Here is a 57,671-nt window from a genome sequence, read left to right on the forward strand (position 1 = left end):
GATTATTTGCGTGCTTTGCAGGAGTTAAAGATGAAAATGATTACTTGGGTAAATCATTGTTTGAACAGCTTTAACCGCTTTTTTGCCATATTTACGCTCAGCCTAACGCTGGGCGTTTGTGCTTATGCAAAAGTGGAAACCAGCCACTTATTTGTGCATTTATCTGATGCGATGGAAGTCGTTCCCTATCTTTTAGGCAGTGCCGCACCGCTGAGTTAGTATAAAGTAATTCATCTTTGTTTACGTTTTATTTACAAAGTTAAACCCTGTATTTCAAATGAAAATTTTTTATTCATATGAAAAATTTTTTAAATCTATCATTTTTATTTAACTTATTGATTTTTAACCATTGGAGCTTTTCTCTATGAGATTATGATCTATATCAAAAATTGAGATTGTTTTGTAAAGCTATTTTTAATAGAATGCTACGCAAACGTTTATTTCATCATTCCCAGCGAGTTATAAATTAGCCAAGGAGAGCAAATGAAAGAGAAAACTAAAAATACCACCTCACTCAAGCAAGATAATCAATTTATAGAGCAGCTTGCGAATGGGTGTTGCCAAGATCCTTTTGCTTATTTAGGGGTTCATCAAGTTGATGATGGCGTGATTGTTCGGGCTTATCTACCTGAAGCAGAACAGGTAACAGTTATTAATGATAACAGTGAGCCGATTGTGCAGATGGAGCAAATTGATGATCGTGGCTTCTTTGCTGCGAATTTGGTTGGTGAAAAAACTGACCTTTCCTACCGCTTGTTAGTGCGTTATGCCCACACTGAAATTGATATTGAAGATCCTTACCGTTTCCAGTCCCATTTTTCCGATTTAGATAATTGGTTGCTTTCTGAAGGAACCCATGTTCGCCCTTATGAAAAATTAGGTGCTCATCTTGTTACCCAAAATGAAGTTGGCGGTATTCACTTTAGCCTTTGGGCGCCGAATGCTCGCCGTGTATCTGTGGTGGGTGATTTTAACTATTGGGACGGTCGTCGCCATTCAATGCGTTTTCATCCAAACAGCGGTATTTGGGATATTTTTGTGCCAAACTTGCCAAAAGGAACGCTCTATAAATTTGAAATTTTAGATAGAAATGGACAAATCCGTTTGAAATCAGACCCTTATGCGTTCTCAGCTCAATTCCGTCCTGATACGGCTTCTGTTGCTTCTGGTTTACCTGCGATTGTTGAGAGTGACGAGAAACGTCGTTGTGCGAACGATCCTGATCAGCCGATTTCTGTCTATGAAGTGCATTTAGGCTCTTGGCGACGTAATTTAGAAAATAACTATTGGCTAAATTATGAAGAGATTGCGAATGAGCTAATTCCTTATGTGAAGGAAATGGGCTTTACCCATATTGAGTTATTGCCAGTCACAGAGTTTCCATTTGATGGCTCCTGGGGTTATCAACCAACAGGAATTTATGCCCCAACCAGTCGTTTTGGTTCACCTGAAGGTTTACGCACCTTAATCAGTAAGGCTCACGAAGCAGGGATTAATGTGATTTTAGATTGGGTGGTAGGGCATTTCCCAACCGATGAACATAGTCTGGCGTATTTTGATGGTACTCATCTCTATGAACATTCCGATCCAAAAGAAGGTTATCACCAAGATTGGAATACCTTGATTTTCAATTATGGTCGTCACGAAGTGCGTAACTATTTGACGGGTAATGCGCTTTATTGGATTGAGCGTTTCGGTATTGATGCATTGCGCGTCGATGCGGTTGCCTCAATGATTTATCGTGATTACTCTCGCAAAGATGGCGAGTGGATCCCAAATCGCTATGGCGGTCGTGAGAATTTGGAAGCGTTAGATTTCTTACGTTCAACGAATGATATGTTAGCGAAAGAAGGCAAAGGCGGTGTGACTATTGCGGAAGAGTCCACTTCTTTTGCGGGTATTACTCACCCAACGGAACATCACGGCTTAGGCTTTGATTATAAATGGAATATGGGGTGGATGAACGATACATTACGCTATATGAAGACCAAGCCGATTTATCGTAAATATCATCACGATTTAATGACCTTTGGTATGATTTATCAGTATAGCGAAAAGTTTATGTTACCGCTTTCCCACGATGAAGTTGTTCACGGTAAATGTTCGTTACTCGGTAAAATGCCTGGGGATTGCTGGCAACAGTTTGCAAACCTAAGAGCATATTACGGTTATATGTGGGGTTATCCAGGTAAAAAACTGCTCTTTATGGGCAATGAGTTTGCTCAAGGGCGTGAGTGGAATTATCAAGAGAGTTTGGATTGGTTCTTGCTTAACGATGAACACGGCGGTTGGCATAAAGGTATGTTGAACTGGGTGCGTGATTTGAACCGTATTTATCGTCAATATCCAGCACTGTATCAGTTGGATTACGATCCTGCTGGCTTTGAGTGGTTGGTGGTTGATGATGCAGAGCAGTCTGTGTTTGCCTTTGAACGTAAAGCAAAAGAGGGAGCAAGCATTATTGTGGTCAGTAACTTTACCCCGATCCCGCGTGATAATTACCGTTTTGGCGTTCACGAAGATGCAAAATATAAAGAAATTCTCAACTCAGACTCCGCTTACTATATGGGTAGTAACTTAGGGAATTTCGGTACTATTCAATGTGACGAGATTGAGTCGCACGGTAAACCTTATTCCATTTCGCTCACTATCCCACCGCTTGCGACGATTTTTATCGTCAAAGAAGCCAAACCACAAGCGGTGAAAAAAGCGAAAAAATCTGCAAAAGTGGTAAAAAAAGCGGAAGAGCCGAAAGTGGAAAAAACCAAAGCAGTAAAAGCCAAAAAAGCAAAATAATGTAGCAACTGTGTTTACACACAAAAAAGTTATTCAATTTTGACCCACAGATTCTGTGGATAAGTAGCGTGTAGCGTCCCATTTTTCATTGCGTCTAACCAACGCATTCATAATGGTTAGCAGTTTACGCATACACGCCATAATAGCGACTTTCTTCGCTTTGCCTTTTGCAACCAATCGGGTGTAAAAGGCTTTAAAAACAGGTTCAAAGCGAATTGCCGATAGTGCTGCCATATATAAGGCATTACGAACAATCGCTCGACCACCATAGCAAAAGGATTTTCCTTTCCATTGACCGCTTTCCTGTGGATGCGGAATAACGCCAACGAGTGAGGCAATTCTTTTGCTGCTTAGCTTGCCTAATTCCGGCAGGCTTGACATCATCACGGCGACGCAATTTTTGCCAACGCCTTTGATGTCTGAGATAAGGTCAGCTTTATCACTAAAATGCTTACTTTGGTCGTCGATATCTTTATCAAGTTCGGCGATTAATTTATCAAGCATTTCAATGTGTTGTTGGATATTGTCCAACTGGGTTTCGTGGCTTTGTTGCAAACGATTTAGCTCTGCTACTCGCATATCGACAAGCTGACGACGGCGAACCACAAGGGCTTCCAGCTGTTCTTCTTGCTCAGAAAGCGGAACATACAACTGATGCTCTACTTCGCCTTTAAGCTCACAAGTGAGCCCATAGAAAGCGAGATTAACCGCATCTTTTGCATCGGTTTTGGCTCTCGTTTGAGATTTTGCAAACTCACTGGCTTTCAGTGGATTAGCAATAAATACACGATAACCTGCTCGAGCAAGGGCTTTTGCCACGGGGATTTCTAATCCACCCGTTGCTTCAAGCGTTATCAGAGCCACATTAAACTGGCTTAAATAGTCCAAGGTATGTTGAATACCTTTGGCGTTATTGGTTTCGGTTTTGGTCTTTTTCTGATGGGAAAAACCAATCACGAAATTGCGTTTAGCAACATCAATACCACAATAAATCGGAGCGTTCATCGGTAACCTGCCTTGTATTCGGGTTTATATTTCAACTGTTCGGTTTTGCTGATGAAGTTATCCACGCCTACGCTACAGAACGAGTTTTAGCTCTAGGGACACCCAAGCTGTGGATAACGTTATGGTTTATGTTGCTAGTTTACTATAATTTTAATATACAAGGGACACACTGCGTGTGTCCATTAATTACAAATCTAATAATTCAAATGTTCTACATTATGTAGTAGCTACAAAAAGTTGATTAAATTCCCTTCCCCCGTTTACGGGGGAAGGTGCCGAAGGCGGAAGGGGGGATATTATTGTTCCCCCCTCAGGGCTTCGCCCAGCTCCCCCCGTAAACAGGGGGAGCGAAGATTTCAAATAATATAATTGTTTAAGATGTCGGACACACGCAGTGTGTCCCTACAATAAGTACTAAGGCTGTATATGAAGTATCTTGCAGGCAGACTATTTCCATTAGGTAGCCGATTAACTGAAATAAATGGAGAAAAAGGCATAAATTTTGCATTGTTTTCTCGCCGTGCAAGCGGTGTGGAATTAGCAATTTTTTGCGACGGTAAAGAAATTCGTTTACCGATGATCAAAACCGATGAAATTTGGCATTTGTTTGTGCTCGGTCTAAAAGCAGGGACGCAATATGGCTATCGGGTAACAGGGTGTGTAAATGAAGAAAAAGGCGACCTGTTTAACCCCAATAAATTACTGGTAGATCCTTATGCGAATGGCATTGTAGGACAACCTGATTTATCCAGCGATGAAGCGGTAAAATGGTTTCAGTGGAATGATCCGAGAGATAATGCTCACCTAGCTCCAAAATCTGTCGTGGTTGCACGAGATACTTTTGATTGGGAAGGTGACTATAAACCTTTTACCCCTTGGGCTGAAACGATTATTTATGAAACGCACGTTAAAGGGTTTAGTAAACTTAATCCTAAAGTGCCGAGCGAAATTGCAGGCACTTTTGCAGGGTTAGCCCACGAAACGTCAATTGCTCATTTGAAACGTTTAGGGGTAACGGCAGTGGAATTATTGCCGATTACCTATCACATTGATGAACCGCATTTGCAAAAAATCGGGTTATGCAACTATTGGGGTTATAACGTTTTAGGGCATTTTGCGGTTGATCCTAAATTAGCTTATAACAAAGCCGATCCGTTAACCGAGTTTAAGCAGTTGGTTAAAACACTTCACAAAGCAGGAATTGAAGTGATTATGGATGTGGTCTTTAATCATACGGCGGAAGCAGGTAAAGATGGACCTATGTTATCTCAGCGCGGTATTGATAACGAAGCATACTATTGGTTGACCGATAATAGTGAATATTTGAATTGGACAGGCTGTGGCAATACGCTCAATGTATCATCCGATGTTGCGGTATTACGCTGGGTGATTGATTGTCTCTGTTATTGGGTTAAAGAGTGTCACGTTGATGGTTTCCGTTTTGATTTAGGTGCCGTGTTAGGTAGAGCACCAACATTCTCTGAAAAATCAGCATTTTTTACAGCTGTTTATAGCAATTCAAAATTGGCACATATTAAGTTAATTGCAGAGCCTTGGGATATTGGCTGGAGTGGTTATCAATTAGGCGCATTCCCCAAACCCTTTGCAGAATGGAACGACCGTTTCCGTGATGATATGCGTCGATTTTTTCTAGAAAAAAATGGCAATTTAGCTGGATTCGTACGTCGATTTGCAGGGAGTGACGATATTTTTGCACATAACCGTCAGCCATTTCATAGCATTAATTTTATTACTGCACACGATGGATTTACCTTACAAGATCTTGTTAGTTATAACGAAAAACATAACTGGGCAAATGGCGAACAAAATCGTGATGGGCATGGACATAATATTAGCTTCAATTTTGGCGTAGAAGGCGAAACAGATAATCCAATTATCCTAAAACAACGTAAACAGGCTAAAAAAGCGTTATTAACAACACTCTTACTCTCAGGCGGTACGCCGATGGTATTGGCAGGTGATGAACTGGGACATAGCCAACAAGGCAACAATAATAGCTACTGCCAAGATAATGAGATCAGTTGGATAGATTGGGATTCGGCTGATCAGGAATTGATCGATTATACTGCAAAATTAATTGCGATTCGCAAACAGATCCCCCTACTTTCCCAAGACACGAAATGGTGGACGGGTGAAGATGTACAATGGTTACGAGCAGATGGTCAAGTGATACAGTTTAAAGACTGGCATGACCATTCTACCAAAGCATTACAGATATTATTAGAAGATAAATGGCTTATTTTGGTGAATGCTAAACAAGCAATGCAACAATTTTTATTACCTAAGGGTGATTGGCAAATACTTTTAGGTGAAAAAGAAACCACTCTAATGACAGATACGCTTGCGGTTACACTCAATCATATTGAGGTATGTGTTCTTCAAAGGAATTAATGTCCCTCAACTCTACTTGGAGATAACAATATGTTAAAACAGGAAGCCTCTACAGACAGACGTAATCTTACCGCGCAAACTTTAGTGCTGATCTTGGCAGGCGGTCGTGGTTCACGCCTTTATGAATTAACCGATAAACGTGCAAAACCTGCGGTTTATTTTGGCGGTAGCCGTCGTATTATTGACTTTGCTCTCTCTAACTGTATTAACTCTAACTTATTAAAAATTGGGGTGATTACCCAGTATGCGGCACACTCATTGCTCCGCCACTTACAACGTGGTTGGTCATTCTTACCTTATGAGCGTAATCAATACATTGATATGCTTCCAGCTCGTCAACAAATTGATGAGAACACTTGGTATCGTGGTACAGCTGATGCGGTTTATCAAAATATGGAAATGATGAAATCGCACTATCGTCCAAAATATGTGATTATTCTTGCGGGTGACCATATCTATAAAATGAACTACAACCGTATGCTTGAAGATCACGTTGATTCAGGGGCAAAATGTACCGTAGGTTGTATCGAAGTGCCACGTGAACAAGCAACGGAATTTGGTGTGATGGCAGTTAATGAAAAATTAAAAGTTAAAGCCTTCGTGGAAAAACCGTCAGATCCACCAGCAATGCCAGACAAACCAGACTCATCTCTTGCTTCTATGGGTATCTATGTGTTTGATGTAGATTATCTCTATGAAATGTTAGAAAAAGAAGTCAGCAACCCAGATACTTCACACGACTTTGGTAAAGACATTATTCCAAAAGCCGTTGAACAAGGTGTGATTTATGCTCACCCATTTGAGCGTTCTTGCGAAGGTCGTAACACAACGGGTACAATCTACTGGCGTGATGTGGGAACAATCGACAGCTATTGGGCTGCACATATGGACTTAGTCAGCGAAAAACCTCAATTAGATTTATATGACGAATCTTGGCCGATCCACGGTCGTCCACAACAAACGGCACCAGCACGTTTCTTCTATAAAAAGGCTCGTGCGCATACCCTTGATAACTCATTGATTGCAGGTGGCTGTGTGATTACCGATGCAGAGATCAGTAATTCAGTACTTTTTAGCCGTGTTCATGTCCATGAAGATTCCATTATTGAACAATCTGTGATCCTTCCACAAGTGAACATTGGTAAAAACTGTGTAATTAAACGTGCAGTAATCGACCGTCACTGTGACATTCCAGATGGGTTACAAATCGGTGTAAATCCAGAAGAAGATGCGAAATATTTCCGTATCAGTAAAGGTGGTATTGTCTTAGTTTGCCAAAAAATGTTAGACAAATTGGCAAAAGATAAAGCGGTTGCTTAATTTATAATTCTTCCCCCGTTTACGGGGGAAGTCCCACCAAAGGTGGGGATGGGGGATTATTTGCCCCCATCGGTTTCGTTTCACTCAACCACTTCCCCCACAAGTGGGGGAAGAATTTATTTAAATTGGTAAATAGTTAATGAAAATTTTACATATTTGTTCAGAAATGTACCCGCTTATCAAAACAGGCGGACTTGCTGATGTAATGGGAGCGTTACCCTATGCACAACAATCAGCTGGAAATGATGTTCGAGTATTAATTCCTTATTATCCACAAGTGGCTTCCAAGTTAGGCGAAACCGTTGAAGTTGCGACCGTCGGTACCTTTGCAGGTGTTGTCACTGTTCGTTTTGCTTATTTGAATGGCTTAGGCGTATATGTGATTGATGCCCCACATCTCTTTGATCGTCGTTTACCTTACTACGACGACAACTACCAAGATTACACCGATAACTACAAACGTTTTGCACTATTAGGTTATCTCGGAGCACAACTTGCTTCAGGTTTAGATCATTGGTGGGGCAGAAGTGATGTGTTACACGCTCACGACTGGCAAGCAGGTTTAGCTTGTGCTTATCTCAAAAGCTGGAACAGCCCTGTTAAAAGTGTCTTTACCATTCACAATATCGCCTACCCAGGACGTTTCCAAGCCTATCACCTAGCAGAATTAGCCTTACCTTGGGAATTTTTCCATGTGAATGGTTTAGAATTTTACGGCGAAATTTCCTATCTTAAAGCAGGTTTATTCTACGCAGATCGTGTCACAGCCGTAAGCCCAACCTACGCACGTGAAATTACCGAACAAATCGCAGGGGCAGGAATGCACGGCTTACTACAACAACGCCTTGCAGAGGGGGCATTGCGTGGTATTTTAAATGGAGTAGATGATACCGTTTGGAACCCTGAAACCGACACAAATATCGTGGCAAATTACCGCCCGAACTATATGCAAGGTAAAGGTAAAAACAAATCGGAACTACAACGTTACTTTGGTTTGCCAGAAGATAAAGACGCTCTCTTATTCGTAATGGTTACTCGCTTAACCGAACAAAAAGGGGCAGATTTCTTACTTGCACGCATTGACCAAATAATGCAACACAATGTGCAACTCGTGGTACTTGGTAGCGGATCGCCTGACTTAGAATGGGCATTGCGTGATGCACAATCTCGTTACCCACATAAAATCGGCTTAAAAATTGGCTATGATGAAGCACTTTCACACCAAATTATCGCAGGTGGTGATGTTATCTTAGTCCCAAGCCGCTTTGAACCTTGCGGTTTAACCCAACTTTACGGCTTAAAATACGGCACACTACCATTAGTCCGCAGAACTGGTGGCTTAGCCGATACCGTTAATGATGCACACAAAGAAAGCATTGAAAACCGCACTGCAACAGGTTTCGTATTCAGCTATCCTGATGCAGATAATTTCTACGATGCCGTACTGCGTGCGATCAATTTATGGGGTAAAAATAAATTGTGGTCAAGCGTACGCCAAAATGCCCTTGCTCAAGATTTCGGCTGGGCAAAAGTAGCACAGCAGTATCAAGAGTTGTATTACGAGATTGTCTAACAAAGATAGATGGGCTAATAGCCCATCTTTTTGGCAAAAAATTTAACAAATCTAACCGCTTGTAAATTTACAACTCAACTAAATCTCTGTATAATCCGCTCGCAATTTTTCCAGTTTTATTTTTTAACTTTCAAATTAAGGAACTATTGCAATGCTACGAGTAATTAAAGAAGCACTGACTTTTGATGATGTTCTTCTTGTCCCTGCACACTCTACCGTGCTTCCAAATACCGCAAACCTTTCTACTCAACTTACCAAAGACATTCGCTTAAATATCCCAATGCTTTCTGCAGCAATGGATACCGTGACAGAAGCTAAATTAGCGATTTCCCTTGCTCAAGAGGGCGGAATTGGCTTTATCCATAAAAATATGTCAATTGAACGCCAAGCAGATCGTGTGCGTAAAGTGAAAAAGTTTGAAAGCGGTATCGTTTCTGAACCAGTGACCGTTTCCCCTGATTTAACATTAGGTGAGTTAGCTGAATTAGTGAAGAAAAATGGCTTTGCAGGCTATCCTGTCGTAGATGCTGAAGATAACCTTGTAGGAATTATCACCGCTCGTGATACCCGTTTTGTACGTGATTTAAATAAGCCCGTTTCTAAAGTGATGACACCTAAAGAGCGTTTAGTGACGATCAAAGAAGGGGCTAATCGTGAAGAAATTTTAGAACTTATGCACGATCACCGAGTTGAAAAAGTGTTAATGGTGGATGATAACTTCAAACTAAAAGGGATGATTACCGTTAAAGATTATCAAAAAGCTGAGCAAAAACCGAACGCCTGTAAAGATGAGTTAGGTCGTCTGCGTGTCGGTGCGGCAGTCGGTGCTGGTCCAGGTAATGAAGAACGTATTGATGCTCTTGTTCAGGCTGGTGTTGATGTCTTGCTTATCGACTCTTCCCACGGTCACTCTGAGGGTGTGTTACAACGTGTGCGTGAAACCCGTGCGAAATACCCGAACTTACCTATTGTCGCAGGCAACGTGGCAACTGCTGAAGGTGCGATTGCCCTTGCTGATGCTGGAGCAAGTGCGGTTAAAATTGGTATCGGTCCAGGTTCAATTTGTACAACTCGTATTGTTACAGGCGTAGGTGTGCCACAAATCACAGCAATTGCTGACGCGGCGGAAGCCTTAAAAGATCGTGGCATTCCTGTCATCGCAGATGGTGGTATCCGCTATTCAGGCGATATTGCTAAGGCAATTGCTGCAGGTGCATCTTGTGTAATGGTGGGTTCAATGTTTGCAGGCACAGAAGAAGCTCCAGGTGAAATCGAGCTTTACCAAGGGCGAGCATTCAAAGCCTATCGTGGAATGGGATCATTAGGGGCAATGTCAAAAGGTTCATCTGACCGCTATTTCCAATCCGATAATGCCGCAGATAAATTAGTGCCAGAGGGCATTGAAGGTCGCATTCCTTACAAAGGCTTACTCAAAGAAATTATCCATCAACAGATGGGCGGATTACGTTCTTGTATGGGCTTAACAGGCTGTGCAACCATTGATGAACTTCGCACCAAAGCACAATTTGTCCGCATTAGTGGTGCAGGTATCAAAGAAAGCCACGTTCACGATGTCACCATCACGAAAGAAGCGCCAAACTATCGTATGAGTTAATTTTTCGCCACGCTTGGTGTCCTGCTTTATTCAATGGACACCAAGCGTGATGCCGCTTGTTTCTCTCTTTAATACATAATACTGAAAACAAGCGGTAAAATAACGGGAAAATCTTACCGCTAACAAGGAATATAAATGCCTTTAATCAAAAAAATAACAAATAAAATCAACGATTTTTTTCGCAAAAGCCTTAACGCTAAAAATCACCAACGATTAAACACAAACACCCTGGCTGTTATTTCCAGCAACTGCACAGGGGCTTTTATGTTGCACGATTTGGGCTTACGCTTTAATTCCCCTTTTGTAAATTTATTTTTAACCCCCACTGATTTTATTAAATATGTAAAAAATATTGCCCATTACCAAACCCAAGAAATCACTTTCCCCAAAGAAATTCAAAGAAAATACCCCGTTGGACTACTAGGCGATATTCACCTTTATTTTATGCACTACCATTCAGAGCAAGAAGCGGTAAAAAAATGGCAAGAACGCACCGCTCGCATGGATCTCAATCATCTTTTCATTATGATGGCAGAACGAGACGGCTGTCGCGATGAAGACCTACTTGAATTTGAACAACTACCATTTAAGAATAAAGTTGTCTTTACCCATAAACCGTATCTTGAACTAACCTCTGCAGTTTATATTCAAGGCTTTGAACAACAGCAAAAAATAGGCGATCTGTTTGAGTATTGCGGTTTGAATAGAAAACGTTTTTACGATCAGTTTGATTATGTTGGGTGGTTTAATCAGCATAAGCAAAACTAAGTTAGCAATTTAATTATGGTTGAAAATATGGACATCAAACTTTTTGAAGACAAAGAAGTGCGTTCCGTTTGGGACGAAGAGCAAGAAAAATGGTATTTTTCGATTATTGATGTAATCGAAGTTTTGACAGAAAACTCTCGCCCAAGAAAATATTGGAGCGATTTAAAAACTAAGCTAAAAAAGGAAGGTAGTGAACTGTCCGAAAAAATCGGACAGTTGAAAATGCTATCACCCGATGGGAAAATGCGTTTGACTGACGTAGCCGATGTACCGCAACTACTACGCTTAATTCAATCCATTCCATCCCCGAAAGCTGAGCCATTTAAACTTTGGTTAGCACAGGTGGGAAGTGAGCGTTTAGATGAATTGCAAGATCCAGAGCTCACGATCAATCGAGCAATGCAGGATTACTTGCGATTAGGCTATTCGGAAAATTGGATTAACCAACGTTTAAAAAGTATTGAAATCCGTAAGGAACTGACGGACGAATGGAAACGTGTCGGCGTAAAAGAAGGGCAACAATTTGCTGTTTTAACCGATATTATCACTAAAGCGTGGAGCGGAAAAACTACCAAAGAATATAAGCAATTCAAAGGATTAAAAAAAGAAAACTTACGCGATAATATGACGAACACCGAGCTCATTCTCAATATGTTAGCCGAAGCCTCAGTTAAAGATATTTCAGCAAATAAATGAACAAAATGATAATTTCATTAAATTAACAGATGAGATTCGTAGCTATTTGAATATATAAACTAGGACTAAAAATGACAAACATACACAACCACAAAATCTTAATCCTTGACTTTGGTTCACAATATACCCAACTGATCGCACGTCGTGTGCGTGAAATCGGGGTTTACTGCGAACTTTGGGCTTGGGACGTGACGGAAGAACAGATCCGTGAATTTAACCCAACGGGTATTATTCTTTCTGGCGGTCCTGAAAGTACCACCGAAGAAAACAGCCCACGTGCGCCTGAATATGTGTTTAACGCTGGCGTGCCAGTGCTGGGCATTTGCTACGGTATGCAAACGATGGCGATGCAGTTGGGCGGTTTAACTGAAACTTCGGATCACCGTGAATTTGGCTATGCATCTGTTGAATTGAAAGCAACCGATAGCTTATTTGCAAAATTAAACGATGATCTGACCGCTTGTAATCCAAAACTTGACGTTTGGATGAGCCACGGCGATAAAGTCACCCGTTTACCGTCAAACTTCCAAATCACTGGCGTAACTCCAACTTGCCCGATTGCGGCAATGTCGGACGAAAGTCGCCGTTTCTATGGCGTACAATTCCACCCAGAAGTAACCCATACGAAAAGCGGTTTAGCTTTATTAACTAACTTCGTGGTAAACATCTGTGGTTGCGAAACCAAATGGACAGCGGAAAACATCATTGAAGATGCCGTAGCTCGCATTAAAGCCCAAGTTGGCGATGATGAAGTGATTTTAGGCTTATCAGGCGGTGTGGACTCTTCTGTTACCGCACTACTTTTACACCGTGCAATCGGCAAAAACTTGCACTGCGTATTCGTAGATAACGGCTTATTACGCTTAAACGAAGGTGATCAAGTGATGGAGATGTTCGGCGATAAATTCGGCTTGAACATCATTCGTGTAAACGCTGAAGACCGTTTTTTAGATGCACTCAAAGGCATTGATGAACCTGAAGCGAAACGCAAAACTATCGGTAAAGTATTCGTTGATGTGTTCGATGATGAATCGAAAAAACTCACTTCAGTAAAATGGTTAGCACAAGGCACGATTTACCCAGATGTAATCGAATCCGCCGCCAGCAAAACAGGCAAAGCACACGTGATCAAATCGCATCACAACGTAGGCGGCTTGCCAGATTATATGAAACTCGGTTTAGTTGAACCATTGCGTGAATTGTTCAAAGATGAAGTACGTAAAATCGGCTTGGCATTAGGCTTACCAGCTGAAATGCTCAACCGCCATCCATTCCCCGGTCCAGGCTTAGGCGTGCGTGTGTTAGGCGAAATCAAAAAAGAATACTGCGATTTAGTCCGCCGAGCTGACGCGATCTTTATGGAAGAACTACACGCCTCAGGCTGGTACTACAAAGTCAGCCAAGCCTTTACTGTATTCCTACCAGTCAAATCAGTAGGCGTAATGGGCGATGGACGTAAATATGATTGGGCTGTTTCCCTGCGTGCAGTCGAAACTATCGACTTTATGACTGCACATTGGGCGCATTTACCTTATGATCTATTAGGTAAAATCTCAAATCGTATTATCAACGAAGTGAACGGGATTTCTCGCGTGGTGTATGATGTTAGCGGAAAACCCCCAGCTACGATAGAGTGGGAATAATATCCCACCTATTCACAGCTTTTCATAGTATTTCAATTTTTTTGCGTAAAAATTGTCGGTAAGGATTGAGCTGTTTATCCCTTAATATCAAAATACCGTCATTAATTTGACGGTATTTTAAAATAGGGGGAAGAATGCTGACAGATAGTAAAATTAAATCTTTAAAAGCAAAGGATAAGGCTTATAAAGTAGCAGATCGTGATGGATTGTACGTTGTTGTATCTCCTGCTGGCACGGTTACGTTTAGGTATGATTATCGTATTAACGGACGAAGAGAAACATTAACAATAGGAAAATATGGAAAGGACGGCATATCTCTTGTTGAAGCAAGAGAAAAGCTAATGATGGCTCGTAAAATGGTGAGTGATGGGATTTCTCCAGCCACAGAAAAACGGAAGAAGAAAAATCAAATAAAAAGTGCGAATAATTTTGAAGCGTTTGCACTTAAATATATTGCCGAAACTGATTTTGCGGAAAGTACAAGAGCATTAAGACTTGCGACTTACGAAAGGGAAATTAAGAAGTATTTTGGATATAAATTAATGACTGAAATTTCCACAGAGGAAATTAGAGGGCATTGTCAAATTATTGGGGATAACTTATAACGACCCTATCCCAAATTCTGTGTAAACACCCATTTCAACTTAACGGTGATCGTCTAGGCGATCACCAAAATCAATCATAAATCGATTCATCGCCAGTTTCCAGTTCTGAATCGGCATTGTCCATTTTTTTGATGCATCTTTACAAGCGGGTATTTTGCCTGCCATTTTTGCGAAAGTGCGGTCAGATTTTCGCGAGCTTGTACTTCCGTCGGGGCTTGATAAACCTGCTTTAAATCTGCAGTGACGGCTTTGTAATCTTTCCACGAAACGAATTTCACGCTGTTACGCACTAAATGCACAATGCAAAGCTGAATCTTCGTTTTAGATAACCAAGATGGTCGGTCAGTTCATCATTTAACGCAGCCTCGACGGTAATTTTCTTGAGCATCCGTGAAAATTGATTGAGGTCTTTTGGTGTTTTTAGGTTTTTGGCAAATTCCGCTACCAAGGCGTGAAGTTGTTTTTCGTTCATAATAAAATACCTGTGTCTGAATGTATTATCTCAGAAACAGGTATTTACACAAATTGTGGGAGAGGCTCTTTAAAGCCTTATACTATAAGGCTTTGAGCCAGTTTTTAGCGACTATGTTGTCTATTACACCTTTCTAGAGTTATGTTCAGCTTTCATTTTTTCCAAGAGCTGTTCACTTTTCCTGAGTGTTTGTTCAATATTTCTAAGTTTTTTATCGTATTCTTCAAACATTCTATCCATTTCATCAAAATCAAACTTTTGAAGTGCCTTGAATGTTTCCCATTTTTCTTCTTCCGTCATACGAGCAACGACTTCTTTAACAAGTTGTTCTTCAAAGTTCATTTTCTTATCCTTACATTTGGTAAAATGGGTATATTAAATACTAACTATGCACTTATGAAAATTCAGTAGCAAATTTATTAGCTATCTGTCTAATTTCATTCATTTCTCTTTTATTAGATAGTTGAATAATATTAGATTTACATATACGCAAGGTTCCTCTAATTATTTCATCCTTGTTATACTTGGTTTTTCCTATTGTATAAATGAAATCATAATAAGAATTGATACTCTTGGAATATATAGATAAAACAGATATATACACCTGAGTATTTAATGTATCCTTTGAATTTATAAATGAAATAAATCGGTCATTGTCGAGATGTTTTAATTTATTCCAAAGTTCAATTATGTGATTTTCCATAGAATTTCCTACAGAACGGCTAATAGCCTTGGCTACTCGCCCTAAAATATCAAAAAAATTCATATTATTTCCTATTTCTTATTTGGTTTAAAGTTTATTGCAAATTTCTAAATTCAATTTAACAAACTCTTCCCAACTATACAGATGAGATAAATGGGCTTTATAGTAATCTTCCACTCGGCAAACAAGCGGTCGGTTTTCATAGATTTTGCACAAATTAGTTTGTTCATCAAAATGATGGCAAACGCCATCACCACGATCTAAATAAGCGGTTTGTTCACTTAAATTCACTCGGCGACAGCATTTGCCACAGGAATTGCAGGGGAAAGAAGCTAAAGAACTCATTTGACTGCTAAACTAGCTAACCAATTTCTAGTACTTTGCTCATTACCTGATTCATACGGTAATTCTATATTTCGGCGATGAATCTCTTTTTCTAACACTATAGAACGTTCTAATTCGGAATTACAAGCCTCAAGGCTATCTACAAATACTGCTATTTCATTTGGATTTAAGTTAAATTCAATCTTTGCCCATTCTAATAAATAACGGTCAAGCTCTGCATTAATTTCCTTCATATGTTCTGTCATTAATTCATACTTATTTTTATATGAATTAATTATTTCCCATAACTTCTTGAAAGATAACCCATTTTCAATAAAATATGCAAAAGCACACGTCATAAGCCCTGTGGCTAAAGCACTTACAAATGCTGCTATTAAATCTCCCATTGGAAAAATAAGAATAGTATTTAGATGAGAGTTTAACATTGTACCTAATAATACAGATAAACCTGCGCTAAGTATTTTTAACACGCCTTTAAACAATTCTTTTGCATTAAGATTATCTGGGTTAAAAGTAATTAGTTTAATTGCACTTACAATACTATTCCACATTTCACGAATGAGCTTCATTACCATTTTTTCAGAAACAAGAAATATATTCATTACTGTAGTGCTAATGTTGCTAAAAAAGCCTGCAATTGCTCCATCTTTAAATGCGGTTAAAAGATCTTTAAAACGTTCTTTTACACGTTCAAAAATATTACTTAATGTCTTAGCAATTTTTTCTAAAAACTTTATAATCGTAAAGTTTTGTTTTAGACTTTGATAAATTTCAGGTATTCTCTCTCTTAATTCAAACCAAATTTCTGCAAGAACTAAACCTAATGCCTGACGTGTTCCCATTTTTAAACCAGCTCTACCCGCTGCGAGTGCAGTTGATTTGAAAAACTTGGAACTTGTATAATATTTCCAATTTATTTCTTTATTATACTCCTCACGAGCTTTTTTATCCGCAGCAAGAATATCTTCTTTATTTTCCAGAATTGATTCTAATTCTTTCTTTTGATTTTCGTGCGTTTCAATTTCTTTTGATAATTTTTCTCTTTTATGTCTTTCTTCAGGAGTATCTCCTGTAATTTTACTTATTTGATTTTTTTTATGCTCTATAGTTTTTTCTAATTGTTTTATTTTTTGGGGAGCGATTTCATTAATAAATTTAGTAACAGAGTGTTCCCTTTTAGGATTATTAACATCCCAGGTTGTTGTATTTAGGTTATAATCTCTATTAGCAATTTTAACACCATCAACGTTAGCTAAGACTCGACCTGCATCGTCATGAATTTCTTTGGCTGATATAGTATGATCTATTTCTCTTTTTCTATTTAACTTGTTATTTTTATTATATGCATCATATAACTCACCATTTTCTATTGCTTTCTTATCCTTACGACCTTTTTCTTTATAGTCTTCATGTGTCCTATATATACTGCCATCATAATCTCCCCTACTATCATAAGCATTTTTAGCTTCATCTGTTGCATAAATACCTTGACGAACATTATTAATTGTATCAACATCTCCACCACGCTTATCTTCAAAAAGCAAGAAATCTAAACCAAAAGTAGTGACTAATGAATTTACTACCGTTTTTTCTAATTCACCTGTCCAATCAAATTCAGGCTTAGTCATAAGTACATTTGACATATTTCACTCCCTATAAAAAGGCGAGATTCCTCTCGCCTAGCATAATTTACTCAAAATCTTTTGATTTATATGTTGATAACGTAATATGCGCATCAATATCTTCTTTATTAATGACTTTCATACCATCTTTATCTGTTTCAAATTCAACAGTATCTTCTTTGTTTTTAACTAACTCTCCATTATCATCTTTTTTAGGTTTAAATAATGGGGTAGTAATAATATCTGTTAAAATAGCTGCTACTTTATAACCATTATCAACAATCTTAATAATTGCTGATGAGATGGTATTGATATCAACTCCATTACGAACTAAGGTATCCATATTTTTAAGATCTTGGAAATATTGACCAAAAATCTGATAAACACGATTAAGTTCTTTATAGATCTTATTTGAATATTCCTCAGTTTCTTTTAAATGATGGCGACCAAGTTTCATACTACTAACTGCATTTTTAACTTGTGTACGATAATCTCTTGCTGATTCAAGTTTTTTCTCCGAATGTTTTGCAAAAGCTAAGCCAGCAACTAATACTATTGGAGCTACAACAGCACCACCTAAAATTGCTGCACCTCCAGCCATTCCAAAGCCACCAGCAGAAATAGCACCACCACCAATTGCAGCCATGGTAGCTTTATATGCGGCAGCTCCAGAAAGGGCTGCAATAGGAGTGCCAGTTGAAGCAGCAGCCAATGCCATTACACCACCGTAAACAGCATAAGCAGCACCAGCACCAATTGCAGCCCCTCCAGCTAGTTGCCCTAAATAGGCGACAGCTGAAAAAGCAATCCCTTCAATTTTATCTAATTCATTTTTAGGAATATTAATTTGTAAGTCTTTAGCTTCCTTATGTTGAGCTAATTTTTCCAATAGCAATTCAGAAATGCGTTTGAATTCAGCAAAGTCTGAACCTATGGACAATTGCAATTGACCTAATGATTCCAATGATGCATTAGTTGCGGCATCTTGCTCATCAAATAACTTTTTTTCTGTATCATAAAGACTTTCGGCGGCTTCAGTAATATCTTTTGCAGCGGAATTATCTTTAAAACCATCAATTCCTTTTTTAATTCCTGTTCCTATAGCCACGGCAGCAGCACCAGCCAAAATAAACGGTAAAGGCATAATAAACTCCTATGCTTAATCTAACAATAATGTAACTTCTCTAGATAAAGCAAATTGCTTTTCTACCCAGCTTTCTAGTGCATTTAATTTTTCATTAGAAATACCCAGTTTTCTTGCATACCCAGCAATCATATCTTTCTCACTTAAATGATATTCTTCATTTGCGTGAGCAACACCTAATAACTCAAGTAATAGTGAACATTTTGCTCTTTCCGTTGTAAATAACGTAACAAGTTCATCAACTGTAATTGCTTTTTCTGTTACACCATCTTCTGATTGCTTTGTTAGAATCTCTACCATACCTAATTGCAATTCATCTGAAGAGCCATCTGCTCGTGCAATTTCGTGGGCTAAGTAAATTAATGCAGATTGTTGCTCTGCTGTTAAATTTTGTACAAACATATTTTTCTCCTGTTGTTTGTGTTGGTTTAATTGTTGATAGAATACTTTTTTCTCAAAAATGCAATTTGGATCACAGCAGGTACTGTTACGCGAGTTGCAGGACCTGAAATATCTTTTAATGCCCAAATTCCTGTTATCCCCCAACCAATAGGACCTGTGGCAAAGCCTAAAATACGCCCTAAGGCTGTGCCTGCTAATAGTGTACCGATAGTTTGAGGAAACATTGTATGAATAGTCTTCCAAAGAACTGGGGTAGATAAAAGAGAATTTAATTCAACTAGAACAAGAGCCGTTAAAGATTGTTTACCTAAATGAGTAGCTGGAATTTTTAATTCTTCTGCTAATTTTTTTAAATCATCTTCAGATAGCTCTTCGATAGCACCAGTTAATACTTTATCCAATAAATGTTTTTCAATAAGTTCGGTTGAACTTTCTTTATTGAAATTTACTTTCATTTTTTCACAAACTTCAATAAGAATAGTTTTATATGAAACCCCTTTCCCTAGTCTAAATAACGTAGCAATAGTATTTGCTCCGAATTTCTGAATTTCTTCTGCAATCTCTTTCCAATAAAGATTATGATCAGGGTAAAATACTTTGTAAACTCTAGAGCTTGTTAAGCCCTCCGTATAACGTTTTTTACCATCTTTATCCTTAGTTAAAATATCTACTAAGGGTTGTAGATCCTCGTTTGTACATTGAGCTAAAAACTCTAAATCAACATCATAGACATAAGCCATATAAAATTTCTCCTAATAATTACAGTTTATTCCACTCCCCCCCAACCCTTTTATTCGCAAGATCTCGATAGATTTCACAGTCGGGGTTTAAGGTCAGTAATTTATATAGCAATTGTTACAAAAGATAGAAATACTTTAGTGAAAATACTAAATCATCGTTTCTTTTTTTATAAAAATTGCGGAATAGATCATTTAAATATCTATATAGTTTATTTTCCCTTATAAAAACATAGAGGATCCTCCTGTTTATCTGCCTCTTGTTTCATTTCTTCTGTTGGATTTTTTATATATCGAATAGCATAACCATTTTCTTTAATCGCAAGCAACTTCATTTCTTCTGTTGGATTTTCAATATATTGAATAGCACAACCATCCACTTTTACTGCAGCTAGCTTCGTTTCTTCTGTTGGATTTTTGAAAATATTAAAAGGCCAACCACGTTGTATAAGCTCTACTGGTGTCATATCTTCTATACGCTTTTTATATTTAAAAAAAGCCATTAATTGGTTTTGATTCATCGCCAAACTTACTCATCATATCTTATTCCTTTAAAAACATTTTTTACGAAGAAAATTTTTTCTTCCAAACCAACCCAACCCTTTTATTCGCAAGATCTCGATAGATCTCACAGTCGGGGTTTAAGGTCAGTAAATTATGTGCTGCAATTGCTGCAAGGGATAAAATGCCCCAACGGGGATTTAATACCGCTGATAAGCCTACGGCTAAGCGATTTTTGGTATAAAGGCGACACTTCAAATTTAAACTTTCAATATATTTTTCAAGTTCTTGACTAAAGGCGAATAAATTACCTGCATCAATGCCACAGGTTTCAAAACTTTGACGTTCATTAATTAATGCTTTAATGGTTGAAAATGGCTCGCTAATATCAATTTTTTTCATATTTCCCCCTAATCATTCGCAATATATTGTTTCAACTTCTCCACCATTTTTTCCTGCAAGCCGTTAGGGCTGATGATGGTTAAATGGGGAATCCAATATTGCACAAGCGGTACGATGTCGAGTTCGTTTACGTTTTCGCTGGCTAAAATAAGTTCGCCGTTTTCCGATTTATGCACTAATTTTTGATTAGGCAGTAAATTTCGTCGAAGGAAGTAAGGGGAGGCAAAGCTGGATACTTTAACTAAGACTTCACTGAGCTGATTGCCAAAAGAGATACTGTCGTTACTTTTGATCTCTTCTTGTAGCTGTTGGTTTGGTTCGAAAGTTTCATCAAGCATCTTGAGCATTGTGATTTGAGTGAAGCAGAACGTTTTCTGTTTGTCTTCATCTGTGCCGATTAAATACCAAATGCCATTTTTATTGATTAGGCTATAAGGGGCGATTTTGTAAAATTTGCCATCAATCTGACCGCTTTTCTTATATAAAAAATCGATAAATTTATGTGCTTCAATGGCTTGTTTGATCAGTTGAAATTCGTTGTCTAAGTGGCGAATGTCTTCATATTGAAAACCTTTCACTTTGACGCTGTCGGTGAGTTTTTCTTGATAAAAATCGCGATCTACCTTTGGGAAAAGGTCTGAAATACTGGCAAATAACGCAAAACGAGAGATGTCTTGCTGAGATAGTATACCTAGTTTATAACGGTTGATTTTGTAATGTCGAGGTCCGCTCTCTTCCCATTCGAGAAAGGCTAAACGATCTTTAATATCACGTTGAATGGTGCGAACACTTACCCCAAAATCTTCTGCAAGTTGATTAATATCAATGCGTTTTCCTTGATTGAGTTGGGATAAAATTTCACTAAGTCGTTGTGCTAGAACAGTATTCTTTTGCATACATCTAAATCCTCTGATTTTGAATGCGTGCAGTGTACCCGAATGGTGACGACAGGTTGTGTCAGCTCAACAAAAAAATCAGATTTTTATAAAAATTTTTAAATAAATTTGCTCTTTTATTTTATTTAGACCTTTGAAGTCTAATATAAGTATTATTCGCTATTTATCAAAAAAAGTCAATGCCTATTATTTCTTTCTTTATAAAGGGAGAAATCGTGTGTTAGATAAAAGTGAGCAATTAATACAAACGATTGGGCAAGCGATTGCGAAATACCGTCAAGCATCAGGCTTAACGCAAGCGCAATTAGCGGAAATTTTAGGCATTAGTAATGATGCTGTTTCAAGAATGGAACGGGGCAAAACAATTCCAACTGTTTTGCGTTTGTTGGAACTTTCGGAGATTTTTCATTGTGAAGTAGCTGATTTAGTGACCGAAAGCAGTAACCGTTCGACCGATCAAGCGAAAGTTATCGAAAAATTGTTACAACAATTAGATAGTCAGCAACGATCAGAATTGCTCTATCTTATTGAGCGATTAGTGAAATGGAAAAATGAGTCGTAACAGGATAAAAAATAAGGTGGCAAGCCACCCTATTAAATGATTACTTAAACACCGCCCACACAGGTGCGTGGTCAGAAGGTTTGTCCATTGCTCGAATTTCTAGGTCAATGCCTGTTTCGACACAGCGTTCAGCCAAAGGGGTTGAAGCGAGTACTAAATCAATGCGTAAACCACGGTTATCATCAAAACCTTTAGAGCGATAGTCAAACCACGAGAACTTATCTTCTGCCGTTGGGTTCATTGCTCGGAAAGTATCAACTAAACCGTATCCGTGTAAACGCCCTAGCCACTCTCTTTCTTCGGGTAGAAATGAACATTTACCATCACGCAGCCAGCGTTTGCGGTTCACTTCGCCAATCCCGATGTCTAAATCTGTTGGGCTGATGTTCATATCGCCCATAATGATAATCGGGTTTTCAGGCTTGAGTTCTGTTTCTAAATAACGTTGTAAATCCGCATAAAATTTTTCTTTAGCAGGGAATTTTGTTTCGTGACTACGGTTTTCGCCTTGTGGGAAATAACCGTTTAAGACGGTAAGGGTTCCGAATGGGGTTTCAAGATCTGCCATAATCATACGCTTTTGTGCATCTGCGTTGTCCGTTGGAAAACCTTTACGCACTGCAAGCGGTTGGTTTTTAGTTAAAAGTGCAACGCCATAATGCCCTTTTTGTCCGTGATGAAAAACGTGATAGCCAAGGTGATTGACTAAATCGTAAGGGAAATCTTCATCTGCCACTTTGATTTCTTGTAAGCCGATCACATCGGGCTGATGTTTTTCAATAAGCGCTTCGAGTTGGTGGGGTCTTGCTCGCAAGCCATTGATATTAAAAGAGATGAATTTCATATTGTCCTTTAAATCTCTCTAAATGCCTCTTTTTCAAAGGGGATTTAATGAGAGAAAATGATCCAAATTAAAACAAAATTCCCCCCCCCTTTGAAAAAAAGGGGGGGGGGAATTTCCTATAAAATCATTGCTGCAATCCAACCAAACACTAATAACGGGATATTGTAGTGGATAAAGGTTGGAACAACGGAATCCCAAATGTGGTCGTGTTTGCCATCTGCATTCAAACCTGATGTTGGGCCTAAGGTTGAGTCAGACGCTGGTGAACCTGCATCACCTAACGCTGCAGCAACGCCTACGATTGATACGGTTGCAAGCGGTGAGAAACCGAATGAAAGACACAATGGCACATAGATTGATGTAATAATTGGCACTGTTGAGAATGAAGAACCGATCCCCATTGTAATTAATAAACCAACTAACAACATTAAGAATGCAGCCACTCCTTTGCTATCAATGCTTCCTTTCAAGCCTTCTACTAATTCAGGAACACCGCCTGTTGAGTTTACAACACTTGCATAGCCTGAAGCAGCAATCATTACAAAGCCGATCATCGCCATTAAACGTAAGCCATCTTGGAAAATATCGTTACTTTGTTTAAGTTTGAACACACCACCAACGGCAAAGATAATCAAACCGACTAAGCCACCTAATACCGTTGAGTTTGTTGATAACTGAACAAAACAGGTAGCAACAATTGCTGCGATACTCACGCCGATGTGGAATGATTTCACATTTGCTACACGAGCTTCAATATCATCAGCGGTTGGTTCTGGGCGATCTTCCACATAAACACGTGGTTTGCGGTAGGTTACAAAGAACGCTAATAATAAACCCACGATCATACCCGCCACAGGAATTGCCATTGCTTGAGTAACTTCTGCAGTGTTGGTCACTAGGTTAAATGGTTGCCTTGCTTGGTTGATATTTTTTACCAAGATATTTTCGATAAAGATTTGACCGAAACCTGCTGGAATTAACATATAAGTTGCCGTTAAACCAAAGGTTAATGCACAAGCGACTGCACGACGGTCAATTTTAAGTTGGTTCATTACGCTGAGTAATGGTGGAACAACGATTGGGATAAACGCAATGTGAACTGGAATAACGTTTTGTGATGCCATTGCGAAGGCAACTAACGTAAAGAGTACCGCATATTTAAACCAAAACAGTGAACGACCAGATGGACGTTTGCCAAAGGCTTTAATGATTTTATATGCCAGTAAATCGGTAACACCTGATTTTGATAAAGCGACGGCAAAAGCACCTAATACTGCATAGTTCATTGCAGTTTCAGCACCACCGCCTAAACCACCAGTGAAACTTTTTACGGTTGTCGTTAAAGCCTCACCTAATGCCATTCCGTTGCCAGAATTACCTAAAATACCGCAAGTTAAGGCGGCAATAATCAACGCAATTACAACGTTAATTCGCAATAAACTTAATGCGAGTAACACGATAATCGAGATGACCACATCGTTTGATAATAACATTGTGTTTTCCTCTTAATGTAATAAAAAAATAAACCTATTATTCAATTCTACGAGATAAAAAAGAACCCCTTCGAAATCATCTTCCGAAGGGGTGGAAATTGGTTTTTAGATCTACTCTCATTTTGCACCGCTCGGAAGTTTCTTCCGAACACGCCAAATGCCCGAAAGATTATTCAGGTAAATGGTGATGACGGTGACGAATGTTTGAGAGAATGTTCATAGTAGCTCCAAAATTGAATGTGCCGAAATATATCCTAGAAAAAAATGAAAAGCAAACGTTTATTTCGCTTTTTGCAGATTTTTTCGACTAACTCACCGCTTTAATCTGAATTAAACCGCTTTCCGCATAATCTGCTGCATCATCTTTATCTTGAACCACAGGAGCAGACGGAATTTCTGCTTTATCAAAGGCAATATCTCCTTCAACACCGTCAATTAGCTGACCACGTTTAATGCCTTTAAAATCAAAGAGATTTGGATCACATAAATGTGATGGAGCAACATTCTGCAAGGCACTAAACATCGTTTCAATACGCCCTGGATATTGACGATCCCAAGTCTGTAGTATCTCTTTGACCACTTGGCGCTGTAAGTTAGGCTGTGAACCACACAAATTACACGGAATGATCGGGAACTGTTTTGCCACGGCATATTTTTCAATGTCTTTCTCTTTGCAGTACGCAAGCGGTCGGATCACGATCTGTTTACCATCATCGCTAATTAGCTTTGGTGGCATAGATTTGAGCTTTCCACCGTAAAACATATTTAAAAAAAGTGTTTCAAGCATATCATCACGATGATGTCCTAACGCGATTTTGGTTGCACCTAGTTCTGTGGCAGTACGATATAAAATCCCACGGCGCAGGCGAGAACAGAGCGAGCAAGTTGTTTTCCCTTCAGGAATTTTCTCTTTCACAATGCCGTAGGTGTTTTCTTCGACAATTTTATACTCTACGCCGATACTCTCAAGATACTCAGGTAAAACGTGTTCTGGGAAGCCTGGCTGTTTTTGATCTAAATTCACCGCCACAATATCAAAATGAATAGGGGCGTTGAGCCTTAAATTGAGCAGAATATCCAGCAAAGTATAGCTATCTTTCCCACCCGATAAACAAACCATTACTTTGTCGCCATCTTCAATCATATTAAAATCCGCAATCGCATTGCCTACATTTCGGCGTAAGCGTTTTTGCAATTTATTGAAGTTATAGGCAATTTTTTTCTCTTTTTGCGTGTCTTGAACATGGTCTTGGTGCATAATTTAACAAATTCGGATTAAACAAAATAAAGCGGCACATAGTAACCAGTTTGCTATTTTTTTCAAGTTTTTCTGATATTATTCAGTGATATTCATTAATAAAACTCTTCCCCCATTTATGGGGGAAGTGGTTGAGCAATGCGAAACCGATGGGGGCAATATTCCTGATCTGCCCCCATCCCCCTCGCAAGCTCGGGGACTTCCCCCGTAAACGGGGGAAGAATATAAAGGATAACCTATGTCCAACAAACGCATTATTATCGGCATTAGCGGTGCAAGTGGCTTTCAGTATGGCTACAAAGCTCTTGAATTGCTTAAACCGCTAGACAATATCGAAACCCATTTGGTGATCTCAAAAGGGGCGGAACTCACTCGCCAATATGAAACTGACATCAGTGAAGAACAGCTACTATCCCTTGCCGATGTGGTTCACCCTATCCACAATTTAGGCGCTTCTATTTCAAGCGGTTCATTTAAGACCATTGGAATGCTTATCGCCCCTTGCTCAATGCGAACCCTAGCATCAGTTGCTCACGGTTTTAGCGATAATTTATTGGCTCGTGCCGCCGATGTAGTATTAAAAGAACGACGTAAATTGGTGTTAATGGTGAGAGAAACGCCGTTGCACTTAACCCATTTGGATAATATGCGTAAAGTCACCGAAATGGGGGGCATTATTTTTCCGCCCGTGCCAGCACTTTATCATCAGCCTAAAACGGTCGATGAAATTGTGACCCATAGCGTTGCTCGTGCGTTAGATATGTTTGATCTTGAGATTGATATTCCACGCTGGACAGGAAAGTAGATGAATAATCCAATTCCTACGCACATTGTGCAATTTATCTTGAAAAATCACGTTGTGAGCCTTGCGTGCCATCATCAAAATCAGCTTTGGTCAGCCAGTTGCTTTTACGCATTTGATGAAAAATCTCACCGCTTGATCGTGCTGTCAAAGCAAACGACCGAACACGGCAAATTGATGTTGGCTAACCCCAATATTGCAGGCACCATTGCAGGACAACCTGATAATATTCGAGAAATTGAAGGCATTCAATTTCAAGCCGTTGCTCGTTGTCTTGAAAATGAGCAAGAAAAACAAACCGCATTGCAAATTTATTGGAAAAAGCACCAGCTTGCAAAATTGATGAGCAGTGATGTGTGGGAAATTGTTTTTACCCGCATTAAACATACGGAAAATAGAGTGGCGTTTGCGAAAAAGAGTGATTGGAAAAAGCTCTTTGAACAATGAAAGCATGTGAATTAAAAAATAATGAAGAATAAATGTGTGTCTTAACTTTAATATATTTGGGATAAGGTTTATGTATTTCACTTTTATGATATCTTTGTTACTAGCCTGTTTTCCCCGTACAATAACCCCAAACCACCTAACTTTGAGATCCTCTTATGTTTAATTTTCTTTTTGCTCAAGCTGAAACGAAATTGAATACGTTAATAACGTTACATCAAATTCCCGAACATCTGCAACATTCTCCCCAAATCCCACCGCTTATCAAAGCTATTGCAATGTCGGATTTCGTGGCTCAACAGTTGCAAAAACAACCTGAATTATTGACCGCTTGGTTGGAAAAATCGCCTGAAATTCAGGATGGTGAAAGTTATGCAGAGCGGTTGCAAGCGGTGATTTCTACGGTGAAAAATGAAGAAGAATTACAGCGTGAGCTACGCCGTTTTCGTCATCGTGAAATGGCAACTTTGAGTTTTATTCAATCTAATCAGCGAGCTTCGACCCAGCAGGTGTTTGAGCGGTTGTCGGATTTAGCTGAAGCCTTGATTTTGGGGGCGAGGGATTGGCTGTTTGAGCAGATGTGTGGCGAATATGGCAGGCCGATGAATGAGCTTGGGGAAAAGCAAGAATTGCTGATTTTGGGTATGGGTAAACTGGGGGGGCGAGAGCTGAATTTTTCGTCGGATATCGATCTGATTTTTACCTATCCTGATGTTGGGGAAACGGTAGGCGGTAGGAAGCCGATGGAAAACAGTAAGTTTTTCACTCGTTTAGGACAGCGGTTGATCCGTGCGTTAGACGAAATTACCCTTGATGGCTTTGTCTATCGGACAGATATGCGACTGCGTCCTTTTGGGGATAGCGGTGCTTTGGTGCTGAGTTTTACGGCGATGGAGGATTATTATCAAGAGCAGGGGCGTGATTGGGAACGCTATGCGATGATTAAGGCGAAAATTTTAGGTGAAGATCTGACGAACATTAACCATAAGTATTTGAAGCAGATGTTGCGTCCTTTTGTCTATCGTCGTTATTTGGATTTTAGTGCGATCCAGTCGTTGCGAGAGATGAAGCAGAAAATTAGTCGTGAGGTGTTACGGCGAGAGCTGGTAGATAACATTAAGCTGGGGGCTGGCGGTATTCGTGAGGTGGAATTTATTGTGCAAACCTTTCAGATGATGCGAGGGGGGCGAGATAAAATTTTACAGCAACGAAGTTTGTTGGCAGTGTTGCCACCGTTGGCTCAGTTGAATTTGTTGAGCGAAACACAGGTAAATAATTTGCGTGAGGCGTATCTATTTTTGCGACACACAGAAAATGTGTTGCAGGCAATTAATGATCAACAGACACAAACCTTGCCGACAAATGAAGTGGATCGGGCGAGGTTGGCGGTTGCAAATGGGGCAATGGATTGGGAAAGCTTTTTATTGCAACTACATCAACACCAGCAGAATGTTCGAGCGATTTTTAATGAATTGATTGGTGAGGACGGCAGTGAGGAAAGCGGTGAGGAAAACCCAAAATTTGCTGAATGGCGAGATATTTTAAATGTACAACTTACCCAAGAGGATTTAGCCACTGTTCTTGCGACTTATCCTGTGGCAACTCAAGATCATAGGGAGATCTACCAACAGCTCATAACTACTCTACAAGAGTGGGTGAAACGCCCGATTGGAGTAAGAGGGCGAGAGGTGCTACAGAAGCTGATGCCGAAAGTGTTGGATCAGATTTTTCACGAGGCGGATTATTTACTGTTATTGCCACGCATTTTGAAGATCGTAGATAAAATCACCTTGCGTACCACTTACCTTGAATTGTTGTTAGAAAAAGAGCAGATTTTGCCTCAACTATTGCAACTGTGTGGGCAATCAATAATGTTAGCAGAGCAAATTGCACGTTATCCGATGTTGCTTGATGAGTTTATTTTTCAGCAAAGTTTAATGACGATCTTACCGCTTGAGACTTATCCTCAAGCCTTGCGAGAGTATTTGTTGCGTATCCCAGAGGACGACGAAGAAGCATTGATTGACGGGTTACGCCAGTTTAAACAGAGCCATTTATTGCGTATTGCAGGGGCAGATATTTTGGGGGTATTGCCCGTGATGAAAATCAGCGATCACCTAACCTATCTGGCAGAAGCTATTATCGGGGAAGTGGTGAATTTAGCGTGGCGACAAGTGGCACAGCGGTTTGGTGAGCCTGAACATTTACAAAACGGCGAGAAAGATTTTGTGGTGATTGCTTATGGCAAGTTAGGGGGAATTGAGCTTGGTTATAATTCAGATTTGGATCTGGTGTTTTTACATAATGCCCCTGAACAGAGCGAAACAGTTGGCGGAAAAAAATCTATTTCAAGCCATCAGTTTTATCTTAAGTTAGCCCAAAAAATTAACGGTATTTTTAACTTGAATACCAGTGCTGGCGTGCTTTATGAAGTGGATATGCGACTGCGACCCTCTGGAGAAGCTGGGTTGTTGGTGAGTACATTTAATGCTTACAACCACTATCAGAAACACGAGGCGTGGACGTGGGAAAGTCAAGCCCTTGTGCGAACTCGTGCAGTATATGGTACTGCGGAACTTCGACAAAAATTTGAGCAAATTCGGCGAGAAACGTTAAGCCAAGAGCGTTCAAGCGGTCAGTTACGAGAAGATATTCGCAATATGCGAGAAAAAATGTACCACCATCTGAGTAAAACTACCGCAGGGCGGTTTTATTTAAAAACCGATCAAGGTGGGATCACGGATATTGAATTTATTGCTCAGTATCTTGTGTTAAACTATACCCATCAATATCCACAAATGGCGGATTGGTCGGACAATGTTCGTATTTTTGACAGCGCAGTGGCTTGTGGTATTTTGACTGCAGATGAAGGTGAACGATTGAAAGGGTGTTATACTGGTTTACGCGATCAAATTCATCGTTTAAATTTATTGAATAAAGAGAGTATTGTTGATGCCAGCGAATTTATTGATGAACGTCAGTATGTAGCAACTTGTTGGCAACGATTTTTGATGTAAGAGTGAGGGATTTAAAATGAATTACAATAATGAATGTCTTTCCATGTTAAAACTTGGAAAAAAAACAGAGTATAAAAGTACTTATGATCCTAGTTTGTTACAAGCGGTACCTCGTTATTTAAATAGAGAGAGTTTAGGTATTGTTAAACAGCAACCTTTTACGGTAGGAGCAGATATTTGGACTCTCTATGAACTTTCATGGCTTAATCAAAATGGAGTGCCCCAAGTAGCAATTGCAGATGTTATTATTGATAGTAGTAGTTCAAATATAATTGAGTCAAAAAGTTTTAAACTTTATTTGAATAGTTTTAATCAAATGCGTTTTCCTTCAAGAGAAGATGTACAAAGACGTATTCAGTCTGATTTAAGTAAATGTGCCCAAGGAGATGTCACAGTGCAAATTTATAAATTATCTGATTTTGCTATGCGATCAATTTCTGAGTTTAATGGAGAATGTATAGATAATCAAAACATCTGTATTAATCGTTATGATTTTACAAGAGAGTCCTTACAAGGTATTGCAAATGGGGAAATTGTAGAAGAAAGATTAGTAAGTCATTTATTGAAATCTAATTGTTTGATTACTTCTCAACCAGATTGGGGAAGTATTCAAATTTGTTATGTAGGGAAGCAATTAGATAGAGAGAAACTGCTGCGTTATTTAGTTTCGTTCAGAGAACATAACGAATTTCATGAACAATGTGTTGAACGAATTTTTTGTGATTTAATGGAATTTGCTCAGCCTCAAAAGTTGACTGTATATGCTCGTTATACGCGTCGTGGAGGGCTAGATATTAATCCTTTTCGCTCAAATTTTGAAGGAATACCAGAAAATTTAAGAATGGTGAGACAATAATGTATGTAGATGATGATTGCTGTAATTATTGTTTTTTGCAAATAGCCTTAGTCCCTCTAAAAAGAAGTGATAGAATGGAGTTTTTAGAACAATCCGCTAGAAAGGTCTTCAAATGGAAAATAAAAAACTAACAAAAGCCTTAGATGCTATTGATTTAAAAATCCTCAATGAATTACAACGTAATGGCAAAATTTCAAACATTGAACTCTCTAAACGTGTTGGGCTTTCGCCAACGCCTTGTTTAGAGCGAGTGAAACGTTTAGAAAAACAGAATATCATAATGGGGTATCGTGCTTTACTTAATCCAGAATTATTAGAAGCCCCTTTGCTCGTGATTGTAGAAATTACTCTTGTTCGTGGTAAACCTGATGTCTTTGAGGAATTTAATCGGGCGGTGCAGCAACTTGATGAAATTCAAGAGTGTCATTTAGTGTCAGGGGATTTTGACTATTTGCTCAAAACCCGTGTGGCTGATATGGCGGCGTATCGTAAATTATTGGGAACGACGTTGTTGCGTTTACCGGGGGTGAACGACACTCGTACCTATGTGGTGATGGAAGAAGTGAAGCAAACTAACTATCTACTTTTGAAATAAGGATTAGCTGTGATTGATCGTTTAAAAGGGAAAGAGAACCTGATTAGATTAGTGTTGTTGCTTTCGGCGTGTTTTGGGATTTATCTGATCACGGCGTGGGCGAGTTATAGTCCGTTGGATAATGCTTGGAGTACGGCAAGTTCTATTACCCACGAAACATTAAATAAAACAGGGGCATTGGGGGCGTATTTAGTTGATTTGCTCTTTGCGATGTTTGGTAAAGTTGCGGTATTTGTTCCTTTTGGGCTGGCATTTACGTCGATTTATGTATTGATTTTACGGTTAGCTGACGATCTAAACTGGGCGAAAATTGGGTTTTGGCTAGGGAGCTTTTTCTTATTTTTAGTCGGGCTGGCGGGGTTGTCGAGCGTATTGTTTGAAAATTCCCCTTACTATCTTTCGGGTGGTTTTATTGGGGGAATGTTAGCGTCTTGGCTCAATTCTCAAATGGTATTGTTGCTCGTTGCAATGCTATTAACGGCGGTAGGTTTCTATTTTTGTTCGGGACAGATTTTGTTGCAATTATTTAACCGCTTGTATCATTGGATCGTGGAAGGAAAAACCGAAGATAAGCCGAGTACGTTAAATACTGACGAGGCTGTTCAAACAGAGGAAAATGAGGAGAAAGTCGAAGCGGAGAGTGAAAGCGAAGAAACCGTAGATAACCCACAATACACAGATGTTTCTCAGTTTACTCGTCCGCATATTACGGGCTTGAAAACCGTTCAAGAGGAAGAAGTCGCAGCTGACGTTGAATTAACCGATGTAACAAAATTTAAAGTGGAGAACCCAAGTTCATTGCCAAGCATTACTGTTCCAGAGTTTGATGTTTCTGTCCCTTCTGTATCAACTTCCTTTGAGTCGCCGGAAGAAACAGTGATTATGCCAAACGTTACTGAGCCGGTAATGCCAAAGGTGCGTTTAAACCCTGTGGTGGAAGTGGCGGCAGAGCCTACAGTAGAGCCGTTTGAAGAAGCACAATCAACTGTGCAATTTTTACAAGAAAACCTACCGCTATTTGAACCTAAAGTAGCAACAGCAGAGGCACAGCCTGAAAAGAAGGGCGTAACTTATCCGAAAGGCTATGGCGATAGCCTTATTCACCCGTTGTTACAAACTAAGAGAAAGGTCGAAAAGCCAACCACGCCGTTGCCGACGATTGATTTATTGACGACAGTGAAATCAGAAGAACAGCAAATTACAGAGCAAGAAATTCGAGATACCTCAGCTCGAATTGAGCGTGAATTAGCGAACTTTGGGGTGAGGGCAACGGTGGAAGATGTGTTGGTAGGCCCTGTGGTGACACGCTATGAAATCAAACCGGCAGCAGGCGTGAAAGCGGCGAAGATTACCAACTTAGCTTCAGATCTTGCACGTTCGCTGATTTTTGAAGCCATTCGTATTACAGATGTTGTCCCCGGCAAACCTTATATGGGAATTGAAACCCCTAACCGTCAGCGTGAAACAGTTTGGTTGCGTGATGTGCTGGATAGCAATGAGTTTCGCCATACCAAAGCGACATTGCCGATGGCATTAGGAAAAGACATCAGCGGCAAGCCGATTGTGGTCGATATGGCAAAAATGCCGCATTTACTGGTTGCAGGGCAGACGGGGGGCGGAAAATCGGTCGGAGTAAACACGATGATTTTAAGCCTATTGTTCAAGCTATCGCCTGAGCAGGTTCGCTTCATTATGATCGACCCGAAAGTAGTTGAACTGTCGATTTACAACGATATTCCGCATTTGCTGACCCCGGTGGTGACGGATATGAAAAAAGCCGAAAATGCGTTGCGTTGGGCGGTGGAGGAGATGGAGCGCCGTTACCTACTGGTGAGTAGTTTAAATGTCCGAAACATTGAGGGGTTTAATGCGAAAATCGATCAAGCGGCAGCAATGGATCTGCCTATTCCAAATCCGTTGTGGCGACCTGGCGATACAATGGATAGTTTGCCACCACCATTAGAAAAATTAAGCTACATTGTGTTGATTGTCGATGAGTTTGCGGATCTAATGATGTCGGCAGGTAAACAGGTGGAAGATCACATTATGCGGATCGCCCAAAAAGCACGAGCGGTCGGTATTCACTTAATTTTAGCGACACAACGTCCATCAACTGATGTGATTACTGGGGTAATCAAAGCAAATATCCCAAGCCGTATTGCATTTACGGTGGCAAGCCAAATTGACTCTCGAACCATTTTAGATAAAGGCGGAGCAGAATCTCTATTAGGGCGAGGGGATATGCTATATTCTGGGGCAGGTAGCCCTGAAATGATCCGTGTTCACGGGGCATTTATGACCGATGAAGATGTTCAGCGTGTGGCGGATAACTGGCGAGCGAGAGGTAAACCAGAATATATTGAAAGCATTGTGGCAACACCAGAGGGTGATGAAAATGGCGAAAACTCAGAACGCACAAGCGGTGAGTTAGATCCACTGTTTGACGAAATTGCTCAATTTATGATTGACGGTGGGGCAACCTCAATTAGTGGCGTACAACGTCGCTTCTCACTAGGCTTTAACCGTGCAGCGAGAATTATTGATCAACTAGAAGAACAGGGGATTATTTCTGCTCCAGATAGTCGAGGCAAGCGAGAAGTGCTGGCGAGATAAAGGTGTTTGGAGTATTTGACAAACCTATGGCATTCTTTTACTTTAGAAAGAATAACAATTATATAACATAAGGATTTATAGCAATGAGCAATAAAGTGGGCAACACAATGTATAAAAATGATGATGTTCGTATTAACCATATTGAAGAACTGTTACCACCAGTGGCACTATTAGAGCGTTTTCCCGCAAGTGATGTTGCAGCGGAAACAGTCGCGACCGCTCGTGAAGCAGTTCATCGTATTTTACACGGAGCAGATGACCGCTTGTTAGTGGTGATCGGGCCTTGTTCTATTCACGACCCGAAAGCCGCATTAGCATATGCGAAAAAAATTCAAGAAATGCGTGCAAATCCGTATATTAATCAACATCTTGAAGTAATTATGCGCGTCTATTTTGAAAAACCACGCACCACTGTGGGTTGGAAAGGGCTTATTAACGATCCTTACCTAAACGAAACTTTTGCACTAAACGACGGATTGCGTATTGCTCGCAAAGTGTTATCGGATATTAATGATTTAACCGTACCAGCTGCAGGGGAATTTTTAGATATGATCACCCCGCAATATGTTGCAGACTTTATGAGCTGGGGAGCGATTGGTGCAAGAACAACCGAATCACAAGTTCACCGTGAACTTGCATCTGGCTTATCTTGTGCTGTAGGCTTTAAAAATGGAACAAATGGTGGCGTGAAGATTGCCTTAGATGCGATTGGCGCAGCAGAAGCCCCTCACCACTTTTTATCCGTAACTAAGTTCGGGCATTCCGCGATTGTTTCAACGGCGGGTAATCCAGATTGTCACATTATTTTGCGTGGCGGTGATAATGGCACAAATTATGATGCGGACTCTGTTGCAAAAGTGTGTGTGGATATCGAAAAATCTGGTCGTCGTCCGCACGTTATGATTGATTTCAGCCACGCAAATAGCCAAAAACAGTTCAAACGTCAATTAGATGTATGCAATGATGTGGCACAACAAATTGCGAACGGCTCACACCTTATTTCAGGGGTAATGATCGAAAGTCACCTTGTTGAAGGTCGCCAAGATTTAGTTGAAGGTAAAGAATTGGTTTACGGACAGAGCATTACCGATGGCTGTATTGGCTGGGAGGACAGTGAAAAAGTGCTATTCCAACTTGCTGATGCGGTAGCAAAACGCCGTCAATTAGGCAAATAATTGGTATTATGTAGTCTCGCGTTTTTCAAGCGAGTTCAACATTATTTTCTTTATATGACATTATGAACAAAACTATTTTAGCACTAGATACTGCCACTGAAGCCTGTTCAGTGGCTTTGTTACATCAAGGTAAAATCACATTTATTAATGAATTAAGTCCAAGAACCCATACTCAACGCATTTTGCCGATGGTAGATGAATTGCTTACACAAGCGGGGATTTCTGTGCAACAAATTGAAGCACTTGCTTTCGGAAGAGGTCCAGGGAGTTTTACTGGGGTGCGTGTTGGTGTTGGGATTGCTCAGGGGTTAGCTCTTGGTGCTGAGTTGCCTGTTGTGCCTGTGTCTAACTTACTAACAATGGCGGAAGAGGCTTATCAAACCTTGAATGCCAACAGTGTGATTGCATTAATAGATGCTCGAATGAATGAAGTCTATTTTGCACAATTTGAACGAACAGAGCAGGGTTGGCAAACTCAGGTTGCAGAACAGGTCTGTTCACCAGAAAAAGCAATTGCCCAAATGCAACTCATTGAAAATACTGTGGTTGTAGGAACGGGCTGGGCAGCCTATCCACAATTTGAGCAGGCTAACCTCGCTGTCAAAGTAACGGAGATTACCTTACCATCAGCAAAATATATGTTATCTTTGGCAATTGAGAAGGTTGTACAAGGAAAAGTACAGTCGGCGTTTGATATTGAACCTGTTTATTTGAGAAATGAAGTGACTTGGCAAAAGTTGCCGCATAAGTTGTAGGTATATTATGTTGAAAATTGCGAATAAATTTATTTCTTCTTCTATTTCAATGGCTTTTTGGGGGGTAACTGGGTGGTCGGTTGCTTATGCCTATGGTTGGGGGCAGTCATACTTTTATGGTTTCCCTTGGTGGTATGTTGATGTGGGAATTAGTAATGTTGCTAGAAGTTTAGGATATGTGCTTTGGAATACGGCTATTTTATTTCTTACTTATTTAATTGGATTATATATTCTAATAAAAGCTAAGAAATATATGCCAGAACCGTATATTCAATTTTTACGAGCATATATTTTGATTTGCATAGGGCTAAGTCCTCTTCTATTTGGCTATATTGCTTCAATAGGAAGATGTAACACTTATGTCGGATTAGGTTATTTATTATTGATATTATTATTTACTTTAATATTTAAGAACTATATAAATCATAATATTCCAAGTATTTCTGTTAAAGCAACTATGCAATTTTTATATAAAAATCAGGTGTATATAATTATCTGTACATATTGCTGTTTTGTAATGTTTGCTTTTATAACGGGTTATATTCGTCCTAATTTTAAAAATACTTTTGATATAATAGATATTGATCATAAAACCTATTATATATTGGCAAAATATAGCGATACTTTTATTTTAGCTAATGAGATACATGCAAATAATGATAATTTTTATATTTATAAATTATCACCTAATTCGTTATTTCATATAAAAGTAGTGAAGGTATCTACATCTAAATAATGTACTTGTACATCAAAGAATAGGGGCAGTAAATTTAAAATGTTGATGGACTAATTTTACAAAGGCATAGTAGACAAGTTTGTTGCTAATGTTTGTTTTCTTTAAACATTAGCAACCCTTTTTATTTGGCATAGTAGACAAAATGGTTGCTAATTTCGTGAAAACTATGCCTTTTATTTAAAAAAATCTTGTATAAACAACATCTTACATCATTTGGAATGGAAGGGCTAATCAATTTAGCCCCTAAAAATTGTAATGTTATAATAACCTACTAGGTCCAAAAGGCGGAGCAATAATCCAAAGATGTTTTAACGGAATATTGCTAGGTTCTGCTGAAGAAGTTCGCAAGCAGTTTTGAAAACCATAACTGCCATAATTCTCGCTGGTTAAACATTTTCCTGTGTTGGGTTCTGTCAGAATAAATGCTCCTGTATCTGTTGGGACTAATCTAAATAAAGTGTCTGTTTGTCCACAAGGCAAAGTACCACCATCTCCAACCAAGCAACGCTCTTCTTTATCAACTACTTTAAATTGTACGAACCGACGATTTTTAACAATAGCATCGACAAGTCTCCACTGCACCTCTCTTGGATCATTCCGAGCGTAGCTCCGATTAGATACTGGCTCCCCCGTATTTAAACTGCGTAAAGAGATAATAGGGGGCTTTATTTCAACAACATCAGGATAAGTTGATGGTGTTGGCGTAGGTGCAGGTGGCATCGGTGGTGTTTCTGCAAGGGAAAACTGGCATAGTCCTAATGTCATCAATAAAGTAAAACGCTTTAACATAGTTCCCCCTTAACGTTTTTTCACAAAGCTGACTGGGAAATGATCAGAGGTAATCTGCGATCTCATCTGATTAAACATAATGCTGGCACTGACCGTTGTATTTTGTGTGGTTTGATTCGCATTGTGTAACACTGCATAATCCAATACATTGCCAGAACGATGGGTAGGTTCCGTTGGTGCAACAATTAATGTGGCATTGCTTAATCCTGGTTCTGTGTTTAATGCTTCTTGCATTCTGCCTGGAGAACGATTGAAATCACCTACTGCCATCCAATTGATATGTCGTCTTTCCTCAGTATTAAAGAACGTATGAATATTTTGAATCAAACTTAATGAATCAGCACCGCCTGAAGATAGAGCGTGAATACTAAAGAAAGCATCATTATCAATACGAATGCCTATGGCTGGACGAGAGGTTAATACACTAGAACCAGAGTTAATCACATATACTTCGCTTGCCATACGACGAGCAATAATCGCAAGATTAACTCGATTTGCCCCGACATCTAAGCGAGAGTAATAGATATAAACATTATTTGGACGACTTCTTGTCCCTAAGTTCCACACATATTCATCAATTGGAAAACCAACCCCCTCGGGCTGAACCATTCGGCGTGTATGAACGGCGGTAGATGGCAATGAGCCTGCTTCTTGAACCATTAAAATACCTGCCGCTTGAGGCCCCGTCAAAAGCTGACGAACATTGATGTTCCATTTACTTTCATTAATCGCAGAAGAACCTTGCAAGTTCCACGTTGCAACCGTATAGTTTTCCAAATTTGCCAAGACAATTTGAGGAAGTAAACAACATACTAATGCTATAGCTCGATTAAATAACGTCATTTTTCCTCCTATAATGGATTAGCACTAAGTAATGGTGGTGTGAGATAGAACGTTTGATCGTGTAACGGTGTAATACGTTTATCATCACAACGATCCAAAGTCAGCGTAAAATAGCCAGTGGTACTCACCGCATTGTAAGTTAAGCAACGCTGCTGGGAAACACTTTTAATGAACACCGATCCTGTCGAGGTTGGCAGTAACTCAAAATCTTGATCTAAATTATTTGGATCACAGCTATCTTGAATCACACCATTTCCATAAGCCTGCATACAAGATCCCATCTGCTGATTAGTAAAACGAAAATGTTCTTGACGGAAGCTCCGCTCAATTCGCCAATTACGCAATTTGCCAAAATCTTGAGAATTAAGCGGCGGATACATCCAAAGCCAGCTACGACGATCAACAGACCACATCGTAATCACCGCCCCATTTTGTCCCATAATACTGATAAAGTCGTTAAATTCGGCAGTATTTGATGGACTGGTTGCTAACAAATTGACCGTTGGTGGGCCAGGCAGTTTTAACAGACTTGTTGGTAAAGGGGGCGTAGGGTTTAGCGTTTCCTCAAACAACGCTTGATCATCCTTTTTCTCTTCCTGTGGTTTTTGCGTTTTTTCACAACTACAACTGCAACCAAGTAAAGCACTTGTAAAAATAGCAAGTGAAGTTAGATATGTGAGCTTTCTCATTTATATCTCCTTGTGATAATTTGAGAAAATCTATAGTCAATGTTTACTTTGATCAAGAAAATTTACAACGGAACTCTGCAAGTTTAAACAGCAATTTACTATTGTGTTTGTCAAATTAATTAAGCATTTTCACCCTCTTTGGCTAATTGTAACGGTGGAACTTCCTTGCCGATACGTTGATAAAATTCGACAACAAAATCATCAAAGCGAGCTTCATCAATCGCTTGGCGGATTTCTGCCATTAAACGTTGGTAATAACGTAAATTGTGAATGGTGTTTAATCTTGCCCCTAAAATTTCACCGCATTTATCAAGGTGATATAGGTAGGCTTTGGTGTAGTTTTTACAGGTGTAGCAATCACATTCAGGATCAAGCGGTGAGATGTCATTGCGATATTTCGCATTGCGGATTTTGACAATACCGTTGGTGACGAATAAGTGTCCGTTGCGAGCGTTGCGAGTTGGCATTACACAGTCGAACATATCGATCCCACGGCGAACACCTTCCACCAGATCTTCAGGTTTGCCTACGCCCATTAAGTAGCGTGGTTTATCCGCAGGGATTTGTGGGCAAACATATTCTAAAATGCGGTGCATATCTTCTTTCGGTTCGCCAACGGCTAAACCGCCCACCGCATAGCCGTCAAAGCCGATTTCAACCAGTTTTTCTACGGAAACTTTACGCAATTCTTCATAAACTCCCCCTTGAATAATGCCGAATAGAGCATTTGGGTTTTGTAGTTCGTCAAAGCGATCACGACTGCGTTTTGCCCAACGTAGCGACATTTCCATTGACTGTTTTGCATAGTCAAAGGTCGCTGGGTATGGGGTACATTCGTCGAAAATCATCACAATATCCGAGCCGAGATCGTATTGAATTTCCATAGATTTTTCTGGGGATAAAAAGACTTTTTCGCCACTGATTGGGTTTTGGAAATAAACGCCTTCTTCTTTGATTTTGCGTAATTTGCCTAAACTAAAGACTTGGAAACCGCCTGAGTCCGTAAGAATTGGACCGTGCCATTGCATAAAATCGTGTAAGTCGCCGTGCTGACGCATAATCTCTTGCCCTGGGCGTAACCATAGGTGGAAGGTGTTGCCAAGCAGAATTTGAGCACCTGTTTGTGCTACTTCTTCAGGGGTCATCCCTTTAACCGTGCCGTAAGTCCCAACGGGCATAAATGCAGGGGTTTCAACGTGATATTCGCCCTTTGGACGAGAAAAAGTTAATCGACCACGACGAGCGTTGCCGTTTGTTTTTTTTAGTTCGTATTTCATTTTTTTCCTCAAATAAACAGTCTGAGTAGAAAAGAATAAGGCGAATAGATATTCGCCCTACAAAATAATTTAGTGGGGATTAAATGTCTAAATTTGCATATAAGGCATTATTTTCGATAAAATCACGACGTGGTTCTACTTCATCACCCATTAATGTTGTAAAGAGTTTATCTGCTGCAATTGCATCAGTAATAGTAACTTGTAACATCTTACGTGCTACAGGATCCATCGTTGTTTCCCAAAGCTGCTCAGGGTTCATTTCACCTAAGCCTTTATAACGTTGAATGGTTAAACCTTTACGAGACTCTTTAACCAACCAATCAATGGCTTCGGCAACACTTTCTATTGATTGCTGGCGTTCACCACGTTGTACATACGCTGTAGGTTCAAGGAGATCGCTTACTTGTTCGCCTAATTTAGTAATACGAGTATATTCATTACTTGTAATAAAATTGAAATCCAAACAGTAAGTTGTGCTAATTCCGTGTGTAGTAACAATTACTTGAGGTTCATAAATATGGCGTTCTGCATTATAAAATACCTCTGCAACATAAGTACTTCCACTAGTTTCTTTAGCTGTTAAGATCTCAACAATTTTGTTATTCCAAGCGGTCACTTCAGTTTCATTTTTTACAAATTCTGTCGTGAGGGCTGGCTGATAAATTAATTCATTCAGTAAAGCAGTTGGATAACGACGGGCTAAACGCTCAAACAATTTTTGAACATCATTATATTCAGCAATTAATTTCTCAAGTGCTAAGCCATTTAATGCTGGTGCTTTATCACTTACGTAAAGTGAAGCACCATCTAAGGCTAATGCTAATTCATATTGCTCCATTTCCGTATTATCTTGAATATATTTCTCTTGCTTACCTTTTTTCACTTTATAAAGTGGTGGCTGTGCAATATAGACATAACCACGTTCAATTAATTCTGGCATTTGACGATAGAAGAAAGTCAAAAGCAAGGTACGGATGTGTGCACCATCGACGTCCGCATCGGTCATAATAATAATTTTATGATAACGCAATTTCTCAATGTTATATTCATCACGACCAATACCTGCACCTAATGCAGTAATTAACGTCGCAACTTCTTGTGAAGAAAGCATTTTGTCAAAACGTGCCTTTTCTACGTTTAGGATTTTTCCTTTTAACGGTAAAATCGCTTGGTTTTTACGATCACGCCCTTGTTTTGCGGAACCACCTGCAGAATCTCCCTCAACTAAGTAAAGTTCAGATAATGCAGGATCTTTCTCTTGGCAGTCTGCTAATTTACCTGGTAACCCCCCTAAATCCAATGCGCCTTTACGACGAGTCATTTCACGAGCTTTACGTGCTGCTTCACGGGCACGGGCTGCATCAATGATTTTAGTCACAATATTTTGAGCATCATTTGGATTTTCTAATAGATATTCCTGTAGTGCTTCATTCATTGAGCTTTCCAATGGATTTCTAACTTCAGAAGAAACTAATTTATCTTTTGTTTGAGAAGAGAATTTTGGATCTGGTACTTTCACTGAAATAACAGCGACTAAACCTTCACGTGCATCATCACCCGACGCATCAATTTTGGCATCTTCTTTTTTTAGTTTTGCCCCTGTTTCCATATAGTTTTTCAAGGCACGGGTTAATGCACCACGGAAACCTGCTAAGTGCGTACCGCCATCACGCTGTGGAATATTATTGGTGAAACAATATACATTTTCGTTAAAACTATCATTCCATTGCATTGAAATTTCAATGCCTATATCATCTTTTTCTGTTGAAAGATAAAATGGCGTTGGGTGAATTACGTTTTTACCTTCATTCAAATATTCAACATAAGCACGGATACCACCCTCATATTTGAAATGTTCTTCCTTATCATTACGTTCATCAACTAAGCGAATCGATACACCTGAATTTAAGAATGAAAGTTCACGTAAGCGTTTAGATAAAATCGCATATTCAAATTCCGTTTTATTTTTGAAAATATCATAACTCGGCCAGAAACGGACGGTTGTTCCTGTCTTTTCTGTTTCGCCAATTACTGCTAAAGGTGCATCAGGATCTCCTAAACTATAAAATTGTTCGTGAACGTGACCTTCACGACGAATAGTCAGTTGAAGTTTGGACGAGAGGGCATTTACCACTGACACCCCAACCCCGTGCAAGCCGCCTGATACTTTGTAAGAATTATCGTCAAACTTACCGCCTGCGTGTAATACGGTCATAATAACTTCCGCCGCAGACACTCCTTCTTCAGGGTGAATCCCCACAGGAATACCTCGCCCATCATCTTGCACAGACACTGAATTGTCCGAATGAATAGTCACGACAATATCATTACAGTAACCAGCTAAAGCCTCATCGATTGCATTGTCCACAACTTCAAAAACCATATGGTGTAAACCTGTGCCGTCATCAGTATCTCCGATATACATACCCGGACGCTTACGTACAGCATCAAGACCACGTAATACTTTAATGCTAGAAGAATCATAGCTATTTGGTTGATTTTGTTCTGACATTGTTGTTCCTATATTAACTTAAATCGACAACGGCAAAATCTGCCGAAAATTAGGCAGGATTATATCAGAAAAGGGAAAAAGGGGGAAGGAATCAAACGTACTCAATAGGATTTAGCCAAATCATTACCACAGTAGGTCGCATTATTTTTCAGATAGTAACACATTTTTATGATTGAGGCTTAATTTAGGATTATTTACTATATATAATATCCAGTACATGTGATGATGTAATACTTACACAAAAGGATAACTATATGTACATTTTAACTCCTCAAGAATTTGTCACTTGGGACGAACCGATTGAAATGCTTTATGCTTGCCACGGAAAGGTCAAAAGTTTCTGCCGTCAGTTACAACTGTTGCCAGATTACTTAGCGAAAAAGGGGATAAATCAAGCGGTCAAAAATGATGTACAGCAGATCTTAAATTACTTCAATCAATCTGCACCCTTACACCACGATGACGAAGAAAAAGATTTCTTCCCAGCATTGATTAAGCAACGCCCAGAAGCGCAAACGGACGTAGATTTGCTCGAAGCACAACACATTGAATTACATCAAAATTGGGACGAACTTTCCGCCCAATTAGTCGCCTTACTCAATGGCGAAATTCAGCAAATTGACCGTGAGTTAATCCAACGCTTTGTAGCGGGTTACGATCAACATATTGCGATTGAAGAACCGCTTTTTGAATTAGGGCGAGAGCATCTAAGCCAAGAAGAACTCAACTCAATCGGGCAGATTATGGCAGAGCGCCGTCGGGTTTAATGGTGAATTATTCACTTGATCTCACCGCTTACCGTTGCCCTCTTCCTCTTTTGTCGGCAAAAAGGGGAATGTTACAGTTGAATAGCGGAGAAAGTTTGAAACTTCATTTGAATAAAGACGTTTTATTAAACGATATTATTTTATTATGCCAAGAAATTCAGTGCGAGCTCAAAAGCAAAATAGAGTCAGAAACAGAAGTTATTTTATTCATCTATAAAGATAAGGCATAGTAGTAATACTATGCCTTATTGTTTATTTAACTGTTGCTACCATCATCACCATCATAAAACTGACGACAGCAAGAATGAAATGTTTGAGAGAAAAAGGTTGCTCTTTCTTGAAGGCTTTTGTCGCATAATAAATATACATCACCAAAAAGAATAACTTCGCTAAAATCCACGTTTGAAAATCCATGGCGAAATAGACAAAAATGCCCACACCAGACAGTAATAACAAGCTATCAACAGCGTGTGGTGCAATTTTTAAGAGTTTATATTGTCGCCAATCAACCATTCTTGCGGAAAGTAATCCGCGAACCAGTAATAGCATTAAGCTGAGGTAAGCTAAACCAATATGAGTATAAAAGATCGTTTGCATTAATTTTGTCCTTATTTAATTTTGTTCAATAATTGTAGATTTTAAATATTGAAAAATTTCACGATAATTTTTCGGTGGTTTATTTGCTTGCTTCTCTTTCTGTACGGCACGGATTAAATTGCGTAAATGCTGACGATCCAATGTCGGATATTCATCTACAAGCGGATTGATTGCACTGTCGCCTTGCTCAATGAGTTCATCTCGAATTAACTCTAATTTGTGCAATAGGGCTTGTTGCTGATTATGGCGATTTTCAACTTTATCCAATGCTTCCTGAATAGGTTCGTGATCGACATTGCGTAGCAATTTTCCGATATATTGAATTTGACGGCGACGAGCTTCTAAACGTAAGCGTTGTGCTAACTCAATTGCTTCACGCAAGGTATCATCAATAGGCATTTTAGCAAGATTAGCACTATTCAGTTCTATCAAACTTGCCCCTAATTTTTTAAGATGTTCCGCATCACGTTTAATTTCACTTTTACTTACCCAGATGATCTCCTCTTCTTCATCTGTCCAATCAATCTCATTACGTTGTTTTTTAGCCATTGCTATTCCTTTCTTTTACAAAATTTGCGTAGTTTATCAGAAATTTAGGGTAGAATGGCGAGATTAAGTGAAAAGAGAACAGTTTTACAAAAATTTTCGCTAATCCTACCGCTTATAGAAGGAAAATTATGTCATTTATTACCAAACAAGAACTTCAAGCTCAAGAACAAACCTTACGTCAAGCCGTTGAAATTGCACTGGATTTAGCCCAAAAAGCGGGTGCAACGGCGGAAGTGGGTGTAACCAAAGTCGCAGGCTTATCAGTTTCTACACGCTTAGAACAAACAGAAAATATTGAATTTAACAACGACGGCTCACTCGGTATTTCTGTCTATCTCGGTAAACGAAAAGGCAATGCTTCAACTTCCGATTTGCAACCAAAATCTATTCAACAAGCGGTTGAATCGGCACTTGCAATTGCAAAATATACCTCAGAGGACGACTGTGCAGGTTTAGCTGACAAAGAAATGATGGCATACCAAGCCCCCGATTTGGCGTTATATCATCAAGCAGACATTACCGTTGATCAAGCGGTTGAACTGGCTATTGAAGCGGAACATTATGCACTACACAGCGATGATCGCATTGTCAATAGCGAAGGGGCAACCTTCAATTCACACGCAGGCATTAGAGTTTATGGCAACACACACGGTATGCTACAAAGCTACCTATCTAGCCGATATTCCCTCTCTTGTAGCGTCATTTCAGCCTATGAAGATCAGTTAGAGCGAGATTACGAATACACTATCTCTCGTCAATTTGACCAACTTGCCTCGCCAAAATGGGTTGGGCAACAAGCTGCAGTCAAAGCCGTTGATCGCCTAAACCCTCAAAAACTGGCAACCTGTGAAGTTCCTGTGATTTTTTATAACGACATTGCCACAGGGCTTATCGGACACCTCGCAGGTGCAATTAGTGGTGGAGCTTTATACCGCAAAGCCAGTTTCTTGCAAGACAAATTAGGTGAACAGATTTTACCGACTTGGTTTGAAATTAACGAAAAACCGCATCTACTTCGCCAACTTGCTTCATCACCTTTTGATAGCGAAGGCGTTTACACTCGCGATCACCAAATCATTAAAGATGGCGCATTACAGACCTATCTTTTAACGACATACAGTGCTAAAAAATTAGGTATGCAAACGACAGGACACGCAGGCGGTATTCACAACTGGCTAGTCAAACCTAATCGCACAGGGGGATTAACTGCATTACTTAAAGAGATGGGAACAGGTTTACTTGCCACCGAAATGTTAGGCAGTGCGATTAATGGCGTGACTGGAGAGTATTCACGGGGAGCTGCAGGTTTTTGGGTTGAAAATGGCGAAATACAATATCCTGTTGCAGAAATTACCATTGCAGGACAGCTACAAGAGATGTTTAAAAATATCGTTGCTGTTGGTGATGATATTGAACATCGTTCGAATATTCAGACAGGTTCAATTTTATTGGAAAAATTGAAAGTGTCGGGAGAATAAAACGATGAAAATTATCTTCAGGCTGTAGTAATATATGCATAAACTTTTTATACAGTAGGAAGACCAAGTGTGGCGTTCCTACTGTTCTTTCTTTGGTTCAAAGCTACATAATACTAGAAAACTGATTAACATAATGTAAATACATGTTTCATGTGCTTGATTCATGGTAATAGTTATTTTTGTATAGTAAGGCAAAAATAGAGTAGTAAAGTTTTAAGGTACGACAATGATTGTAACGATAAAAGATCTTGCTAAAGAAGCAGGGGGTTCTTTATGTACGGTTTCTAAATGTGCTAAATGGCAAGAGTGGCGTAAGTTTAGACAAAATTGAAAAAGTACAGCGTGCGATTGAAAAATTAGTCTACCAACGCAATATGCAGGCGGCTCAGTTAAAACGGGGCGTAAGCAATAAAATTGCGATTATTCTGCCAAATATTATTGATGTAAAATATAGTAGCCTGTATGAAAATCTGAATGCAAACTTTCAGCAAGATAATTTCATTTTTGAACTTTATCTCACTTATAACCAGGAAGAAAAAGAGCGAGAAATTATAAAGCGGATTAAAGAAGAAAATTATCTTTCTTTAGAAACATTATCGAACTATTTTTCAAGCAATGTTCTTCACAGTTTTTGCCAATTTCAACAAAAAATTTATTAGGTTCCCTTTGATCCAAGTTTTCTGATGCTTTTTTATCGTAAAGATTTATTTGAAGATCCTAAAATCAAGCGGTTGCTGAAAGTTTATCACAGCTAAAAACTTTATATCATCATTCGATTTTATTAGAAAAATGTTGGTGGAAAGAAGAAGTAAAATTATTTGAACAAGGGAAAATTCCGTTGTTAATTGTCTATATGAACCACTTTAGCACAGATTGAGCGAGAGATTGGGGTGTTGAATGGGTAGAAACACGGCGTGTTCTTATCATTTAATTATTCGTAAAAGCTGATTCTCAGCAGAGACAGGCATAGTAGACAAACTTGTCTACTATGCCCCACAAAATGGTGTAATAGACAACGCTGCCACCAATAATTGTAGATGTTTTAAATAGAAAAACTTATCTGCAACTAACGCAAAAACGCAGGAATTTTACTTTCGTAATCTGCAATTTTTTCTTCGTGCTGCAAGGTTAAACCGATATTGTCTAAACCATTTAATAAACAGTGACGACGGAAGCTGTCGATTTCAAAATGGTAGGTTTTGCCATTTGCCGAAACCGTTTGAGCTTCTAAATCGACTGTAATGGTCGCACCTTCATTCGCTTCGACATATTTGAAAAGTTCATCAACTTCTTCTTCGCTTAAACGCACTGGTAACATTTGGTTGTTTAAACTGTTACCATAGAAAATATCAGCAAAACTTGGGGCGATAATGGCTCGAATGCCGTAATCATCTAACGCCCAAGGTGCGTGTTCACGGGAAGATCCGCAACCAAAGTTTTCACGAGCCAATAAAATACTTGCCCCTTGATAACGTGGGAAATTCAGCACGAAATCAGGATTTGGCTGTTTACCTTCATCATCTAAGAAACGCCATTCGTGGAATAAGTGAGCGCCAAAGCCGACACGGGTCACTTTTTGTAAGAATTGCTTTGGAATAATTGCATCGGTATCAACGTGCGAAGCATCAAGTGGAACTGCTAAACCAGTATGTTGTTTAAATTCTTTTGCCATTTTCTTATTCCTTAGTGTAATTCTACGTTGCGAATATCGACGAATTTGCCGTGAACAGCTGCCGCAGCCGCCATTGCAGGGCTAACCAGGTGAGTACGTCCGCCACGACCTTGACGGCCTTCAAAGTTACGGTTACTGGTTGAAGCACAGCGTTCACCTGGCTCTAAACGGTCATTGTTCATTGCCAAACACATTGAGCAACCTGGTTGTCGCCACTCAAAGCCTGCTTCAATAAAGATTTTATCTAAACCTTCTTTTTCCGCTTGTTCACGCACTAAGCCTGAACCTGGTACCACTAAGGCTTGAACACCATCAGCGACTTTGCGTCCTTTTGCCACGGCGGCTGCTGCACGTAAGTCTTCGATACGAGAGTTGGTGCAAGAACCGATAAACACTTTGTCGATAGCGACATCAGTCAATTTAATACTGTGCGGTAAGCCCATATAAGCTAAGGCTTTTTCCGCCGATTGACGCTCAATCGGATCTGCCATATCCGCAGGGTTCGGGATCGTTTCATTGATACCGATAACGTGTCCTGGGTTTGTTCCCCAAGTCACTTGTGGCTCAATCTCACTGGCTTCTAAAGTGACCACAGTATCAAATTCTGCTCCTTCGTCCGTGTGCAAGGTTTTCCAATAAGCGACTGCATCGTCCCAATCCTTACCTTTTGGTGCAGACGGACGATCTTTTAAATAAGCAAAAGTGGTTTCATCTGGTGCAATTAAACCTGATTTTGCACCAAGCTCAATCGCCATATTACACACGGTCATACGACCTTCCATAGATAAATCACGGATCGCTTCGCCACAGAACTCAACAACGTGTCCTGTACCGCCAGCCATCGTAGTTTTACCGATAATGGCAAGCACAATATCTTTCGCCGTAATGCCTTCACGCACTTTGCCACGCACTTCAATTTTCATTTTTTTCGCACGGGCTTGTTTTACCGTTTGAGTTGCAAGAACGTGTTCAACTTCTGATGTACCGATACCAAACGCCAATGCACCAAATGCCCCGTGTGTCGCCGTATGAGAGTCGCCACACACAATGGTCATACCTGGAAGGGTTAAACCCTGCTCAGGTCCCATAACGTGAACAATACCTTGATTAATATGGTTGATGTCATAAAGGGTCACGCCAAACTGCTCGGTATTTTTTGCCAGCTCAACCATTTGGATGCGCCCCATTTCGCCAGAACCGCCTAAGTCACGGCTATCGGTAGGTACGTTATGATCCATTGTTGCAACCGTTTTGGTTGGCTGACGCACTTCACGCCCCATCGCACGCAAACCGTCAAAGGCTTGCGGTGAAGTCACTTCGTGAACCAAATGGCGATTGATATAAATTAGAGGTGTTTCACCTTCAGCTTCGTGAACAACGTGAGCATCAAATAATTTTTCGTATAAGGTTTTTTTCATAAGTCCAACTCTCAAATGCAAGGGGACAAGCGGGGGGATCACATAAAAAATTACCACAACATTTCAATATGGAACATAAACGTGGGGACACACTGCGTGTGTCCGTTTACCGATGTTATGTGGACACACGTAGTGTGTCCCTACATCTTGTTAAAACTTCTTACAAATCCAACCGCTTGTAAAAGAATGATTTGGAATATATCGCTACTCAAAACAAAAGTAAAATGCTATTTTTGGGAAAATTGCATTTTTTTATTCTGTGAAATAGGTTTTAAGTTGGCATATTAAGTGATATGTTAGCATATTATGCTAAATCTTCTTGTTTTTATGGTTTTAAGATTTAATGCTTTGGATTTATTAGGATTTTTATCAATCGAAAAAAAGATTATCTGTTTTATGAATTAATAGGCAAAAGTCATTGAAGTTGCTGATTTCTACAAGAGAGAAAATAATAGGCAATAAATCCAACTACCGTACAAGCCGCCATTGTGTAGAGCATCGGACGCTCGCTGGTTAGCGGAATATGGGATAATCCTGCCCCAACTAATGAACCAATCCCAAAGCGAGCAGTACCAGCTACGGCATTGGCGGTACCTGCCATTTGTGGATAGCGATCTAAAATAGCCGCAGAAGCATTGCTACCAATGGTCGAAACCATTCCAACAAAAAATGCCACGCCAATTGCCATTGACCACAAACCTAATTGCAATGTCGCAGAAATAATCAGCCAAATACCCGCTAGAAGTTGTAAGCTTATTCCAATGCGTAACATTTTTTCTGAGCCGATTTTGGTGACAAGTCGTCCGTTGATAAAGGTCATCACCATCATCACAGCGATATTTAGCATAAAAAAGTAGCCAAAGTATTCAGATGAAACCCCATAAAGCCCAATATAAACCAGCGAGCCAGAAGTAAGAAAGCAAAACATTCCTGCAAAGGACATTCCGCCAACAAGAACATATCCTAGCGTTGCCTTATGGGAAATCAATGTCGTAAAATTTTGTAGTACTTGACGAAAACTCAACGGCATTCGATTTTCTGTACTCAAGGTTTCAGGAATAAGCGTTGCTACTAAACAAACGCAGACAATCCCCATCACCATTAAAATATAAAAAATAGCATGCCAATGTAGCCACTTCGCTACATATCCGCCTAAAATAGGCGCTACAAGCGGTGCGATCATCGTAATAATCATAATGGTGGACATTAATCGGGCAAACTGGTTGCGATCGAATAGATCTCGCACTAAAGCCCCAAGTACCACTGCAGGTGCAGCTCCAAATAAGCCTTGTAATAGACGCAATAGATAGAAATTTTCAATACTCAGTACTTGCGTTAAGAAAAAAGACGCAACAGCCCCGCCAGATAAGCCAAGTAAAATAATCGGTTTACGCCCGAAACTATCGGCTATCGGCCCCCAAAAAAGTTGCCCAATTGCAAAGCCGAAAGTAAAAATCGCAAGAGTTGTTTGCACCTTTTCTTGAGATACTGACAGATCTTGGGCAATATCAAGAAAAGATGGCAGATACATATCAATTGCAAGCGGTGGCAACATTGAGAGTAATCCCATAATCACTACAAATAACCCGTTGGGTCTGGTTATTTTATTCATTTAAAAACTCGCTATTTCATCTTCAGTTAAAGCTCTAAATTCCCCTTCAGCAAGAGTTTCATCAAGCACCACATTACCAATTCGCCAGCGGTGCAATGCAACCACTTTGTTTCCAAGAGCCGCAAACATACGTTTGACTTGGTGGTAACGCCCCTCGCTGATAGTTAGATTAACGTTGTAATCATCTAAAATTTCAAGTTGAGCCGGCTTTGTTGCTGTTTTTTCACCACGCAATAAAATGCCTTCGGCAAATTGTGTGGCATAAAAATCTTCTACGGGATCAGCAAGGGTAACTAAGTAGGTTTTTTCACAATGATGTTTGGGGGAAGTAATGCGGTGTGACCATTGTCCATCATCGGTCAATAAAACTAAGCCTGTTGTGTCAGCATCTAAACGCCCTGCACAATGTAATTTTGTGGTAAGTGGATAGTCAAAAAATTGGAATACCGTCGGGTAGTCGCCATCATCGTGAGAGCAAACACAATTTTGTGGTTTATACAGCATAAAATATTGCCCTTCATCAACCCAAGCTAGTGGTTCGCCATCAAAACAGATCTCATCTTGCTCACTGATTTTGGTTGCACTATTTTTTTCAACTACACCATTAACTGTGACTTGCCCGGCTCGTAACGCTTTACTGGCTTGAGAGCGAGTAAGCCCCGTGTTTTCTGCTATAAATTTATCTAAACGCATGTTTTACCTGAAAATTGAATAAAGTGCGACATTATATCTACATTTTCATAACAAGGTTAAAGATATTGACAATATATTGATATTATTCCACCCACAACGGCAATTGCATTTTGACGCGTAATCCGCCTAATGGGCTTTTTTCTGCTCTAACTGAACCGTGATGTTGTCGTATTGCATTGGCAACAATAGATAAACCAAGCCCTGTTCCCCCCGTTTGTCTTGCTCTGTCTTCTTGAACACGATAGAACGGACGGAATATCTCTTCATATTGATCTTCTGGAACACCTTCTCCATCATCATCAACAAGAATATAAAGATCGCTGGCATCAATGTAAAACATCACTTTTACGGTTGTTTGAGCATATTTTTTGGCGTTGCGAATGACATTTTCGACGGCACTAGCTAACAATACAACATTGCCATTTACAAAGTAACGCTCAGGGTGGAGGATACGTTGGCTTACGACTAAACCAAATCCACTTTGTTCCAATTCAAATTTGGCATCATTTAATACATCGTCCCATATTTTATGGATTGGAAAGACTTCTCGCTCTAGATGGTGATTAGCTTGTTTACGAGATAGAACCAATAAATCGTGAATCATTGTGTCCAGTTTTGTAATTTCACCTTCAATACGAGTAATTTCACTGCTTTCACCATTTCGACGAAGCAAGAGAGATAAAGCTAATTGCATTCGAGTCAAAGGGGTTTTTAATTCGTGCGAAATATCGGATAAGAGGCGATGCTGATAGTTGGTTAGTCGTTCTAATGCGACAATCATTTCATTAAAACTTGCTCCTACTTGACGGAGTTCTTCAATGCCTGAGGTTTCTAATTTGGGATTGATGGCTAAGTTTCCTCGTGCTACTGCATTTGCGGTTAAACGCAGTTCTTTTACTGGTTTGGCAATGCGGTACGATAGCCAGATCATCACTGGGCTACTGACAAAAAGAAGTAAAAGTAGCATTATCCAAGGCGAGTCAAATAATGTATTAATGAGCTCTCGTTGAGGGTTCACTTTTTTAGTGAAATAGAGGTCGTAAGTGCGAGTGTGAGAACTTGCAAGAAAAGGGCCGTAAAATTCCATTGTGCCGAAGCGTCTTTGTAATGGTTGGCGGTGATTTTTTGCCTTATATATAAAAGCGTAGAAAGCTTCATTATTTTCCTCTCTTATTCCTGCTAATTGTTGTGAGGCGTGATCAAAGAGGATAATGTCAAAACCATTAATAGATGCTACAGAGAGATTGTGGCGAAACACTTCGTCTAAATTATATTCTTGTTCTACATATTTGGTTTCGTGCTGTAAAAAGCCTAATTGAAAATCGTCAATTTGCTTGAAACGACGAGTATCTAAACTTGGCAGTAAAATAGCAAGTGCCAAAATAATGGCAATAATAACCATAAAAGAAGCAAAAATTTGATAGGCCAAATATCTTCGGAAATTTCTTAGCTTTAACATAACGGCTCACTTATAGATAGAAAAATCCCCCAACCATATAAAAAGCTGAGGGATTTTACTTTATGATGATTATTTTTCAGTCACCAGTAAATAACCACGACCACGTAAGGTTTTAAACCATGGAAGGTTATCATTACGCTCAGGAAGTTTTTTACGCAAATTGGAAATATGCATATCAATCGCTCTGTCGTATGGCGTTAAACGTTTACCTAAAATCTCAAGGCTTAAGAGTTCGCGTAAAAGAATTTGTCCGGGGTTACGCATTAAAATTTGTAATAGTGCAAATTCCGTACCGGTGAGATCTAAATCTTTTCCTTCGTAAATCGCTTGTTGGCGACTGGGGTGAAGCTCAACGCCACCAAATTGTAACAGTTTTCGGTCGTCATCATCATTCACAATGAAAGCGGTTTCAACTGGCATACTTGGTTTCTGCGTTATTGATCTGCGTAAGATAGCTTTTATGCGTGCAACCAACTCTCTATCGTTAAACGGTTTTGGCAGGTAATCATCTGCACCAAGTTCTAAACCAAGTACACGGTCGATTTCATCATCTCTTGCACTTAACATAAGAACTGGGGTTGAGTATTTTTGACGAACCTGTTTTAAGGTTTCAATACCATTGAGAATTGGCATCATGACATCAAGTAGAATGAGATCGTAACTCTGTATCTTTAATTCAGTTAAGGCATCCTGACCATTGTGTACAGTATGAATATCAAAGCCTTCAAGAGAGAGTAATTCTGAAAGTAATTCAGTTAAATCTACATCATCGTCAACAAGTAAAATTTTTGGCATAGCTCTATTTCCCTATTCCATTGATCATTTCTTGACTATTTACATAAATTATCTTTACATAAACAGATCTATAGTATTACTTTACCTAATTTTGTCAATTTATTCTACTTTTTTTATTTCATTCCATAGAAAATCTAGTTCAGATAATGTGCAGTCTTGCGGTTTTTTCCCTTGATAAATCAGATGGTTCTCAATTTTTCTAAAGCGATTTTCAAATTTTACATTTGCATTGCGAAGTGCAGTTTCTGCGTCAATTTTGTGATGACGGCATAAATTGACCATTGCAAATAATAAATCGCCTAATTCTTCTGCTAATTTTTCTGGTTGCTGTTGTTGAATTTCTTCTTGCACTTCAGCCAATTCTTCTTCCACTTTGGCAAAGACATCTTGCGGATTATCCCAGTCAAAACCGACTTTGGCACAACGCTTTTGCAATTTGTCTGCACGAGTAAGGGCAGGCAGAGCAAAAGGCAGATCATCTAATATAGACGTTTGCTGTTTCGCTTCTTTCTCTTTGGCTTTTTGTGCTTCCCAGTTTTGTAGTGCTTCTTCACTGTTAGTGGCAGTGGTATCTCCGAAAACGTGTGGGTGGCGATAAATTAATTTGTCGTGAATATCGTTTAGAACATCTTGAAAGCTAAAGGTTCCTTCTTCTTTAGCTAATTGACTAAGAAATACCACTTGTAGCAACAGATCGCCTAATTCTTCACGCAAAGCGGTACGATTTTTCGTATAAATTGCTTCCGCCACTTCATAGGTTTCTTCCAATACATTCGGAAGCATTGTGTCAAAGGTCTGTTTAATATCCCAAGGACAGCCTGTTTCTTTATCGCGTAAACGCTCAACGATATCTAAAAATTGCTGAATAGTTGCCATAGTGTTTTCCTTAAAAAGCGTATTTGCGAGCTTTTAAAAAATAATTAAAGATTGAAAGAAACGGTTTTGCCTGTTGTTATGTATATAGCATTTAAACAAAAGATATAGTAGGGACGCCACGCTTGGCGTCCAATATCAATATAATTTTTACAAATATCAATATCGTAGGGACACACTGAGTGTGTCCGCCCGTAAAGTAAGGTTAAATGAAACAGACGCCAAGCGTGGCGTCCCTACGGACACTTTAATTTAAATGGTTCATTTTTTATTTACGGACACACGCAGTGTGTCCCATACTATTATGAGTATATTTTGGGTGTTTTATGGATTGTAATCAACAGCTTTTTCAAGCGCAATGTGAGATTTCAGTCGAGTTAATCTGTTAAAACAGTTGGAAAATAGTATTAGCATTTGTCAATTTTAGTGAAGATAGGTATGCTTGTAACGTTCAAAAATCGATTTTAAGGAATGATTATGGATCTCGCTTATTTACAAAAACTCCCCCAAGAAGAATTTCACACTCGTCGTCAGCGTTTGTTTGAACAAATGCAAGACAACTCAACCTTGATTGTCTTTACCGAAACAGAAAAACGCCGTAATAACGACTGCGACTATTTATTCCGTCCAGATAGCTATTTTTGGTATCTCACGGGATTTGCTGAACCCAAATCAGCCTTAGTGTTGCTGAAAAAAGCAGGGCTGTGTGAGAGCTTGATTTTTTTACGCAAGAAAGATCCGCTAATGGAAACGTGGAACGGTCGCCGTTTAGGTATTGAAGTTGCACCACAGACGTTAAATGTCGATCAAGCCTACGACATCGACGATATTCAAACCATTCTTGCAGAAAAATGGGCAGATTTGACCGCTTGTTACTACGCAATAAATGTGCAAGCGTGGGGCGATCAAATTGTTTTTGCAACCTTTGATGCCATCACCGCAAGCCGTAAAAAAGCCCCAACAACCTTGATCGATTGGCAACCGATACTCTCTGAAATGCGATTGTTCAAGTCCGAAGCTGAAATTGCCTTATTACAACAAGCCTGCCAAATTTCAGCCTTTGGACATTTAAGAGCAATGAAACAAACTCGCCCAAATCGTTACGAAATGGAAATCGAAGGAGAAATTCAATACGAATTTTCTCGTTTTGGCTCTCGCTTTGCGTCCTATAATCAAATTATTGCAGGGGGCGATAATGCGTGCATTTTGCACTACAACGAGAACGATCAAGTGTTAAAAGATGGTGATTTACTGTTAATTGATGCAGGGGCAGAGTTTGCAATGTATGCAGGCGACATTACCCGAACTATTCCTATTAATGGTAAATTTTCTACGGCTCAGAAAGAGGTGTATGAAATTGTATTGGAAGCCTTAAAAGAAGCGACTAAACTGCTTGTACCGCAAAGCTCGATCAAACTGGCTAACGATAAAGCAGTGCGTATTATGACGGGAGGAATGGTACGTTTAGGCATATTAAAAGGCAATGTTGATGAGTTAATTGAGAATAAAGCCTACCGACAATTTTATATGCACGGCTTAGGACATTGGCTAGGCTTAGATGTCCACGATGTCGGCGACTATGGCAATGAACGAGATCGACCGCTTGAAATCGGTATGGTGCTTACCGTTGAACCGGGATTGTATATCCCGAAAGATGCAGATGTGCCAGAGCAATATAAAGGCATTGGTATCCGAATTGAAGATAATCTCTTAATCACCGAATATGGCAACAAAAATCTCACGTCAGGTGTGCCGAAAGAGATTGGGGAGATTGAGGCGGTAATGGGGCAAGCGACGAATTAATGTCTTGAATAAGCTAGAAAATAAGACTAGACTCACTTATCGGACTAAGAAAAAGGGGCTGTTATGCTAAATCAATCTTTAGAAAGTGTGAATATGCACGAAGCAAAAACTAATTTTTCTCGCATTGTTGAAGATGTGAAACGTTTTGGAAAGCCGATCATCATCGCAAAATCAGGTAAGCCACAGGTTAAAATTGTGCCTTTGGATACCATACAAAATGGTAGTCGTTTTGGTTTTATGAAAAAGCAAAATGTGCAAATTCCTGATGATTTTGACCGCTTGTATCAAGATGAAATTGTGGCAATGTTTGAAGGGAAAGAGGAATGAAGATCTTATTAGACAGCCATATTTTGCTGTGGCTTGCGTGGGATAAAAAAGAAAACCTATCGCCACAAGTGGTAGAATTACTTGATGACCCGACCAGTGAAATCTATTTTAGTTTAGCAAGTTTATGGGAAATTGCGATTAAATCTAGTTTAGGTAAACCTGATTTTGACATTGATGTAGAAGCCTTAGAGCAAGGCTTAATTCAGGTAGGTTGTCGAATGTTAGCCATTGAATTACCGCATATTCTAAAACAAACTCAGTATCCTTTTATTCATCGAGATCCCTTTGATCGTCTATTAATGGCTCAGGCTGAAGTGGAAAATGTCTTTTTTATGACCGCAGATACTATGATTTTGAAGTATCAGAAACCTTATATTATCGACGTGAGAAGTTATAAAAATTGAAATTTTTGACAGCCCCATATTTCCGCTAGAATGCAAGCACCATTTTTTATAAGAGGCAAACACAATGACACAAGTTTATAATTTCAGTGCAGGCCCAGCGATGATGCCGACTGCCGTATTAGAAAAAGCACAAACAGAATTGTTGAATTGGCAAAATCAACACACTTCAGTAATGGAAGTTAGCCACCGTGGTAAATTGTTTATGGAAATGATCGCAGAATGTGAACAAGATTTCCGTAAGCTCTATAACATTCCTGAAAACTACAAAATTTTATTCCTACAAGGCGGTGCGAGAGGGCAGTTTGCA

At 39.5% G+C, this 57,671-nt stretch carries 56 protein-coding genes, 3 pseudogenes and 1 other annotated feature (2 of these 60 only partly in view); of the genes and pseudogenes, 29 read left to right on the forward strand and 30 right to left on the reverse strand.

All coding sequences use genetic code 11. The features are described 5' to 3' along the window. The 3 genes from J1G47_RS05510 to glgB all read left to right on the forward strand — a co-directional run. Positions 1-74 carry the 3' portion of an EfeM/EfeO family lipoprotein gene (locus J1G47_RS05510; protein WP_234924179.1) on the forward strand. Its footprint begins 865 nt before the window's first position, so 74 of the gene's 939 nt are visible here — the last part of the coding sequence; its start codon lies off the left edge, out of view; it ends in the stop codon at positions 72-74. Continuing rightward, positions 31-219, forward strand: coding sequence for a hypothetical protein (locus J1G47_RS05520; protein WP_010786845.1), 189 nt, complete (start codon positions 31-33; stop codon positions 217-219). The genes J1G47_RS05510 and J1G47_RS05520 overlap by 44 nt, the downstream gene beginning before the upstream one ends. 264 nt (positions 220-483) lie before the next feature. Further along, on the forward strand, positions 484-2,796 hold the full coding sequence (gene glgB, locus J1G47_RS05525) for a 1,4-alpha-glucan branching protein GlgB (RefSeq protein ID WP_207326830.1): 2,313 nt from the start codon (positions 484-486) through the stop codon (positions 2,794-2,796). 33 nt (positions 2,797-2,829) lie between these two features. On the opposite strand, the gene J1G47_RS05530 is transcribed toward glgB, so the two are convergent. After that, complete coding sequence (locus J1G47_RS05530) at positions 2,830-3,801, reverse strand: IS110 family transposase (RefSeq protein WP_012621529.1); 972 nt, start codon at positions 3,799-3,801, stop codon at positions 2,830-2,832. A 426-nt stretch (positions 3,802-4,227) separates the two neighbouring features. Here J1G47_RS05530 and glgX point away from each other — a divergent pair, with 426 nt between their 5' ends. The 8 genes and pseudogenes from glgX to J1G47_RS05570 all read left to right on the forward strand — a co-directional run bounded on the left by glgX (position 4,228) and on the right by J1G47_RS05570 (position 14,433). Next, positions 4,228-6,213 carry a glycogen debranching protein GlgX gene (glgX, locus tag J1G47_RS05535; RefSeq protein WP_207326831.1) on the forward strand — a complete coding sequence of 662 codons (1,986 nt, stop codon included), beginning with the start codon at positions 4,228-4,230 and terminating at the stop codon, positions 6,211-6,213. Between the two features lie 30 nt (positions 6,214-6,243). Further along, complete coding sequence (glgC, locus tag J1G47_RS05540; RefSeq protein WP_012621657.1) at positions 6,244-7,533, forward strand: glucose-1-phosphate adenylyltransferase; 1,290 nt, start codon at positions 6,244-6,246, stop codon at positions 7,531-7,533. Between the two features lie 139 nt (positions 7,534-7,672). After that, positions 7,673-9,106 carry a glycogen synthase GlgA gene (gene glgA / locus J1G47_RS05545; protein WP_010786842.1) on the forward strand — a complete coding sequence of 478 codons (1,434 nt, stop codon included), beginning with the start codon at positions 7,673-7,675 and terminating at the stop codon, positions 9,104-9,106. Between the two features lie 151 nt (positions 9,107-9,257). After that, positions 9,258-10,721, forward strand: a complete 1,464-nt coding sequence (gene guaB, locus J1G47_RS05550; protein WP_005712302.1) for an IMP dehydrogenase — start codon at positions 9,258-9,260, stop codon at positions 10,719-10,721. Between the two features lie 135 nt (positions 10,722-10,856). Then, positions 10,857-11,489: a DUF1919 domain-containing protein gene (locus J1G47_RS05555; RefSeq protein WP_010786841.1), complete on the forward strand. Its 633-nt coding sequence runs from the start codon at positions 10,857-10,859 to the stop codon at positions 11,487-11,489. A 15-nt stretch (positions 11,490-11,504) separates the two neighbouring features. Next, positions 11,505-12,173, forward strand: a pseudogene (locus J1G47_RS05560) (BRO family protein); the annotation flags it as partial. Between the two features lie 83 nt (positions 12,174-12,256). Further along, positions 12,257-13,828 (forward strand): glutamine-hydrolyzing GMP synthase, encoded by a 1,572-nt coding sequence (guaA, locus tag J1G47_RS05565; protein WP_012621660.1) that lies wholly within the window; start codon positions 12,257-12,259, stop codon positions 13,826-13,828. Between the two features lie 134 nt (positions 13,829-13,962). Then, the gene (locus tag J1G47_RS05570) at positions 13,963-14,433 is read left to right on the forward strand and encodes an Arm DNA-binding domain-containing protein (protein ID WP_005712315.1); all 471 of its coding nucleotides are present in this window, start codon (positions 13,963-13,965) and stop codon (positions 14,431-14,433) included. A 39-nt stretch (positions 14,434-14,472) separates the two neighbouring features. On the opposite strand, the pseudogene J1G47_RS05575 reads toward J1G47_RS05570, so the two are convergent. From J1G47_RS05575 to J1G47_RS05630, 12 genes and pseudogenes are all read right to left on the reverse strand, one after another. Further along, positions 14,473-14,756: pseudogene (locus J1G47_RS05575) on the reverse strand (transposase); the annotation flags it as partial. Continuing rightward, positions 14,747-14,905 (reverse strand): annotated as a pseudogene (locus J1G47_RS05580) (IS256 family transposase); the annotation flags it as partial. The pseudogenes J1G47_RS05580 and J1G47_RS05575, both read right to left, overlap by 10 nt. Before the next feature lie 123 nt (positions 14,906-15,028). Next, complete coding sequence (locus tag J1G47_RS05585; protein WP_005713493.1) at positions 15,029-15,247, reverse strand: hypothetical protein; 219 nt, start codon at positions 15,245-15,247, stop codon at positions 15,029-15,031. Between the two features lie 52 nt (positions 15,248-15,299). Continuing rightward, positions 15,300-15,671 carry a hypothetical protein gene (locus J1G47_RS05590; protein WP_005713491.1) on the reverse strand — a complete coding sequence of 124 codons (372 nt, stop codon included), beginning with the start codon at positions 15,669-15,671 and terminating at the stop codon, positions 15,300-15,302. A 24-nt stretch (positions 15,672-15,695) separates the two neighbouring features. Beyond that, positions 15,696-15,899 (reverse strand): YkgJ family cysteine cluster protein, encoded by a 204-nt coding sequence (locus J1G47_RS05595; RefSeq protein WP_016528009.1) that lies wholly within the window; start codon positions 15,897-15,899, stop codon positions 15,696-15,698. Between the two features lie 50 nt (positions 15,900-15,949). Then, entirely contained in the window at positions 15,950-17,596 is a 1,647-nt protein-coding gene (locus J1G47_RS05600) for a coiled-coil domain-containing protein (RefSeq protein ID WP_010786833.1), read from the reverse strand. 46 nt (positions 17,597-17,642) lie between these two features. Continuing rightward, positions 17,643-18,719, reverse strand: coding sequence for a chemotaxis protein (locus J1G47_RS05605; protein ID WP_207326832.1), 1,077 nt, complete (start codon positions 18,717-18,719; stop codon positions 17,643-17,645). A gap of 15 nt (positions 18,720-18,734) precedes the next feature. Beyond that, a complete protein-coding gene (locus J1G47_RS05610; protein WP_005713479.1) occupies positions 18,735-19,121 on the reverse strand; it encodes a hypothetical protein in 387 nt (128 codons plus the stop codon). Positions 19,122-19,147: 26 nt separating this feature from the next. After that, positions 19,148-19,861 (reverse strand): DUF3944 domain-containing protein, encoded by a 714-nt coding sequence (locus tag J1G47_RS05615; protein WP_207326833.1) that lies wholly within the window; start codon positions 19,859-19,861, stop codon positions 19,148-19,150. Positions 19,862-20,070: 209 nt separating this feature from the next. Further along, a complete protein-coding gene (locus J1G47_RS05620; RefSeq protein WP_005713474.1) occupies positions 20,071-20,379 on the reverse strand; it encodes a DUF4116 domain-containing protein in 309 nt (102 codons plus the stop codon). A 43-nt stretch (positions 20,380-20,422) separates the two neighbouring features. Then, positions 20,423-20,761, reverse strand: coding sequence for a hypothetical protein (locus J1G47_RS05625; RefSeq protein ID WP_075620969.1), 339 nt, complete (start codon positions 20,759-20,761; stop codon positions 20,423-20,425). Between the two features lie 8 nt (positions 20,762-20,769). Further along, positions 20,770-21,657 carry a helix-turn-helix transcriptional regulator gene (locus J1G47_RS05630; RefSeq protein ID WP_005713468.1) on the reverse strand — a complete coding sequence of 296 codons (888 nt, stop codon included), beginning with the start codon at positions 21,655-21,657 and terminating at the stop codon, positions 20,770-20,772. 217 nt (positions 21,658-21,874) lie between these two features. Here J1G47_RS05630 and J1G47_RS05635 point away from each other — a divergent pair, with 217 nt between their 5' ends. Then, entirely contained in the window at positions 21,875-22,219 is a 345-nt protein-coding gene (locus J1G47_RS05635) for a helix-turn-helix domain-containing protein (RefSeq protein ID WP_005713464.1), read from the forward strand. A 40-nt stretch (positions 22,220-22,259) separates the two neighbouring features. Here the strand turns inward: J1G47_RS05635 and xthA are convergent, their stop codons facing one another. The 3 genes from xthA to ttcA form a co-directional block, all read right to left on the reverse strand. Continuing rightward, positions 22,260-23,063: an exodeoxyribonuclease III gene (xthA, locus tag J1G47_RS05640; RefSeq protein WP_207326834.1), complete on the reverse strand. Its 804-nt coding sequence runs from the start codon at positions 23,061-23,063 to the stop codon at positions 22,260-22,262. Between the two features lie 116 nt (positions 23,064-23,179). Further along, on the reverse strand, positions 23,180-24,556 hold the full coding sequence (locus J1G47_RS05645) for a Na+/H+ antiporter family protein (RefSeq protein WP_207326835.1): 1,377 nt from the start codon (positions 24,554-24,556) through the stop codon (positions 23,180-23,182). A 58-nt stretch (positions 24,557-24,614) separates the two neighbouring features. Further along, positions 24,615-24,750: a sequence feature (His leader region), on the reverse strand. 113 nt (positions 24,751-24,863) lie between these two features. Continuing rightward, complete coding sequence (gene ttcA, locus J1G47_RS05650) at positions 24,864-25,814, reverse strand: tRNA 2-thiocytidine(32) synthetase TtcA (protein ID WP_112062965.1); 951 nt, start codon at positions 25,812-25,814, stop codon at positions 24,864-24,866. Positions 25,815-26,052: 238 nt separating this feature from the next. Between ttcA and J1G47_RS05655 the strand changes: the two genes are divergently transcribed. The 9 genes from J1G47_RS05655 to J1G47_RS05695 all read left to right on the forward strand — a co-directional run bounded on the left by J1G47_RS05655 (position 26,053) and on the right by J1G47_RS05695 (position 36,807). Then, positions 26,053-26,619, forward strand: coding sequence for a UbiX family flavin prenyltransferase (locus tag J1G47_RS05655; protein WP_010786828.1), 567 nt, complete (start codon positions 26,053-26,055; stop codon positions 26,617-26,619). After that, complete coding sequence (locus tag J1G47_RS05660) at positions 26,620-27,063, forward strand: PNPOx family protein (RefSeq protein ID WP_071610186.1); 444 nt, start codon at positions 26,620-26,622, stop codon at positions 27,061-27,063. A 155-nt stretch (positions 27,064-27,218) separates the two neighbouring features. Next, on the forward strand, positions 27,219-30,077 hold the full coding sequence (glnE, locus tag J1G47_RS05665) for a bifunctional [glutamate--ammonia ligase]-adenylyl-L-tyrosine phosphorylase/[glutamate--ammonia-ligase] adenylyltransferase (RefSeq protein ID WP_234924180.1): 2,859 nt from the start codon (positions 27,219-27,221) through the stop codon (positions 30,075-30,077). A 16-nt stretch (positions 30,078-30,093) separates the two neighbouring features. Further along, positions 30,094-30,933 (forward strand): NADPH-dependent 7-cyano-7-deazaguanine reductase QueF, encoded by an 840-nt coding sequence (queF, locus tag J1G47_RS05670; protein WP_010786825.1) that lies wholly within the window; start codon positions 30,094-30,096, stop codon positions 30,931-30,933. Positions 30,934-31,045: 112 nt separating this feature from the next. Then, positions 31,046-31,528: a leucine-responsive transcriptional regulator Lrp gene (gene lrp, locus J1G47_RS05675; protein WP_207326836.1), complete on the forward strand. Its 483-nt coding sequence runs from the start codon at positions 31,046-31,048 to the stop codon at positions 31,526-31,528. A 9-nt stretch (positions 31,529-31,537) separates the two neighbouring features. Continuing rightward, on the forward strand, positions 31,538-34,141 hold the full coding sequence (locus J1G47_RS05680; protein WP_038514054.1) for a DNA translocase FtsK: 2,604 nt from the start codon (positions 31,538-31,540) through the stop codon (positions 34,139-34,141). Between the two features lie 83 nt (positions 34,142-34,224). Continuing rightward, a complete protein-coding gene (aroG, locus tag J1G47_RS05685; RefSeq protein ID WP_404856750.1) occupies positions 34,225-35,316 on the forward strand; it encodes a 3-deoxy-7-phosphoheptulonate synthase AroG in 1,092 nt (363 codons plus the stop codon). A 62-nt stretch (positions 35,317-35,378) separates the two neighbouring features. Continuing rightward, positions 35,379-36,071 (forward strand): tRNA (adenosine(37)-N6)-threonylcarbamoyltransferase complex dimerization subunit type 1 TsaB, encoded by a 693-nt coding sequence (gene tsaB, locus J1G47_RS05690; protein ID WP_075593055.1) that lies wholly within the window; start codon positions 35,379-35,381, stop codon positions 36,069-36,071. A 7-nt stretch (positions 36,072-36,078) separates the two neighbouring features. Beyond that, on the forward strand, positions 36,079-36,807 hold the full coding sequence (locus tag J1G47_RS05695; protein WP_044009012.1) for a hypothetical protein: 729 nt from the start codon (positions 36,079-36,081) through the stop codon (positions 36,805-36,807). 258 nt (positions 36,808-37,065) lie between these two features. Here the strand turns inward: J1G47_RS05695 and J1G47_RS05700 are convergent, their stop codons facing one another. The 5 genes from J1G47_RS05700 to gyrB form a co-directional block, all read right to left on the reverse strand. Beyond that, complete coding sequence (locus J1G47_RS05700) at positions 37,066-37,596, reverse strand: RICIN domain-containing protein (RefSeq protein ID WP_021113912.1); 531 nt, start codon at positions 37,594-37,596, stop codon at positions 37,066-37,068. Between the two features lie 9 nt (positions 37,597-37,605). Further along, positions 37,606-38,439 (reverse strand): cytolethal distending toxin subunit B family protein, encoded by an 834-nt coding sequence (locus J1G47_RS05705; RefSeq protein WP_016528031.1) that lies wholly within the window; start codon positions 38,437-38,439, stop codon positions 37,606-37,608. Positions 38,440-38,447: 8 nt separating this feature from the next. Beyond that, positions 38,448-39,128 (reverse strand): cytolethal distending toxin subunit A/C, encoded by a 681-nt coding sequence (locus tag J1G47_RS05710; RefSeq protein WP_005714937.1) that lies wholly within the window; start codon positions 39,126-39,128, stop codon positions 38,448-38,450. Between the two features lie 119 nt (positions 39,129-39,247). Next, the gene (gene tgt, locus J1G47_RS05715; protein WP_010786820.1) at positions 39,248-40,405 is read right to left on the reverse strand and encodes a tRNA guanosine(34) transglycosylase Tgt; all 1,158 of its coding nucleotides are present in this window, start codon (positions 40,403-40,405) and stop codon (positions 39,248-39,250) included. 79 nt (positions 40,406-40,484) lie between these two features. After that, on the reverse strand, positions 40,485-42,917 hold the full coding sequence (gene gyrB / locus J1G47_RS05720; protein ID WP_005713646.1) for a DNA topoisomerase (ATP-hydrolyzing) subunit B: 2,433 nt from the start codon (positions 42,915-42,917) through the stop codon (positions 40,485-40,487). Between the two features lie 254 nt (positions 42,918-43,171). Between gyrB and J1G47_RS05725 the strand changes: the two genes are divergently transcribed. Both J1G47_RS05725 and J1G47_RS05730 read left to right on the forward strand, forming a co-directional pair. Then, positions 43,172-43,684, forward strand: a complete 513-nt coding sequence (locus J1G47_RS05725) for a hemerythrin domain-containing protein (protein WP_207326837.1) — start codon at positions 43,172-43,174, stop codon at positions 43,682-43,684. A 68-nt stretch (positions 43,685-43,752) separates the two neighbouring features. Further along, positions 43,753-43,914, forward strand: a complete 162-nt coding sequence (locus tag J1G47_RS05730; RefSeq protein WP_234885393.1) for a hypothetical protein — start codon at positions 43,753-43,755, stop codon at positions 43,912-43,914. Between the two features lie 22 nt (positions 43,915-43,936). On the opposite strand, the gene J1G47_RS05735 is transcribed toward J1G47_RS05730, so the two are convergent. Both J1G47_RS05735 and yjgA read right to left on the reverse strand, forming a co-directional pair. Beyond that, on the reverse strand, positions 43,937-44,281 hold the full coding sequence (locus J1G47_RS05735) for a SirB2 family protein (RefSeq protein ID WP_010786816.1): 345 nt from the start codon (positions 44,279-44,281) through the stop codon (positions 43,937-43,939). A 15-nt stretch (positions 44,282-44,296) separates the two neighbouring features. Further along, on the reverse strand, positions 44,297-44,830 hold the full coding sequence (gene yjgA / locus J1G47_RS05740; RefSeq protein ID WP_010786815.1) for a ribosome biogenesis factor YjgA: 534 nt from the start codon (positions 44,828-44,830) through the stop codon (positions 44,297-44,299). Between the two features lie 128 nt (positions 44,831-44,958). Here yjgA and pmbA point away from each other — a divergent pair, with 128 nt between their 5' ends. Both pmbA and J1G47_RS05750 read left to right on the forward strand, forming a co-directional pair. Beyond that, on the forward strand, positions 44,959-46,308 hold the full coding sequence (gene pmbA, locus J1G47_RS05745; protein WP_207326838.1) for a metalloprotease PmbA: 1,350 nt from the start codon (positions 44,959-44,961) through the stop codon (positions 46,306-46,308). Between the two features lie 290 nt (positions 46,309-46,598). Beyond that, positions 46,599-46,967: a LacI family DNA-binding transcriptional regulator gene (locus tag J1G47_RS05750; protein ID WP_075592355.1), complete on the forward strand. Its 369-nt coding sequence runs from the start codon at positions 46,599-46,601 to the stop codon at positions 46,965-46,967. A 407-nt stretch (positions 46,968-47,374) separates the two neighbouring features. Here J1G47_RS05750 and leuD read toward each other — a convergent pair whose 3' ends face one another. The 7 genes from leuD to mazG form a co-directional block, all read right to left on the reverse strand. After that, on the reverse strand, positions 47,375-47,980 hold the full coding sequence (leuD, locus tag J1G47_RS05755; protein ID WP_005713658.1) for a 3-isopropylmalate dehydratase small subunit: 606 nt from the start codon (positions 47,978-47,980) through the stop codon (positions 47,375-47,377). Positions 47,981-47,991: 11 nt separating this feature from the next. Further along, on the reverse strand, positions 47,992-49,398 hold the full coding sequence (leuC, locus tag J1G47_RS05760; RefSeq protein WP_005713660.1) for a 3-isopropylmalate dehydratase large subunit: 1,407 nt from the start codon (positions 49,396-49,398) through the stop codon (positions 47,992-47,994). A 415-nt stretch (positions 49,399-49,813) separates the two neighbouring features. Beyond that, complete coding sequence (locus J1G47_RS05765; protein WP_012621678.1) at positions 49,814-51,010, reverse strand: Bcr/CflA family multidrug efflux MFS transporter; 1,197 nt, start codon at positions 51,008-51,010, stop codon at positions 49,814-49,816. Then, positions 51,011-51,703 carry a 16S rRNA pseudouridine(516) synthase RsuA gene (rsuA, locus tag J1G47_RS05770; protein WP_112062961.1) on the reverse strand — a complete coding sequence of 231 codons (693 nt, stop codon included), beginning with the start codon at positions 51,701-51,703 and terminating at the stop codon, positions 51,011-51,013. 82 nt (positions 51,704-51,785) lie between these two features. Then, complete coding sequence (gene cpxA, locus J1G47_RS05775) at positions 51,786-53,162, reverse strand: envelope stress sensor histidine kinase CpxA (RefSeq protein WP_207326839.1); 1,377 nt, start codon at positions 53,160-53,162, stop codon at positions 51,786-51,788. A 69-nt stretch (positions 53,163-53,231) separates the two neighbouring features. Continuing rightward, the gene (locus J1G47_RS05780) at positions 53,232-53,957 is read right to left on the reverse strand and encodes a response regulator (RefSeq protein ID WP_207326490.1); all 726 of its coding nucleotides are present in this window, start codon (positions 53,955-53,957) and stop codon (positions 53,232-53,234) included. Between the two features lie 99 nt (positions 53,958-54,056). Continuing rightward, complete coding sequence (gene mazG / locus J1G47_RS05785; RefSeq protein ID WP_010786808.1) at positions 54,057-54,833, reverse strand: nucleoside triphosphate pyrophosphohydrolase; 777 nt, start codon at positions 54,831-54,833, stop codon at positions 54,057-54,059. 474 nt (positions 54,834-55,307) lie between these two features. Between mazG and pepP the strand changes: the two genes are divergently transcribed. From pepP to serC, 4 genes are all read left to right on the forward strand, one after another. Beyond that, the gene (gene pepP, locus J1G47_RS05790) at positions 55,308-56,633 is read left to right on the forward strand and encodes a Xaa-Pro aminopeptidase (protein ID WP_207326491.1); all 1,326 of its coding nucleotides are present in this window, start codon (positions 55,308-55,310) and stop codon (positions 56,631-56,633) included. 63 nt (positions 56,634-56,696) lie between these two features. Continuing rightward, positions 56,697-56,960 carry a type II toxin-antitoxin system Phd/YefM family antitoxin gene (locus tag J1G47_RS05795; protein WP_010786806.1) on the forward strand — a complete coding sequence of 88 codons (264 nt, stop codon included), beginning with the start codon at positions 56,697-56,699 and terminating at the stop codon, positions 56,958-56,960. Continuing rightward, positions 56,957-57,364 carry a type II toxin-antitoxin system VapC family toxin gene (locus tag J1G47_RS05800; RefSeq protein WP_160405073.1) on the forward strand — a complete coding sequence of 136 codons (408 nt, stop codon included), beginning with the start codon at positions 56,957-56,959 and terminating at the stop codon, positions 57,362-57,364. The genes J1G47_RS05795 and J1G47_RS05800 overlap by 4 nt, the downstream gene beginning before the upstream one ends. A 64-nt stretch (positions 57,365-57,428) precedes the next feature. Beyond that, positions 57,429-57,671, forward strand: partial view of a 3-phosphoserine/phosphohydroxythreonine transaminase gene (serC, locus tag J1G47_RS05805; protein ID WP_160405071.1) — the 5' portion only. 840 nt of this gene lie beyond the right edge of the window; 243 of the gene's 1,083 nt are visible here — the first part of the coding sequence; the start codon lies at positions 57,429-57,431; the stop codon falls past the right edge of the window.

This window comes from Glaesserella parasuis (assembly GCF_017352235.1).
Lineage (GTDB): Bacteria > Pseudomonadota > Gammaproteobacteria > Enterobacterales > Pasteurellaceae > Glaesserella > Glaesserella parasuis.

What these genes read in the sequence shown, in the direction of transcription:
- J1G47_RS05735 (WP_010786816.1), bottom strand. Translation starts at nt 44,281, where the DNA reads ATGCAAACGATCTTTTATACTCATATTGGTTTAGCTTACCTCAGCTTA.
- J1G47_RS05645 (WP_207326835.1), bottom strand. Translation starts at nt 24,556, where the DNA reads ATGTTATTATCAAACGATGTGGTCATCTCGATTATCGTGTTACTCGCA.
- xthA (WP_207326834.1), bottom strand. Translation starts at nt 23,063, where the DNA reads ATGAAATTCATCTCTTTTAATATCAATGGCTTGCGAGCAAGACCCCAC.
- J1G47_RS05765 (WP_012621678.1), bottom strand. Translation starts at nt 51,010, where the DNA reads ATGAATAAAATAACCAGACCCAACGGGTTATTTGTAGTGATTATGGGA.
- J1G47_RS05625 (WP_075620969.1), bottom strand. Translation starts at nt 20,761, where the DNA reads ATGAAAAAAATTGATATTAGCGAGCCATTTTCAACCATTAAAGCATTA.
- J1G47_RS05795 (WP_010786806.1), top strand. Translation starts at nt 56,697, where the DNA reads ATGCTAAATCAATCTTTAGAAAGTGTGAATATGCACGAAGCAAAAACT.
- J1G47_RS05705 (WP_016528031.1), bottom strand. Translation starts at nt 38,439, where the DNA reads ATGACGTTATTTAATCGAGCTATAGCATTAGTATGTTGTTTACTTCCT.
- J1G47_RS05555 (WP_010786841.1), top strand. Translation starts at nt 10,857, where the DNA reads ATGCCTTTAATCAAAAAAATAACAAATAAAATCAACGATTTTTTTCGC.
- J1G47_RS05725 (WP_207326837.1), top strand. Translation starts at nt 43,172, where the DNA reads ATGTACATTTTAACTCCTCAAGAATTTGTCACTTGGGACGAACCGATT.
- pmbA (WP_207326838.1), top strand. Translation starts at nt 44,959, where the DNA reads ATGTCATTTATTACCAAACAAGAACTTCAAGCTCAAGAACAAACCTTA.
- J1G47_RS05520 (WP_010786845.1), top strand. Translation starts at nt 31, where the DNA reads ATGAAAATGATTACTTGGGTAAATCATTGTTTGAACAGCTTTAACCGC.
- J1G47_RS05800 (WP_160405073.1), top strand. Translation starts at nt 56,957, where the DNA reads ATGAAGATCTTATTAGACAGCCATATTTTGCTGTGGCTTGCGTGGGAT.
- J1G47_RS05585 (WP_005713493.1), bottom strand. Translation starts at nt 15,247, where the DNA reads ATGAACTTTGAAGAACAACTTGTTAAAGAAGTCGTTGCTCGTATGACG.
- leuD (WP_005713658.1), bottom strand. Translation starts at nt 47,980, where the DNA reads ATGGCAAAAGAATTTAAACAACATACTGGTTTAGCAGTTCCACTTGAT.
- J1G47_RS05695 (WP_044009012.1), top strand. Translation starts at nt 36,079, where the DNA reads ATGTTGAAAATTGCGAATAAATTTATTTCTTCTTCTATTTCAATGGCT.
- J1G47_RS05615 (WP_207326833.1), bottom strand. Translation starts at nt 19,861, where the DNA reads ATGGCTTATGTCTATGATGTTGATTTAGAGTTTTTAGCTCAATGTACA.
- J1G47_RS05610 (WP_005713479.1), bottom strand. Translation starts at nt 19,121, where the DNA reads ATGTTTGTACAAAATTTAACAGCAGAGCAACAATCTGCATTAATTTAC.
- guaA (WP_012621660.1), top strand. Translation starts at nt 12,257, where the DNA reads ATGACAAACATACACAACCACAAAATCTTAATCCTTGACTTTGGTTCA.
- ttcA (WP_112062965.1), bottom strand. Translation starts at nt 25,814, where the DNA reads ATGCACCAAGACCATGTTCAAGACACGCAAAAAGAGAAAAAAATTGCC.
- J1G47_RS05700 (WP_021113912.1), bottom strand. Translation starts at nt 37,596, where the DNA reads ATGTTAAAGCGTTTTACTTTATTGATGACATTAGGACTATGCCAGTTT.
- pepP (WP_207326491.1), top strand. Translation starts at nt 55,308, where the DNA reads ATGGATCTCGCTTATTTACAAAAACTCCCCCAAGAAGAATTTCACACT.
- J1G47_RS05780 (WP_207326490.1), bottom strand. Translation starts at nt 53,957, where the DNA reads ATGCCAAAAATTTTACTTGTTGACGATGATGTAGATTTAACTGAATTA.
- glgX (WP_207326831.1), top strand. Translation starts at nt 4,228, where the DNA reads ATGAAGTATCTTGCAGGCAGACTATTTCCATTAGGTAGCCGATTAACT.
- J1G47_RS05710 (WP_005714937.1), bottom strand. Translation starts at nt 39,128, where the DNA reads ATGAGAAAGCTCACATATCTAACTTCACTTGCTATTTTTACAAGTGCT.
- J1G47_RS05660 (WP_071610186.1), top strand. Translation starts at nt 26,620, where the DNA reads ATGAATAATCCAATTCCTACGCACATTGTGCAATTTATCTTGAAAAAT.
- J1G47_RS05600 (WP_010786833.1), bottom strand. Translation starts at nt 17,596, where the DNA reads ATGTCAAATGTACTTATGACTAAGCCTGAATTTGATTGGACAGGTGAA.
- glgC (WP_012621657.1), top strand. Translation starts at nt 6,244, where the DNA reads ATGTTAAAACAGGAAGCCTCTACAGACAGACGTAATCTTACCGCGCAA.
- rsuA (WP_112062961.1), bottom strand. Translation starts at nt 51,703, where the DNA reads ATGCGTTTAGATAAATTTATAGCAGAAAACACGGGGCTTACTCGCTCT.
- tsaB (WP_075593055.1), top strand. Translation starts at nt 35,379, where the DNA reads ATGAACAAAACTATTTTAGCACTAGATACTGCCACTGAAGCCTGTTCA.
- glgA (WP_010786842.1), top strand. Translation starts at nt 7,673, where the DNA reads ATGAAAATTTTACATATTTGTTCAGAAATGTACCCGCTTATCAAAACA.
- mazG (WP_010786808.1), bottom strand. Translation starts at nt 54,833, where the DNA reads ATGGCAACTATTCAGCAATTTTTAGATATCGTTGAGCGTTTACGCGAT.
- J1G47_RS05655 (WP_010786828.1), top strand. Translation starts at nt 26,053, where the DNA reads ATGTCCAACAAACGCATTATTATCGGCATTAGCGGTGCAAGTGGCTTT.
- J1G47_RS05620 (WP_005713474.1), bottom strand. Translation starts at nt 20,379, where the DNA reads ATGAATCAAAACCAATTAATGGCTTTTTTTAAATATAAAAAGCGTATA.
- J1G47_RS05630 (WP_005713468.1), bottom strand. Translation starts at nt 21,657, where the DNA reads ATGCAAAAGAATACTGTTCTAGCACAACGACTTAGTGAAATTTTATCC.
- J1G47_RS05570 (WP_005712315.1), top strand. Translation starts at nt 13,963, where the DNA reads ATGCTGACAGATAGTAAAATTAAATCTTTAAAAGCAAAGGATAAGGCT.
- yjgA (WP_010786815.1), bottom strand. Translation starts at nt 44,830, where the DNA reads ATGGCTAAAAAACAACGTAATGAGATTGATTGGACAGATGAAGAAGAG.
- guaB (WP_005712302.1), top strand. Translation starts at nt 9,258, where the DNA reads ATGCTACGAGTAATTAAAGAAGCACTGACTTTTGATGATGTTCTTCTT.
- J1G47_RS05730 (WP_234885393.1), top strand. Translation starts at nt 43,753, where the DNA reads ATGTTACAGTTGAATAGCGGAGAAAGTTTGAAACTTCATTTGAATAAA.
- queF (WP_010786825.1), top strand. Translation starts at nt 30,094, where the DNA reads ATGAATTACAATAATGAATGTCTTTCCATGTTAAAACTTGGAAAAAAA.
- J1G47_RS05605 (WP_207326832.1), bottom strand. Translation starts at nt 18,719, where the DNA reads ATGCCTTTACCGTTTATTTTGGCTGGTGCTGCTGCCGTGGCTATAGGA.
- tgt (WP_010786820.1), bottom strand. Translation starts at nt 40,405, where the DNA reads ATGAAATACGAACTAAAAAAAACAAACGGCAACGCTCGTCGTGGTCGA.
- glgB (WP_207326830.1), top strand. Translation starts at nt 484, where the DNA reads ATGAAAGAGAAAACTAAAAATACCACCTCACTCAAGCAAGATAATCAA.
- gyrB (WP_005713646.1), bottom strand. Translation starts at nt 42,917, where the DNA reads ATGTCAGAACAAAATCAACCAAATAGCTATGATTCTTCTAGCATTAAA.
- aroG (WP_404856750.1), top strand. Translation starts at nt 34,225, where the DNA reads ATGAGCAATAAAGTGGGCAACACAATGTATAAAAATGATGATGTTCGT.
- J1G47_RS05590 (WP_005713491.1), bottom strand. Translation starts at nt 15,671, where the DNA reads ATGAATTTTTTTGATATTTTAGGGCGAGTAGCCAAGGCTATTAGCCGT.
- glnE (WP_234924180.1), top strand. Translation starts at nt 27,219, where the DNA reads ATGTTTAATTTTCTTTTTGCTCAAGCTGAAACGAAATTGAATACGTTA.
- leuC (WP_005713660.1), bottom strand. Translation starts at nt 49,398, where the DNA reads ATGAAAAAAACCTTATACGAAAAATTATTTGATGCTCACGTTGTTCAC.
- lrp (WP_207326836.1), top strand. Translation starts at nt 31,046, where the DNA reads ATGGAAAATAAAAAACTAACAAAAGCCTTAGATGCTATTGATTTAAAA.
- cpxA (WP_207326839.1), bottom strand. Translation starts at nt 53,162, where the DNA reads ATGTTAAAGCTAAGAAATTTCCGAAGATATTTGGCCTATCAAATTTTT.
- J1G47_RS05530 (WP_012621529.1), bottom strand. Translation starts at nt 3,801, where the DNA reads ATGAACGCTCCGATTTATTGTGGTATTGATGTTGCTAAACGCAATTTC.